The sequence below is a fragment of the Microbulbifer maximicatervae (SeqCode) genome (assembly GCF_052467385.1).
Window position 1 is genome coordinate 92,501 of sequence record NZ_CP174311.1, and the last position, 57,671, is coordinate 150,171.

The 57,671-nt window shown below is 50.9% G+C and carries 49 protein-coding genes and 2 rRNA genes (1 of these 51 cut by a window edge); 24 read left to right on the forward strand and 27 right to left on the reverse strand.

What is annotated here, in order from left to right; genetic code table 11:
- From ACJJIR_RS00435 to ACJJIR_RS00445, 3 genes are all read left to right on the forward strand, one after another.
- Nucleotides 1–1,866: ribosomal RNA gene (locus ACJJIR_RS00435) — 23S ribosomal RNA — on the forward strand; it begins 1,016 nt to the left of the window's first position.
- A gap of 203 nt (nt 1,867–2,069) precedes the next feature.
- Nucleotides 2,070–2,185: ribosomal RNA gene (gene rrf, locus ACJJIR_RS00440) — 5S ribosomal RNA — on the forward strand.
- Between the two features lie 806 nt (nt 2,186–2,991).
- On the forward strand, nt 2,992–3,984 hold the full coding sequence (locus tag ACJJIR_RS00445) for a YncE family protein (RefSeq protein ID WP_444906927.1): 993 nt from the start codon (nt 2,992–2,994) through the stop codon (nt 3,982–3,984).
- Nucleotides 3,985–4,016: 32 nt separating this feature from the next.
- On the opposite strand, the gene ACJJIR_RS00450 is transcribed toward ACJJIR_RS00445, so the two are convergent.
- Both ACJJIR_RS00450 and dtd read right to left on the reverse strand, forming a co-directional pair.
- Nucleotides 4,017–4,586 (reverse strand): GNAT family N-acetyltransferase, encoded by a 570-nt coding sequence (locus tag ACJJIR_RS00450; RefSeq protein WP_444906928.1) that lies wholly within the window; start codon nt 4,584–4,586, stop codon nt 4,017–4,019.
- A gap of 69 nt (nt 4,587–4,655) precedes the next feature.
- Complete coding sequence (gene dtd / locus ACJJIR_RS00455) at nt 4,656–5,093, reverse strand: D-aminoacyl-tRNA deacylase (protein ID WP_444906929.1); 438 nt, start codon at nt 5,091–5,093, stop codon at nt 4,656–4,658.
- An 87-nt stretch (nt 5,094–5,180) separates the two neighbouring features.
- Between dtd and ACJJIR_RS00460 the strand changes: the two genes are divergently transcribed.
- The 9 genes from ACJJIR_RS00460 (at nt 5,181) to ACJJIR_RS00500 (ending at nt 14,933) form a co-directional block, all read left to right on the forward strand.
- The gene (locus ACJJIR_RS00460) at nt 5,181–7,289 is read left to right on the forward strand and encodes a prolyl oligopeptidase family serine peptidase (protein WP_444906930.1); all 2,109 of its coding nucleotides are present in this window, start codon (nt 5,181–5,183) and stop codon (nt 7,287–7,289) included.
- A 229-nt stretch (nt 7,290–7,518) separates the two neighbouring features.
- Nucleotides 7,519–8,508 (forward strand): SDR family oxidoreductase, encoded by a 990-nt coding sequence (locus tag ACJJIR_RS00465; RefSeq protein ID WP_444906931.1) that lies wholly within the window; start codon nt 7,519–7,521, stop codon nt 8,506–8,508.
- A gap of 105 nt (nt 8,509–8,613) precedes the next feature.
- Nucleotides 8,614–9,207, forward strand: a complete 594-nt coding sequence (locus ACJJIR_RS00470) for a DNA-3-methyladenine glycosylase I (RefSeq protein WP_444908394.1) — start codon at nt 8,614–8,616, stop codon at nt 9,205–9,207.
- A gap of 31 nt (nt 9,208–9,238) precedes the next feature.
- Entirely contained in the window at nt 9,239–10,060 is an 822-nt protein-coding gene (locus tag ACJJIR_RS00475; RefSeq protein WP_444906932.1) for a mechanosensitive ion channel family protein, read from the forward strand.
- Nucleotides 10,061–10,248: 188 nt separating this feature from the next.
- Nucleotides 10,249–12,141, forward strand: coding sequence for a DUF885 domain-containing protein (locus ACJJIR_RS00480; RefSeq protein WP_444906933.1), 1,893 nt, complete (start codon nt 10,249–10,251; stop codon nt 12,139–12,141).
- A 129-nt stretch (nt 12,142–12,270) separates the two neighbouring features.
- Entirely contained in the window at nt 12,271–12,852 is a 582-nt protein-coding gene (locus ACJJIR_RS00485; protein WP_444906934.1) for a hypothetical protein, read from the forward strand.
- Between the two features lie 13 nt (nt 12,853–12,865).
- On the forward strand, nt 12,866–13,633 hold the full coding sequence (locus tag ACJJIR_RS00490; protein WP_444906935.1) for a hypothetical protein: 768 nt from the start codon (nt 12,866–12,868) through the stop codon (nt 13,631–13,633).
- A 35-nt stretch (nt 13,634–13,668) separates the two neighbouring features.
- Entirely contained in the window at nt 13,669–14,151 is a 483-nt protein-coding gene (locus ACJJIR_RS00495) for a GNAT family N-acetyltransferase (RefSeq protein WP_444906936.1), read from the forward strand.
- 11 nt (nt 14,152–14,162) lie between these two features.
- Nucleotides 14,163–14,933 (forward strand): VIT1/CCC1 transporter family protein, encoded by a 771-nt coding sequence (locus tag ACJJIR_RS00500; RefSeq protein ID WP_444895762.1) that lies wholly within the window; start codon nt 14,163–14,165, stop codon nt 14,931–14,933.
- 3 nt (nt 14,934–14,936) lie between these two features.
- Here the strand turns inward: ACJJIR_RS00500 and ACJJIR_RS00505 are convergent, their stop codons facing one another.
- Nucleotides 14,937–16,019 (reverse strand): GGDEF domain-containing protein, encoded by a 1,083-nt coding sequence (locus tag ACJJIR_RS00505; protein WP_444895763.1) that lies wholly within the window; start codon nt 16,017–16,019, stop codon nt 14,937–14,939.
- Nucleotides 16,020–16,197: 178 nt separating this feature from the next.
- Between ACJJIR_RS00505 and ACJJIR_RS00510 the strand changes: the two genes are divergently transcribed.
- The gene (locus ACJJIR_RS00510; RefSeq protein ID WP_444895764.1) at nt 16,198–16,719 is read left to right on the forward strand and encodes a macro domain-containing protein; all 522 of its coding nucleotides are present in this window, start codon (nt 16,198–16,200) and stop codon (nt 16,717–16,719) included.
- A gap of 1,393 nt (nt 16,720–18,112) precedes the next feature.
- Here ACJJIR_RS00510 and ACJJIR_RS00515 read toward each other — a convergent pair.
- The 3 genes from ACJJIR_RS00515 to thiI form a co-directional block, all read right to left on the reverse strand.
- Nucleotides 18,113–20,146, reverse strand: coding sequence for a glycosyl hydrolase family 18 protein (locus tag ACJJIR_RS00515; RefSeq protein WP_444906937.1), 2,034 nt, complete (start codon nt 20,144–20,146; stop codon nt 18,113–18,115).
- 533 nt (nt 20,147–20,679) lie between these two features.
- On the reverse strand, nt 20,680–22,488 hold the full coding sequence (gene typA, locus ACJJIR_RS00520; RefSeq protein WP_282930811.1) for a translational GTPase TypA: 1,809 nt from the start codon (nt 22,486–22,488) through the stop codon (nt 20,680–20,682).
- Between the two features lie 200 nt (nt 22,489–22,688).
- Nucleotides 22,689–24,170, reverse strand: coding sequence for a tRNA uracil 4-sulfurtransferase ThiI (thiI, locus tag ACJJIR_RS00525; RefSeq protein ID WP_413663717.1), 1,482 nt, complete (start codon nt 24,168–24,170; stop codon nt 22,689–22,691).
- Between the two features lie 325 nt (nt 24,171–24,495).
- On the opposite strand from thiI, the gene glnA reads away from it, so the two are divergent.
- From glnA to ntrC, 4 genes are all read left to right on the forward strand, one after another.
- The gene (gene glnA / locus ACJJIR_RS00530; RefSeq protein ID WP_108734896.1) at nt 24,496–25,902 is read left to right on the forward strand and encodes a glutamate--ammonia ligase; all 1,407 of its coding nucleotides are present in this window, start codon (nt 24,496–24,498) and stop codon (nt 25,900–25,902) included.
- Nucleotides 25,903–26,090: 188 nt separating this feature from the next.
- Nucleotides 26,091–26,645, forward strand: a complete 555-nt coding sequence (locus ACJJIR_RS00535) for a DUF4124 domain-containing protein (RefSeq protein ID WP_444895769.1) — start codon at nt 26,091–26,093, stop codon at nt 26,643–26,645.
- A gap of 316 nt (nt 26,646–26,961) precedes the next feature.
- Nucleotides 26,962–28,044, forward strand: coding sequence for a nitrogen regulation protein NR(II) (glnL, locus tag ACJJIR_RS00540; protein ID WP_444906938.1), 1,083 nt, complete (start codon nt 26,962–26,964; stop codon nt 28,042–28,044).
- 3 nt (nt 28,045–28,047) lie between these two features.
- Nucleotides 28,048–29,454 carry a nitrogen regulation protein NR(I) gene (gene ntrC, locus ACJJIR_RS00545; protein WP_444906939.1) on the forward strand — a complete coding sequence of 469 codons (1,407 nt, stop codon included), beginning with the start codon at nt 28,048–28,050 and terminating at the stop codon, nt 29,452–29,454.
- 69 nt (nt 29,455–29,523) lie between these two features.
- On the opposite strand, the gene ACJJIR_RS00550 is transcribed toward ntrC, so the two are convergent.
- The gene (locus ACJJIR_RS00550; protein ID WP_444906940.1) at nt 29,524–31,422 is read right to left on the reverse strand and encodes a hypothetical protein; all 1,899 of its coding nucleotides are present in this window, start codon (nt 31,420–31,422) and stop codon (nt 29,524–29,526) included.
- 200 nt (nt 31,423–31,622) lie between these two features.
- Between ACJJIR_RS00550 and ACJJIR_RS00555 the strand changes: the two genes are divergently transcribed.
- Nucleotides 31,623–31,958 (forward strand): PAS domain-containing protein, encoded by a 336-nt coding sequence (locus ACJJIR_RS00555; protein WP_444906941.1) that lies wholly within the window; start codon nt 31,623–31,625, stop codon nt 31,956–31,958.
- 67 nt (nt 31,959–32,025) lie between these two features.
- Here the strand turns inward: ACJJIR_RS00555 and ACJJIR_RS00560 are convergent, their stop codons facing one another.
- A complete protein-coding gene (locus tag ACJJIR_RS00560) occupies nt 32,026–32,547 on the reverse strand; it encodes a peroxiredoxin family protein (RefSeq protein ID WP_444906942.1) in 522 nt (173 codons plus the stop codon).
- Nucleotides 32,548–32,703: 156 nt separating this feature from the next.
- On the opposite strand from ACJJIR_RS00560, the gene ACJJIR_RS00565 reads away from it, so the two are divergent.
- Nucleotides 32,704–33,501 carry a bestrophin-like domain gene (locus ACJJIR_RS00565; protein WP_444906943.1) on the forward strand — a complete coding sequence of 266 codons (798 nt, stop codon included), beginning with the start codon at nt 32,704–32,706 and terminating at the stop codon, nt 33,499–33,501.
- A gap of 73 nt (nt 33,502–33,574) precedes the next feature.
- Here ACJJIR_RS00565 and ACJJIR_RS00570 read toward each other — a convergent pair whose 3' ends face one another.
- From ACJJIR_RS00570 to ACJJIR_RS00615, 10 genes are all read right to left on the reverse strand, one after another.
- The gene (locus tag ACJJIR_RS00570) at nt 33,575–34,654 is read right to left on the reverse strand and encodes an AI-2E family transporter (protein ID WP_413663709.1); all 1,080 of its coding nucleotides are present in this window, start codon (nt 34,652–34,654) and stop codon (nt 33,575–33,577) included.
- Nucleotides 34,655–34,736: 82 nt separating this feature from the next.
- Nucleotides 34,737–35,447 (reverse strand): D-Ala-D-Ala carboxypeptidase family metallohydrolase, encoded by a 711-nt coding sequence (locus tag ACJJIR_RS00575; RefSeq protein WP_444906944.1) that lies wholly within the window; start codon nt 35,445–35,447, stop codon nt 34,737–34,739.
- A 16-nt stretch (nt 35,448–35,463) separates the two neighbouring features.
- Nucleotides 35,464–36,144 carry a hypothetical protein gene (locus ACJJIR_RS00580; RefSeq protein ID WP_444906945.1) on the reverse strand — a complete coding sequence of 227 codons (681 nt, stop codon included), beginning with the start codon at nt 36,142–36,144 and terminating at the stop codon, nt 35,464–35,466.
- Between the two features lie 186 nt (nt 36,145–36,330).
- On the reverse strand, nt 36,331–37,878 hold the full coding sequence (locus tag ACJJIR_RS00585; protein WP_282930824.1) for a phosphoenolpyruvate carboxykinase: 1,548 nt from the start codon (nt 37,876–37,878) through the stop codon (nt 36,331–36,333).
- A 290-nt stretch (nt 37,879–38,168) separates the two neighbouring features.
- Nucleotides 38,169–39,047, reverse strand: a complete 879-nt coding sequence (gene hslO, locus ACJJIR_RS00590) for an Hsp33 family molecular chaperone HslO (protein ID WP_444906946.1) — start codon at nt 39,045–39,047, stop codon at nt 38,169–38,171.
- A gap of 151 nt (nt 39,048–39,198) precedes the next feature.
- Complete coding sequence (locus ACJJIR_RS00595; protein WP_444906947.1) at nt 39,199–39,660, reverse strand: DUF4124 domain-containing protein; 462 nt, start codon at nt 39,658–39,660, stop codon at nt 39,199–39,201.
- A 25-nt stretch (nt 39,661–39,685) separates the two neighbouring features.
- The gene (locus ACJJIR_RS00600) at nt 39,686–41,179 is read right to left on the reverse strand and encodes a S1C family serine protease (protein ID WP_444906948.1); all 1,494 of its coding nucleotides are present in this window, start codon (nt 41,177–41,179) and stop codon (nt 39,686–39,688) included.
- Between the two features lie 85 nt (nt 41,180–41,264).
- Nucleotides 41,265–41,642, reverse strand: coding sequence for an Hsp15 family ribosome-associated heat shock protein (locus tag ACJJIR_RS00605; protein ID WP_444906949.1), 378 nt, complete (start codon nt 41,640–41,642; stop codon nt 41,265–41,267).
- Nucleotides 41,643–41,657: 15 nt separating this feature from the next.
- Nucleotides 41,658–42,341 carry a GMP/IMP nucleotidase gene (yrfG, locus tag ACJJIR_RS00610; protein WP_413663703.1) on the reverse strand — a complete coding sequence of 228 codons (684 nt, stop codon included), beginning with the start codon at nt 42,339–42,341 and terminating at the stop codon, nt 41,658–41,660.
- A gap of 78 nt (nt 42,342–42,419) precedes the next feature.
- On the reverse strand, nt 42,420–43,085 hold the full coding sequence (locus tag ACJJIR_RS00615) for a lysoplasmalogenase (protein ID WP_444906950.1): 666 nt from the start codon (nt 43,083–43,085) through the stop codon (nt 42,420–42,422).
- 202 nt (nt 43,086–43,287) lie between these two features.
- Between ACJJIR_RS00615 and cysK the strand changes: the two genes are divergently transcribed.
- The 5 genes from cysK to ACJJIR_RS00640 all read left to right on the forward strand — a co-directional run bounded on the left by cysK (nt 43,288) and on the right by ACJJIR_RS00640 (nt 46,522).
- Nucleotides 43,288–44,205: a cysteine synthase A gene (gene cysK, locus ACJJIR_RS00620; RefSeq protein ID WP_413663701.1), complete on the forward strand. Its 918-nt coding sequence runs from the start codon at nt 43,288–43,290 to the stop codon at nt 44,203–44,205.
- A gap of 38 nt (nt 44,206–44,243) precedes the next feature.
- A complete protein-coding gene (cysQ, locus tag ACJJIR_RS00625) occupies nt 44,244–45,080 on the forward strand; it encodes a 3'(2'),5'-bisphosphate nucleotidase CysQ (RefSeq protein ID WP_444906951.1) in 837 nt (278 codons plus the stop codon).
- A gap of 104 nt (nt 45,081–45,184) precedes the next feature.
- Nucleotides 45,185–45,388 (forward strand): hypothetical protein, encoded by a 204-nt coding sequence (locus ACJJIR_RS00630; RefSeq protein WP_108734878.1) that lies wholly within the window; start codon nt 45,185–45,187, stop codon nt 45,386–45,388.
- 219 nt (nt 45,389–45,607) lie between these two features.
- Nucleotides 45,608–45,865 carry a type II toxin-antitoxin system HicB family antitoxin gene (locus ACJJIR_RS00635; RefSeq protein WP_108734877.1) on the forward strand — a complete coding sequence of 86 codons (258 nt, stop codon included), beginning with the start codon at nt 45,608–45,610 and terminating at the stop codon, nt 45,863–45,865.
- Nucleotides 45,866–45,916: 51 nt separating this feature from the next.
- Nucleotides 45,917–46,522 (forward strand): outer membrane beta-barrel protein, encoded by a 606-nt coding sequence (locus ACJJIR_RS00640; RefSeq protein WP_413663699.1) that lies wholly within the window; start codon nt 45,917–45,919, stop codon nt 46,520–46,522.
- Between the two features lie 113 nt (nt 46,523–46,635).
- Here the strand turns inward: ACJJIR_RS00640 and ACJJIR_RS00645 are convergent, their stop codons facing one another.
- From ACJJIR_RS00645 to ACJJIR_RS00685, 9 genes are all read right to left on the reverse strand, one after another.
- On the reverse strand, nt 46,636–48,789 hold the full coding sequence (locus tag ACJJIR_RS00645) for a TonB-dependent copper receptor (protein WP_444906952.1): 2,154 nt from the start codon (nt 48,787–48,789) through the stop codon (nt 46,636–46,638).
- A gap of 203 nt (nt 48,790–48,992) precedes the next feature.
- Nucleotides 48,993–49,460, reverse strand: a complete 468-nt coding sequence (locus tag ACJJIR_RS00650) for a hypothetical protein (RefSeq protein ID WP_444906953.1) — start codon at nt 49,458–49,460, stop codon at nt 48,993–48,995.
- Nucleotides 49,461–49,788: 328 nt separating this feature from the next.
- Complete coding sequence (locus ACJJIR_RS00655) at nt 49,789–51,186, reverse strand: DUF58 domain-containing protein (protein ID WP_444906954.1); 1,398 nt, start codon at nt 51,184–51,186, stop codon at nt 49,789–49,791.
- On the reverse strand, nt 51,183–52,187 hold the full coding sequence (locus ACJJIR_RS00660) for an AAA family ATPase (RefSeq protein WP_444895787.1): 1,005 nt from the start codon (nt 52,185–52,187) through the stop codon (nt 51,183–51,185). Before ACJJIR_RS00660 ends, ACJJIR_RS00655 begins: the two co-directional genes overlap by 4 nt.
- On the reverse strand, nt 52,184–53,494 hold the full coding sequence (locus tag ACJJIR_RS00665) for a DUF4350 domain-containing protein (protein WP_444906955.1): 1,311 nt from the start codon (nt 53,492–53,494) through the stop codon (nt 52,184–52,186). Before ACJJIR_RS00665 ends, ACJJIR_RS00660 begins: the two co-directional genes overlap by 4 nt.
- Nucleotides 53,484–55,070, reverse strand: a complete 1,587-nt coding sequence (locus ACJJIR_RS00670) for a DUF4129 domain-containing protein (RefSeq protein WP_444906956.1) — start codon at nt 55,068–55,070, stop codon at nt 53,484–53,486. Before ACJJIR_RS00670 ends, ACJJIR_RS00665 begins: the two co-directional genes overlap by 11 nt.
- The gene (locus tag ACJJIR_RS00675) at nt 55,060–56,034 is read right to left on the reverse strand and encodes a stage II sporulation protein M (protein WP_444906957.1); all 975 of its coding nucleotides are present in this window, start codon (nt 56,032–56,034) and stop codon (nt 55,060–55,062) included. Before ACJJIR_RS00675 ends, ACJJIR_RS00670 begins: the two co-directional genes overlap by 11 nt.
- A gap of 12 nt (nt 56,035–56,046) precedes the next feature.
- Nucleotides 56,047–56,730, reverse strand: a complete 684-nt coding sequence (locus tag ACJJIR_RS00680; protein ID WP_444906958.1) for an RDD family protein — start codon at nt 56,728–56,730, stop codon at nt 56,047–56,049.
- A gap of 27 nt (nt 56,731–56,757) precedes the next feature.
- Nucleotides 56,758–57,501, reverse strand: coding sequence for a DUF2189 domain-containing protein (locus tag ACJJIR_RS00685; RefSeq protein WP_444906959.1), 744 nt, complete (start codon nt 57,499–57,501; stop codon nt 56,758–56,760).
- Between the last annotated feature and the right edge of the window lie 170 nt (nt 57,502–57,671).

The window sequence follows — 57,671 nt, forward strand, 5'->3', positions numbered from 1 at the left end:
TGGGAAGGCCCAGACAGCTAGGAGGTTGGCTTAGAAGCAGCCATCCTTTAAAGAAAGCGTAATAGCTCACTAGTCGAGTCGGCCTGCGCGGAAGATATACCGGGGCTCAAACTGATAACCGAAGCTGCGGATGCTCTTAGGAGCATGGTAGAGGAGCGTTGTGTAAGCCGTTGAAGGTGGATCGGGAGGTCTGCTGGAGGTATCACAAGTGCGAATGCTGACATGAGTAACGATAAGGGAGGTGAAAAACCTCCCCGCCGGAAGACCAAGGGTTCCTGTCCAACGCTAATCGGGACAGGGTTAGTCGACCCCTAAGGCGAGGGCGAAAGCCGTAGTCGATGGGAAACAGGTTAATATTCCTGTACTCGCTATTACTGCGACGGAGTGACGGAGAAGGCTAGGCCAGCATGGCGATTGGTTGTCCATGTTTAAGGTTGTAGGCTGGGGACTTAGGCAAATCCGGGTCCCTAAGGCTGAGAACTGATGACGAAGCCCACTTAGTGGGTGAAGTGGTTGATGCCCTGCTTCCAGGAAAAACTTCTAAGCTTCAGGTAATAGTGAATCGTACTCTAAACCGACACAGGTGGTCAGGTAGAGAATACCAAGGCGCTTGAGAGAACTCTGGTGAAGGAACTAGGCAAAATGGTACCGTAACTTCGGGAGAAGGTACGCCGGTTTTGGTGATGGGACTTGCTCCCTAAGCTGAGGCCGGTCGAAGTGACCAGGTGGCTGCGACTGTTTATTAAAAACATAGCACTCTGCAAACTCGTAAGAGGACGTATAGGGTGTGACGCCTGCCCGGTGCCGGAAGGTTAATTGATGGGGTTAGCTTCGGCGAAGCTCTTGATCGAAGCCCCGGTAAACGGCGGCCGTAACTATAACGGTCCTAAGGTAGCGAAATTCCTTGTCGGGTAAGTTCCGACCTGCACGAATGGCGTAACGATGGCCACGCTGTCTCCACCAGAGACTCAGTGAAATTGAAATCGCTGTTAAGATGCAGTGTACCCGCGGCTAGACGGAAAGACCCCGTGAACCTTTACTACAGCTTTGCACTGAACTTTGAGCCTATTTGTGTAGGATAGGTGGGAGGCTTTGAAGCAGCGACGCTAGTTGTTGTGGAGCCGTCCTTGAAATACCACCCTGGTATGTTTGAGGTTCTAACTCTGGTCCGTTATCCGGATCGAGGACAGTGTATGGTGGGTAGTTTGACTGGGGCGGTCTCCTCCCAAAGAGTAACGGAGGAGTACGAAGGTGCACTCAGCATGGTCGGAAATCATGCAATGAGCATAATGGTATAAGTGCGCTTGACTGCGAGACAGACATGTCGAGCAGGTACGAAAGTAGGTCATAGTGATCCGGTGGTTCTGTATGGAAGGGCCATCGCTCAACGGATAAAAGGTACTCCGGGGATAACAGGCTGATACCGCCCAAGAGTTCACATCGACGGCGGTGTTTGGCACCTCGATGTCGGCTCATCACATCCTGGGGCTGAAGCCGGTCCCAAGGGTATGGCTGTTCGCCATTTAAAGTGGTACGCGAGCTGGGTTTAGAACGTCGTGAGACAGTTCGGTCCCTATCTGCCGTGGGCGTTGGAGATTTGAGAAGAGTTGCTCCTAGTACGAGAGGACCGGAGTGAACGAACCTCTGGTGTTCCGGTTGTCACGCCAGTGGCATTGCCGGGTAGCTATGTTCGGACGGGATAACCGCTGAAAGCATCTAAGCGGGAAGCCTCCTTCAAGATAAGATCTCCCTGAGGCCTTGAGCCTCCTGAAGGGCCGTGGAAGACTACCACGTTGATAGGCTGGGTGTGGAAGCGTTGTGAGGCGTTGAGCTAACCAGTACTAATTGCCCGTGCGGCTTGACCATACAACAGAGATGGTTACTAACGACTAGCTAAGCTAGCGGATTGTGAGTTAGAGACATACGATCGCTTGCGGTGTATTACTACAGATTGTTTTACCGACTTATTTGGGGTTATCGCCGGTCAACAACATGACCGAGGCAAACAGCGATAACGCGGCAGGCTAAGCACATTGCTTATAAGACCAACGCCAACCCAAGCCAGTTTGCCTGACGACAATAGAGTTGTGGAACCACCTGATCCCTTGCCGAACTCAGAAGTGAAACGCAACATCGCCGATGGTAGTGTGGGGCTTCCCCATGTGAGAGTAGGTCATCGTCAGGCTTCTAATCCGAAAGGGCCACCCAATAGGGTGGCCCTTTTTTTATGGCTGAAAAATATTTTAAAAATAAAAAATAAAAAATAAAAAAACTAAGAAAAGGGAAGGAAGAAAGGGAAAGCAGGAATTACTTAGTCGAAATTAAATAGAAAAAATAAAATAGTTCTGAAAAACTTTAATGCTCAACTTTCTATTTAAAAAATCAGTCAGTAATTAAAAAAATAAAAACCTAAAACTACTTGAGCACCTTAAACAGATGCTCTCCTAAAAAGCCTATAAAAATAGGTCTTTACATACCTCCGTAGCACTTATATAAAAAATCATCCAACAAAAATAACTCGCATAAAACTCAGAAAAGTACCCTTACCACTCCCGCCAAAAATTATATTTAGCCGGTAAAAATATCGGTGATTTTTTAGTCTCTGCAGTAATCCCCTGTAACCACGGGGCCTGTAGCCCGTTTATTAAAGTTATGCACAACTCTATCCAGACTTTCTGTTAGTAACGTTCTGATCTTACTTTTAGTGGATAACCTGACACTTTTTTCGTTGGTTTTTTAATCGAATTATTTCATTGCACGAAATTAAAGGCTTCCAGACCTCTATCCAAAAGTTATGCACAGTACTATCCAAGAATTCTGTTAGTAACATCCCTGTAATGAAGAAAACATCTAAAGAATTCTATTTTTACGATCTATTATCCAGTGTTTCAGTGGATAACCAGGGCTGACTTTTCAGTTCTAAAAGGCTCGCTGGGATGTGCTGTTAAGGAAGCATTCTACTAGCGACAAATTCCTCCGAGAGGCTTGCTAATGAGATTTCTACTTTTAATTTCCATGTCATTAGTACTTTTAGCTGCTGGATCGCTAAGGGCGCAGACGTTGGTAGTAGGAAATAAATATGAGGGCACGGTGAGTTTTATTGACCTGGCTTCCGGCCAAGAGGTTAAGAAACCGGAAACTGGAGGTTCGCCCCATGAATTAATAGTGTCGCCGGATAAATCTAAAGTGGTGGTAGTTTCTTACCTTGAAGATGGCTACGTGGGAGAAGAGCTGAATGTATTCGATATCGCGAGCGGTAAGCGCCTGAAAAGAATTGATATCAGTCCACACAAAGGCCCTCACGGTATCGCTTGGCTGGGCGACAGCAATAATGTGATTGTTACGACAGAAGAAACCAGCGACGTGATAAAGGTGGATGTGGCTGAAGGAAAAGTATTGGGCGTTGCCCGTACTGATCAGGTAGGTAGCCATATGCTCGCACTATCACCTGATCTGAAGACCGCCTACGTTACTAGCCGGGGGTCGGATACGTTCAGTGTAATTGATACAGAGACTATGGAATTGAAATCTACAATACCGGCAGGGGATGGGCCGGAGGCAGTGTGGGTAAGCCCCGATAATAGCGAGCTATGGATAGGAAATAATCAGTCAGAAAATATCTTTATTTTCGATACTGAAACGTTAAAGCAAAAAGAAACGATAGATGTTGGTTTTCTGCCTATCCGAATCAGGTTTCACCCTGATGGCGAAGTGGTAGCTGTAGCAGACTTAAATGGTAATCGTATACTAGTGTATGACGCCAAGACCCGTAAACAGTTACATGAGATTGATGTCGGCAGCGCAGGGGCCAGACAGCCAGCATCGCTATTTTTCTCTCCGGACGGAAAGTTTTTGTTTGCCGGTTCTCAGAGAGACGGAAAAGTTGTTGAAATAGATACCGCAACTTGGAAAGTTAAGCGTATATTTAATGCGGGACAAGGGTCAGATGGTATTGAGTGGAGCCCAGTAAATATTCAGCAATAAATATTCCTGAACTCCACTGTTAAAATAATGAATCAGGTAGGAACTGTGTAGATTTTTAAGTCCTGAAATATTCCATCAATCGAATAATAATTTGGAATAGTTTCACTATGGACTCCACCTACGCGTTCTGCTACGGCTATGCTGGCACTGTTTTCAGATAAGCAGTGAATTTTCAACGCTTGAATATCGTGCAGATCTTTCAAGTAGCTAGATATTTTATTTACGATTCGAGTTACGATTCCATTGCCATGGCAGCTTTTACACAACCAATACCCTATTTCTGCATTTTGTTTTTTAAGGTCAATTTCCTTGATACCAAAGATCCCAACTACCTTGTCTGAATAGTGGATCTTGTACCAGGATGCTCCGAAACTATTGCTGAATACTCTGTCGGCAATATATTTTTCTGTGGTTGGGAGGTCGACAACAAGCTTTGCCCAATAGAGATACTTCTCTAGCAGTGGTCTGTTATTTTCAATTAAGGCAAAGATGATTTTTGTGTCACTATCCAAAAGTGGATCGAGTTTGATATCACTGTTTACTACTATAGGCTTTTTAGTCATCCTTTTGCCTCTCCATTTTTTAGCGATATTTTTAGTCATTAGCAACCTAACTAACTGGTAGAGTTTTCCTGATTAGGTGAAACAACAGAAAGAGCCTGTGGAAGGTCTCTAGGTTTCCAGCATAAAAGTTACCGGGCCGTCATTGACTAGTGAAACCTGCATATCCGCTGCAAATATTCCAGTGGCCACTGGCGTAAATTGGGATTTGGAACTTTTAACGAAATAGTTGTAGAGCTCCTCCGCGTATTCTGGTGATGCGCCGCGACTAAAGCTCGGGCGTAAACCTCTATCAGTTTCGGCAACTAGTGTGAACTGACTGACAATCAGGAGCCCACCTCCCGCCTTTTGGAGGTTGAGATTCATACGCCCTTTATCATCGGGAAAAATACGGTAATTCAGGACTTTGTGCAGCAGCTTATCTACACTATCGGTAGTGTCCTGGGCTTCGATACCTAGCAGCAGGAGGATACCCTTATCTATGGCCCCAACGGCCTCTCCCGCTACATTAACCTGGGCATGGCTTACCCTTTGGATCAATCCTTTCATCTCACTTCTCTCTGCTGCTCTGGAACCGATCGTCTAAATCGCCTAGATTAGCGGACTGTTCCCAGTAGAGAAACCGAGAATAACGGTATGAAGAGACAGCTAGTGGCACTGGTTGCCGGTGCACTTGCTGCGGTGAGTGTTCACGCAGCTGATAGCTATCCGGATAGTAAACCGGGTGCTCAAATTGATGAATATTTTGGTCAAAAGGTGGCTGACCCCTATCGTTGGATGGAAAAAATGTCCAGTGATGAGGTAAAGAGTTGGGTGGCCAAACAGAATGATCATTCATTACCGCGTTTGAAGGACCTGCCCGGGTGGCAGAAAATCAATGACCGGCTTGCAGAACTATGGCGCTACGAGCGCTACGGTGTTCCGTACAAGAAGGGCGATAGCTATTACTACAGCTACAACACCGGTGATTGGGATCAGAATGTTTTCTATAAGGCCTCTAGCCTGTCTGCTGAGGGCGATACGGTTTTAGATCCACGCACCCTAAGTGAAGATGGCACTATTGCTGCCAAGCGCCTCAAAGTCAGTCCAAAGGGCCGCTATCTGGCTTACGGTATCTCGGATGGTGGCACTGACTGGACCGACTATCGTATTCGCGACCTAAAGACAGGCAAGGATCTGAAGGAACAACTGACCGGTATCAAGTTTAGTGATGCCAGTTGGGCGCCGGATGAGTCCGGTTTTTACTATAGCCGGTACCCGTTTAACAGAGATGGCACGGCGGATGATAGCAAACAGGTAGCCGTATATTTTCACCGACTGGGAGATGCCCAGGAAAGTGATCAACTGGTCTATGAAATTACTGATCATCCCACCCGCAATCCAGGCGCGACGGTGAGTGACGATGGCAACTATCTCCTGTTTGGCATCTTCGACGGCTATGACTCGAACGGCTTTTACTATCGCGATTTACGGGATGAAAGCGGCAAGGTAATTAAGCTTCTGGATGACTGGGATGGCCTATACCAGTATCTCGGAAATAAAGGGAGCACCTTTTACTTTGAGACCAGTGCGGGGGCGCCGCTGGGCCGTGTAATCGCTATTGATCTGAATAAGCCGCAACGCAAACACTGGCGCGATCTGGTGCCGGAGACGACTAGTGCCCTGCAGAGTGCCAGTTATATCGGTGATCGCTTTGTGCTTCACTACCTGGAGGATGCGAAATCGCGAGTGCTGGTGACCGATACTAACGGTAAGAAACAGTACGAGCTGAAGCTGCCAGGGGTGGGCTCAGTGAAGGGGTTTTATGGTGAGCCGAATGAAGTTGAGACCTTCTACGCTTTCTCTAATTTTATTACCCCGCCGAGTATCTACCACCTGAATGTACTGACTGGTGAAACCAAAATGTTCAAGCAGCCAAAATATGCAGCAGACTTTTCCGATCTGACTGTGAGTCAGCATTTCTATAAGAGTAAGGACGGTACCCGGGTGCCTCTATTCCTCGTGTATAAGAAGGGAATGAAGCGAGATGGCTCCAACCCGACGCTGCTTTATGGATATGGTGGTTTTAACTCCGCTCAGTTACCGCGCTTCTACAACCGCTTTGTCGGTTGGTTGGATATGGGCGGCACCCTGGCACTGGCCAACTTGCGCGGTGGTAGCGAGTACGGCAATGCTTGGCACCAGGCGGGTACCAAGACGCAAAAGCAAAATGTCTTCGATGATTTTATCGCTGCAGCTGAGTGGCTGATCGAGGAGAAAGTCACTTCTCCTGAAAAGCTTGCTATTAGTGGTCGCTCCAATGGTGGACTATTGGCGGGGGCAACGCTGGTACAACGACCGGATTTGTTTGCGGCGGCATTACCGGTAGTCGGTGTCCTGGATATGCTGCGATATCATACCGCTTCCGCTAATGCCCGGCAGTGGTCGAGCGATTATGGGCTTAGTGAAAATCGCGATGAGTTCAAAGCGCTGCATGCCTATTCTCCGGTCCACAACACCCGTGAGGGCACCTGCTATCCGGCCACGCTGATCACCACTGCTGATCGCGATGATCGAGTGGTTCCCTGGCACAGCTACAAATTTGCGGCAGCCCTACAAAAAGATCAGGGCTGTGACAAACCAGTCTGGCTTGCCGTGGAGACTCGGGCTGGGCACGGTGCAGGCAAGCCGGTATGGATGCAGGTGGAAGACTTCGCCAATCAGTGGAGCTTCCTTGCCTACCAGCTGGGCATGAAAATCGAGTAGCCTTTCCAACTAACTCAATAAAAGTAATAGCGGGATTAATCAATAAAACTCCCAGTAGGACGATTGCAAAGGGGTTTAGTTTTGGGGCGGTGTCACTAATGACGTTTGTGTGCCGCCCACTCTGTCGGAGTGGTCGTATCACCAACCGGTCTGCCCTTCCGGGAGGAGGTGGCTTCGATAGAGCTAATCACTGGGTATGAATAACGATAACAACTCATCCGGTGGATTTATGAAACATGCATTTGTAACCGGGGGAACCGGTTTTCTCGGCGCTAATTTGGTAGAGCAATTGGTTGGTGATGGATGGAAAGTTACCGCTATGCATCGGCGCACCTCCAATACCGATATGTTACGCTCTTTGGGCGTCAACCTGGTTGAAGCCTCTCTGAATGATCCTCAGTCCCTTCAAGCTGCAATCCCAGATAACGTCGATGCGCTTTTCCATATGGCGGCTAATACCAGTATGTGGCGCGGCGGTAATGCCCAGCAATGGAAAGATAATGTTGAGGGGGCAGCGAATATTGCCAAAGTTGCCAGGGAGAAAAATGTAGGGCGTATGGTGGTGACCAGCTCAATTTCTGCTTATGGCTACCATAAGGAAAGAATTACTGAAGAAAGTGATAAGCTGGCAGATGATCCTCACCATCACTATCTTTACACGAAAAAAAGAGAGGAAATTGCCGTTCGCAAAGAAATTGAGCAGGGCCTGGATGCGGTATTTCTTAACCCTTGCGCGATTGTGGGTAAATACGATACCACCAGTTGGGCGCAGACCTTTTTTCTGATTGATAAAAATCAATTACCAGGTGTTCCACCGGGCTGGGGTTCTTTTTGCCATGCCGGTGCAGTAGCGCGAGCCCATATCGATGCGGTTGAAAAAGGGCGGTGTGGTGAAAATTATATCTTGGCCGGAACGGATGCCAGTTTTTTAGAATTCTTTGGAAAGATTGCTGAGTTATTGCATAAACCTGTACCAAAACGCACCACACCGGCATTTCTAATTCAATCTATCGCCTGGTTTTCTGACCTCTGGTCTCGTGTGAGTGGGCAAGAGCCGGTTATTACCCCTGAAAAAGCCACGTTGGTAACGCGGAGAGTCGTTGCTAGTAGTACTAAAGCTGAACGTGAACTCGGTTATCAATCGGGGGTGGCTTTGGATACTATGTTATGCGAATGTCGCGATTGGTTAGTGCAGAACAATTTGTTGGAGTCGAAGTGAATCGTAATAATATTATTTTTGGGTTAGTTGCCTTGCTTTTGGTTTTACAGCTTATTCAGTATTACTTTTTCTCTGGCGCAAGCTAGTTATAAAAAGGAAGTAATGATGGCGGAAAAACGCTGTGACTGGTGCCTGTCTACACCACTTTATCAAAGTTACCACGATGAGGAGTGGGGTAGGCCGGTTACCGATGATCAAACCCTGTTTGAGTTTTTGTTGCTGGAGGGGGCCCAGGCGGGCTTATCTTGGATTACAGTGCTCAATAAGCGGGAGAATTACCGTAAACTGTTTAATAATTTTGATGCTGAAAAAATTGCTCGCTACACCCCTAAAAAGGTAGAGAAATTACTTCTAAACCCGGGAATTATTCGCAACCGGCTCAAGGTTGAATCGGCCATCAAGAATGCACGGGCAACCCTCGAGTTGCGCGATCGCGGTATATCCTTAAAGGATTTTCTCTGGCAGTTCACCGGTGGAAGAGTGATTGTTAATCGCCCCCGCTCCATGAAGCAGGTGCCGGCCACTACAGCAGAATCTGATGCGATGAGTAAGGCGTTAAAGAAAGCGGGTTTTAGTTTTGTGGGATCAACCATTATGTACGCGCATATGCAGGCAACTGGAATGGTCAATGATCACTTGGAAACTTGTCCGGCTCATCAGCGTTGTGTCGATGAGGCGCAGAATTTAGGTTTGGCTTGAATTTAAAATAGGGATTTATTTTCGGGGATCGATGAATATTAATAGCTTACTCAATGAGTATTGGCCCCAAGTAACTGCATTATCCCTAAAGTTGGCGGCCGCACTACTGGTAGTTTTGGTGACGCTGTTTGTGGCCCATCTTGCCCGCCGAGCGGTTGATCGTCTGCCGGACCGGTTTGATATTACCTTGCGCCCGGTACTGCGCAGTATTTCGAGCTGGGCGGTTTATATTGTTGGCGCACTGCTGGTATTGGATGTCTTTGGTATTAACACTACCAGCTTAATTGCTCTACTCGGCGCTACTGGTGTGGCAGTAGCCTTAGCGTTGAAAGATACCCTGCAAAATATTGCTTCGGGGTTCCTATTGCTGGGATTGCGGCCGTTTCGCGTTGGGGATGTGATTCAGTTCGGTGCCATATTGGGCACTGTTCGCGAGGTAGGGCTGTTTACTACGGAGCTGGATACCACGGATGGGCTGCGTATTACCGCACCCAACAGTGCTATCTGGGGGCAAGTGCTCACCAATTTCAGTCGCAATAAGACTCGCCGTATCGAGATTGTGGCGAGTATTGCCTATGGCGATGACATTGATCGCGGTCTAACAGTATTACGTCGCTTGGTAGAACAGGAACCCCGTATTCTCGCTGAGCCAGAGCCAAGTTTCGCTGTTAAGGCGCTTGCTGACAGCGCGGTCAATTTACAGTTGCGGGCCTGGGCTGCCAATGATCAGTACTGGGATGTTTACTGGTCCCTGATGCAAAAGCTTAAGCCTGCAATGGAGGCAGAAGGCTTGACGGTACCCTTTCCCCAACGAGAGCTTCATATCGTGGATCGGGCTGCCACTATGCGTTAGCCCATTACTGCAGGGTCATTCGTGACAATATCCTGCTCCAGGTATTGGGTCCACCTAGTCCAAAATCTCCGATTTGTCTCAACTCAACGCAAACATATAGCGTTCTGAGGGGCATTAATCGACACCTCACCGAATTCGTGTCAAAGTTAGCGGCGTTTTTTTGTACAACTTTTGATCGAGATAGGAAGATGCCGATAAAGCTGAACAACCCACTGATCCCCAGTCTGCTGGCTGTCGCTATCCTTGCGGGCTGTCAGGGTGACAAGAGTGCCCAGACTGGAGCAAATGCAGATAAGCCCCAAAATGCGGTTGCCGAGGCCTCAGTTACTGTAGATGCGGTTGCGGAAACCAAGCGCCTGACTGAGTGGCTGGATGAGCGTTATGAGGAACAGCTGCAGTTCAGCCCGATTCAGCTGTCCTACCTGGGTCGCAAAGACCACTACGACCAAATTGACGATATGAGTGAGGCCGCAGAGGCTCGCCGCCTGGTTTGGCAAGAGAAAAGTGTTGAAGATCTCAAGAAGAATTTCGACTACAGCAAGCTGACCCAGGAAGGAAAAACGTCCTACGATATCTGGATTTATCAGTTTGAACAGGCCAAGGCCGCTGCGCCGTTTATCCGTCACGGCTACATCTTTGAGCAGATGGGAGGTGCACAATCGCAGTTGCCCAACTTCCTGCTGAACTTCCACAAGGTCGACAACGTTGAAGATATGCAGGCGTATATCACCCGTATCGGTGGTATCTCCCGCGCGATCAACCAGCTGCTTGACCGCGCCAAGCTGTCGTCCAAAGAAGGTATCCGCCCCCCGCGCTTTGCCTATGAAGGTGCGATTGATCAGTCCAGTAAATTGATTGAAGGCGCGCCGTTTACCGATGGTGAAGACGCACCTCTGTGGGCCGGTGCCAAAGGAAAGATCGCTGAGCTGCTCGAAGCCGGTACTATTGATCAGAAGCAGGCAGACAAGCTGACCGCGGAAGCGCGCAAGGCATTAGAGACTGAGTTCTTCCCCGCATATCAAGGGCTGGTTACCTGGCTCAAAGCGGATATGCAGAAGGCCTCAGCAGAGCCTCAAGGTGCTAGTAGCTTGCCCAATGGTATGGCTTACTACAATCAACGCCTGGCCAACACCACAACTACGGATCTGACTGCCGACCAGATCCACAATATCGGCCTGGAAGAAGTGGCGCGTATCCGTGGTGAGATGGAAACTATCAAGAAGCAGGTTGGTTTCGAAGGTAGCCTGCAGGACTTCTTCAAGTTTATTCGCGAAGATGGCCAATTCTACTACCCGAATACCGATGAAGGTCGCCAGGGCTACCTGGATGACTCAACTGCCTTCCTGGACAACATTACCAAGAAATTGCCGGAATACTTTGGCCTTCTGCCGAAAGCTGAGTTGGTAGTAAAGCGGGTTGAGTCTTTCCGCGAACAGGATGGCGGTGCCCAGCATTACTACCCCGGCACTCCCGACGGTTCCCGCCCGGGTATTTACTATGCGCACCTGTCCGATATGAGTGCCTATTCCACGACTGATATGGAAACTGTGGCCTACCACGAAGGCAACCCCGGTCACCATATGCAGATCTCAATTGCTCAGGAATTGGAAGGTATCCCGCAGTTCCGCACTCAAGCTCACTTTACTGTCTATGTAGAGGGCTGGGCGCTGTACTCTGAGAAGCTTGCTAAAGAAATGGGGGCCTTCGAAGATCCCTATAACCTGTTTGGCCACCTGACGGCTGAAATGTGGCGAGCCATTCGCCTTGTTGTTGATACCGGCCTGCATGCCAAAGGCTGGAGTGAAGAGCAAGCGGTGGAGTACTTCCTGCAAAACTCCGCAATCCCCGAGACTGCAGTTCGTTCCGAAGTACGTCGTTACCTGGCGTGGCCGGGCCAGGCGACCGCTTACAAGATCGGTATGCTGAAGATTCAGGAGCTGCGCAAGCGGGCTGAAGATCAGTTGGGTGATAAATTCGATATTCGCGGATTCCACGATACCGTGCTGGGTGGCGGTGCTTTGCCAGTGCCCGTATTGGAGAGCCGCGTAGCCTCTTGGGTGGAATCAGTGAAGCAATCATAAGCTTCTTAGCTGACTCTTTTAAAAAGCCGGGCATAGCCCGGCTTTTTTATTGGGCGTATTTCTGTGAATATCGTCTGTGTATAGAGGAAAGCTGGTTTCCCTAAAATTCTTATTTATGGAAAAGTCCCAATGGATTCAAATATTTACTCTGCCCCAGAGGCTGAATTAGATACTGTTTCAGAGGATGAAGCGCAGTTTTATATAGTTTCACCAACCAAGTTCTGGGTAATGAGCTTAGGTACAGTGGGTATCTATTCAGTTTATTGGTTTTACCGTCATTGGGCAGAATATCAGCATGCTAGTGGAGAGAATATGTGGCCGGTTATGCGGGCAATATTCTCTATCTTTTTTACTCATTCCCTTTTTTCCAGGATTCAAAGCCGTATCGAGATTGATAAGGTGGATTACCGCTGGGTGCCGGCACTTTGGGCTACGTTATATGTAGTTTTTGCGATTGCCGGGGCTATTGTCGACAGGATTTCCTATTACTCCGATGTAATTTCATTGATCGATATAGTAAGCATACTTCTCTTACCCTTTACATTGTGGCCACTTTATGAGGGACAGAAAGCTGCCAATATAGTTAATGGAGATATTTCAGGACAGGCTAACTCGAGATTTACTCCCTGGAATTTTGTTTGGTTGGCTGTAGGGGCTGTATTTTGGGGAGTGGGTATTTTTGGGGCTTATTATCTGCTAGGCAATGTATAAGAGAGGAGTATCTATGAGACGTTCAGGATTTATTATCGTCGCTCTGCTATTACAACTGTTTCCTTCCGCTTTATGGGCGGAGCCAACACCCACTGAAATTACTGTGCGCGCCAAGGCCATGGATGCCAAGTTTATTGGCTCCTCCATCGGTGGTGCCATGGTTATTATTCGCGATGCAGATTCTGGGGCGATTCTTGCCAAGGGGCTTACCCAAGGGAGCACCGGTGACACCACCAGAATTATGAAAACGCCCCGAGAGCGGTTCCAATCTATCGCCGATGGCGCTGCGCATTTTACCGCTACACTGAATATCAGTGAGCCGGTGTTTCTGACGGTGGAAGTTCTTGCGCCGTATATCAAAAAGCAGGCCCGAGTGGTGGCGCAGACACAGACTTGGCTGGTTCCGGGAAAGCCTATCTCTGGTGATGGGTTGATTGTGGAAATTCCGGGAATGTTGGTAGATTTACTCAGTCCACAGACCCATCTCTATACAGGCTTGGACCAGAGTCCCTTTGAGATTCGCGCTAATGTGGTAATGATGTGCGGATGTTCACTTACCGATGGTGGGCTTTGGGACGGCAGTAAGTTAGAAGTTGTGGCATTGGTTAAAAGAGATGGCAAATCATTTGCTCGAGTGCCGCTAGAGATACAGGAGACTATGAATACCTTTAGTGCACCTTTTGCGACGGATTTGCCAGGTGTTTATGAAATTGTGCTATATGCCTATGATCCCAAGACTGGAAATACCGGTGTAGATCGGGGGAGCTTCATTGTGCGCTAGGCAAGTGCGGCAAGCTGTCTGAGATATGGATTTCTATGGATATTCGGCAGGCTACAGAGTATGACCTCGAAGGCATGTGGAGCCTCTTTAGTGTTGTGCGAAACAGAGGGGATCTGCCTTTCTCGCATAAGATCAGTCGAGAAGTGTTTTCTGCTCAATGGCTTAATGACGACTTACAGACTTATGTTGCCGAAGAGTTACCTCACCTGCTGGGGGTGTATAAATTAGGGGTTAATTTCCCTGGTATTCATAGCCATGTCGCGACAGCCAACTTTCTCGTGCACACGGATGTGCGCGATCGCGGTGTAGATCGTGCACTGGTCCAGCATGCAATCGCCAGGGCCCAGGACGCCGGCTATTTGGAAATGCAGTTCAACTACGTTCCCAGCGACAATGAGCCCGCAATAACCCTTTATACCGAGCTGGGCTTCACTATTATCAAAACGCTAGATAGAGCATTTACCGATCCTTTGGGAAGGTTGCAAGATGCTTATGTTATGCAGCGGTTTTTACAGTAGCTCGCCTGGTTATGGACCGGCAAAACCCAAAACACCAACAGGAAAGCCGGGAAGCGCTAATTGAGGAGCATCGACCGGAGCGTATTGAGGCGCGCTTGCGAAGTCGTCCACAGTCACAGTGGCTCTCTGATTTTGTTTTGGGAGCGATAGATGGCTGCGTAACTACCTTTGCCATTGTTGCGGGCGCTTTTGGTGCAGGCTTCTCCGAAGCGGTTGTGCTTGTGATGGGCTTTGCCAATCTTATCGCTGATGGTTTCAGCATGGCGGTAAGCAATTATGAAGCTGCCAGTGTGGAGCGTGAGCAACGAGCCGCGGCTATGCGTACAGAGCGTCAGCATATTGCTTTAATTCCCGAGGGAGAGCGGGAAGAGATCAGGCAAATTTTCTATCGAAAGGGATTTCGAGGTGAAGTTCTCGACAATATTGTTGCCACTATCACCGCGAATCAAAAGCTGTGGATAGAGACAATGCTGGCGGAAGAGTACGGTATAAGCCGCTTAGAGCATAAGCCTCTGGGGGCGGCACTGATAACCTTCGCCGCTTTTTTGTGTGTAGGTGCTATTCCCCTGCTGCCCTACCTTTTCCACAGCCTTAATCCCGCCGAACAATTTTATGCGAGCGCCGTTCTGTCGGTCTGCGCTTTTTTTGCTATTGGCTTGTGCAAAGGACTGGTGTTTTCCCACCACCTGCTGGTGGCGGGCTTAAAAACTCTGTTTTTTGGCAGTAGCGCAGCGGCCCTGGCACTCGTCGTTGGCTATCTACTGCGCCACTTGGTGACTTAATATTTATGCGGCTACCACTTTGTTGCGCCCGCCATTCTTGGCTCGATACATACGTTTATCTGCTTCGGCCAATAGCTGATTGAGTGGCTTGCCATTGGTGCTGCCTTCGACGACTCCGAGACTGATTGAGATTTTTACCGGGCGTGTATAGCGGCGACTGAGGGTGGATACTCTGCGACGAAGTTTTTCTGCAAGGACACTGCCGCCTTTCAAGTCAGTATTCGGCAATAGCAATAAAAATTCTTCGCCGCCCCAGCGCGCCACAATATCCTCAGACCGGGTGTTACTTTTCAGTATCTTGGCAACATCTTGTAATACGCGGTCGCCAAAGGAGTGCCCGTAGGTATCGTTGATCGTCTTGAAGTTATCTAAGTCTCCGATAAGGATGACATATTGATCTTTCAGCTCATCATTCCGGCGTTCTAATTCATGAATGGCGCGAAATGCTTCTCTGCGATTCGCTAATCCGGTCAATGTGTCCGTGGCAGCATAGGTCTCCAATTCACCTGTTAATCGCTGGAGGAGCTGTTGAGTTTGGTGACGGCTACTGTCAAGTAATGCAGTTAGAGCCGTGAGTGCACCAAATACTGCAATAAAACGCGCACGATAGGCCGTATCATATTTGGCCGTGAGCCCTGGGAAATCCGGATAAAACAGGATTGCTGCCGTAGCGAGACCTATGCCGAGCAGTGCAGTGGTGCCGGTTTTATAGCCGTAAAGGTTGATAAATCCGGGGACCAGCATAACTGCCCACATCAATCCGGTATTGTTTACACCACCAGTCATTAGTAAGTAGAAATACAGCGCCAATAAAAGAATTCCCACCAATAATGGCGTTTTCTCGGTAGGACCGATAATGTTGACAGTGATATATGCAAATAAAATAACCACCGCGACGATAAAAAGCGTCGATGCCTGCAGGATATTAGTTGCAGTAAGGGCGATGATCGCCATGGCTCCGGTGATAGCCATAGCGAATATCAGCATATAAGAGGAGGCCAATATCCGTCTGCGCAGATCTATGCGCTGCACTTCATCAATAGAGGTGGATATCGCGGGGTTTTGATTGTTATACCCTGAGCTCATAGTCATTCCCGTTGCTATACCGACTGCAACCTTCCGCTTGCTCGGGACCGTCCTGCATCATACAACTATGCTGGTAGCCACTGCCGGAGTGAAGCAATGGTGAGTATAGGGGGAATCTGTCACCGACCAAAGTAGCAAGCTACAGTATCAGTAACTCAAACTTTAGAACTGAGAAATCGTGACACAAATTCAACTGACTTCTGGCGATATCTTGACGATGCGTGGAGATGCTCTGGTGTGTCCGGCACACAAGCATCTTATTCGGGGGCGGGGGCTTTCAGCGCAGATTTATGCCCAGTGCGGGACTCGGTTAACCCCCCAATGTGCCAATCAAAGAGCATGCCCAGTTGGTGAAGCTCGCGTGACTCGAGCCTATGATTTACCGGTCGATTACTTATTGCATACTGTTACGCCCCAGTGGAGCAGTGGCGATCAATGGGGGAGCCAGGCCATAGTGCTGTTGAGACACTGCTATGAAAGTGTTTTAGAGTTGGCGATAGAGCGCGGCTGCAAAACGATACTGTTTCCGGCATTGGGAGCTGGCACTAACCGCTTCCCTCACGAGATTGCGGCACACCAGGGATTGGCCGTTTTACGCGCTTATGCCTCAAGGTTCGAGAGACTCACAGTTTGTTTGCACTCACAAACTGCATTGGCGCAGTGGCAGAAAGTTGAGCAGCGCTTTTATGGCCATAATTGATGTGTCACGGGTAATTGAATGGGATACAGCCTATTGTGTTAATTATTTAGTTAAGCACTATTGATTCCATGCAGTTAATGGTTCCTTCAATAACCTAATGTGGCGTATATAAAGTAGTTCTGCGGTGCAGGCAGATCGAACCACGGCATGTCAGTCTAACAAGCAATAACTTACCAAGTCGTCTTCTGATCTCATGAATTGAGAGTTATTCAGGTGCTATACAGTCTTTTCTAACTCTTCCGTTGATTATTAAGTGCTATGTCTCCACCTAACTATTTAGTTCTAACGTACTAAATATTGAAATCGTTAGTTGTAATGAGTCATCTATTCGCTAAAGATAGTTGTCAATAACTTAATAAATATGCATTATTTTTATATGTATTTTTTAAGCCTAAAAATTTTTAGTAACTATGGACCACTGCAAAGTCTGCATACAAGAACAAAATATCTATGAAGGCATAGGGCATAGATGTGCTTTGTGTCGGGGGTGAGTGTCCCCTAAAATGAAAAAGAAATCCTCTTTTTTACAGTTTCCCATGCCGCCTATGAATAGCCAGCGCGTTATTATTCACTGTAAGTAGGGCTGGATTGTCATTCTGCTTACCACTTTCATTAGTGGCTCTTATTGTTACTTCTTATTTAAAATTTTTAGTATCTCAGTGAGAACAGTCTTTATCTGAGAACGCTATCTTGGCAGGCCTTACTACTGAGGGATATATTTTATCAATGCGGCCAGTAATGTTTGTTTCTATAATATTGTTTGCGACCTTCTTTAAGCTGCTTGCATACTTAATCCCTACGGAAAAATAGAACTTGATAAAGAGTTAAGTCTAAGATATTGGGAGACTATAGGTTGAGGCAATCAATTCGTAAAAATTTTAGAATCTTATCGTTTTTTTAACTTTGATAGTCTTGGGGATAAATAGTTATTTTGTTGCCAGCTCCAATAGAGTGAAATTTAACTCATTATTTTCCCTTTTTCCTAAAGAGTATAATTGGAGTCAAATTCAGGCGGTTGAAACAGCTACTGGCACTGGTCCGGCACCTAGCCGCTGGGTTCCAAAATACATTTTAAGAATGGATGATAAAAAATTAGTTTAATTGATTACAAGCTGCAGAGATTTATTGCCTCTTACACCAGGCTCAGAATTTATCTTCGAGATCAAAATCAAATTAAGTATGAGCAAAATCTGACAAATGATGGAATTCGTTGGTTGAGAAATAATTTGCCAAAGGATGGCTTTGGTGAAGTGATGCATATCTTACAAGGTGCGCCGTAATAATTATTTTAAGCGCGGACTAAATAATAAATAGAAAGGGCCCGATAAGGGCCCTTCTATTAGAACAAACATTGAGCCACCTTCCCTGAGAAGGCGGCCAAAGTGTATCCAGGTTACTGGCAGGAACTCGCTTCCCAGTACTGGGGAGCGTTAGCCGGGGACCACCAGTTGGGTCCAAAGGTAGACACGTAAACCTGGCCTTCGAAGGTTACTAGGTCGCCAACTTGATAGCCTTCGTCACCAGCATATGGCTGCTGGAATTCGGGGCAGGAAGCGGTCTCACCTGAACCTTGATCGCTGTCGGTGTTGTCATCGGAACCGTTATCGGCGTTGTCGTCAGAACCGCTATCGGAGCCATTGTTGTTGCTATCGTCAGAGCCGCTGTCGGAACCATTGTCGGAGCCTTCGCCCTCAGTTTGACAGGTGGTTTCGGTCCACAGCGATGGCGCGGAACCTGGAGACCACCAGTTTGGCTCGTGGGTGGACTCGTAGGCGACTCCTTCAAAGACAACAACGTCACCGACTGAATAACCTGGGTCGCCGGCATAGGGCTGCTCAAACGCGACGCAGGCGCTGCTTCCGCCATTATTATTGCCACCGCCACTTCCGGTGTCGCCAGTATCTCCGGTGTCTCCAGTGTCTCCGGTATCTCCAGTGTCTCCGGTATCTCCGGTGTCTCCGGTGTCTCCGGTGTCTCCGGTGTCTCCGGTGTCTCCGGTGTCTCCGGTATCGCCAGTGTCTCCGGTATCGCCAGTGTCTCCGGTATCGCTATCACTGGAGCCACCCTGTCCGAAAACTTCGAGTGCGGCATCAAGTAGTGGATACTGGTATTCATTGTTCTCCAATAACATTCCGCCGCGTAGCTGCCAGATCATCACGCCACCAAGGCCCTGGTCGAGCACATATTGGGCGCGTGCGGCGATAGAAGTCGTATCTTCGAAAGAGATAAAACCGCCATCCTCAAACCAACCATAGTGGGTGACGGCCTCGGGATCGTAAGCGGTCTGGAATGAAGAGTCGCTCTGCATTTTCTCAACGATCTGGTAGTAGCGCGTCTCGGTGTCAGAGCCCCAGTGAGCGACGTCTTGTCCGGAGGCGGCTTCACCGATTGCGGTGGCGCCAGCCACGCTGCGGCCGTAGTGGGACATACCCAGGGTGATCTTCTCAGCGGGAATATTGCCCTCAGTCATCCACATATTGCGGCAGCTGTCTGCGTCGAAGCCTTCGTTGACCTGGCCTTCATAGGGGTAAAGCGGCGAGGTATGCTGGGCTACGGTATCCCAGTCGCCACCAAAGTCATAAGTCATCAGGTTGACATAGTCGAGGACTTCGCCCACAGCAGCAAAATCATAACCCTCTTCTGCAATCGAGGGGCCACAGGCCACGGCAGCGGTCAGTTCCAGATTTTTGCCGGTCTCCGCTTCAACCTCATCGAAGCGCGCGCGCAGCTCTTGCAGCAGGGTGGTGAAGTTTTCTTTGTCGATCGAGCGTCCGCCGTTCGGTGCATAGCCGGGGTATTCGAAATCGAGATCGAGACCATCGAAATCCCAGTCAGTAAGCAGTGTCACTGCATTTTCGATAAAGGCTGCACGTGCGGTGTCGCTCTCCATCATCTCAGAGACTTTGTGGGAGAGGGTCCAGCCGCCCATAGACAGGATCGCCTTGGCACCGTCGTCATGTACCGATTTTACAAAACCTGATTCGTGGTCATTCCAGCCCTGGCAGACCGCGGGCTGAATACTGGAATCGTATTGGCTGTAGGGGTGCCAGAATTGCGGCGAGCATTTTACGGGACCATCACCGGCGCCGCCGGAAAATGATTGGGCGCCCAGGCCGTAGAAAACGTAGGGGTCTGTAAAGTAGATGTTGCCGTCTTCGTCATTCCAGGCAAAGGCGTACTGAACGTGAGTGAGCTTGGAGAAATCCACGTTGTCATGGGTGAAGGATGAGTCGGCCCAGTATTCCCAATCGGCCCAATAGGCAGATACACGTTTAGAGGTTTCTTGTGCGCTGACGTTTCCGCTGATGGCGATTGCTGCTGCGAGTGCCGCCGCAGCTTTTAATTTAAACCCAAATTTAGATCCGCGTTCACTGCGGCTGCCCACCAACATCCTTGTTCGATCCTGAGATTGCAGGAAAGAAAACATTAGATTGACCTCCCATAGGTCTTAATTATGTATAAAGAAATTTGTCGTTATATGTGGAAAAATTTGAATAAATGGAGAGGTAAAAGTTCCGCGAGGAAATGTGGAATAAATGTGCAAGCCACGGAGGGTAGTGGCTGAGTGGTTATATTTATTTCCGCTGTAATTTTATGATGGGGACAATAAAAAGTGCGGGCATAAATTTAATTGCACCTTCCAGGAATAAATATTTGAGCAGATCAACGATAAAAATGGTCGATTATTTAATATCAAAAGAAGATAAATTTTCTTTTTGGGGTAAGAGATCGGAAAAAAATACCGGATTCTGGCGAGCGATATTTACGGCCTCTTGCAGGCAGCCTCCCTGCAGTTTAGTGCAGCACGGCTTCTGTCGAGTTAATCAATCACCTCTTTACTATGAAATGTTGCTACGGAGAAGTTTTTGATTGTCCCTCTTCAGGGATTGAAGATGTCATGATATGGCAAAAACAAAAAAGGGCCCAGAGGGCCCTTTTTAAAGTTGAAGAAAATACTAATTATTTCTTCGCGCGCTTGCGCATATTTTCCTGCAAAATTTTCTTGCGCAGGCGGATAAAGTTAGGAGTCACTTCTACCAATTCATCGTCTTCGATAAATTCCAGAGCCTGCTCAAGGGTGTGACGAATGGGTGGTGATAGAGTGAGTGCATCGTCGGTACCTGACGCGCGCACATTAGTGAGCTGTTTGGCCTTGGTGGGGTTTACCACCAGGTCGTTGCCACGGGAGTGAATACCGACGATTTGGCCTTCGTAGACCTCTTCGCCGTGGCCCAGGAACAGGCGACCACGATCTTGTAGTGCGAACAGACCATAGGCGAGGGTTTTGCCCTTGACCATGGAAACCAGTACACCGTTGATGCGCTTGGCCACCTCACCCTGCTTCACCGGACCGTAGTGGTCGAAGATACTGGTCATAATGCCAGAACCACTGGTGATGGTAAGGAATTGGGAGCGGAAGCCGATCATGCCGCGCGAGGGCACGATAAAGGTTAGGCGCACGCGACCTTTGCCATCGGGCTCCATATTGGTGAGATCGGCCTTGCGCAGGCCCAGCTCTTCCATAATGGGCCCCTGATGAGGTTCCTCAACATCGATAACCACTTCTTCATAAGGCTCGTGGATCTCTCCGTCGACCTCTCTCTGCACCACTTCGGGGCGGGAAACGCCCAGCTCGAAACCTTCTCGGCGCATGGATTCGATGAGGACAGACAAGTGCAATTCGCCTCGGCCGGAAACCTTGAACTTATCAGGAGAGTCGCCTTGCTCTACACGCAGGGCCACGTTGTGAATCAGCTCCTGGTCAAGACGCTCTTTGATGTTGCGCGAGGTAACGAACTTGCCGTCCTGGCCAGCAAAGGGGGAGTCGTTGACCTGGAAGGTCATGCTTACGGTGGGCTCGTCCACGCTCAGGGCGGGCAGGGCTTCTGGAGTATCCAGATCGCACAGGGTATCGGAGATATTTAGCTCACCCACACCGGTGATACACACGATATCGCCAGCACTGGCTTGCTCCACTTCTACACGCTCCAGGCCGAGGTAACCCATAACCTGCAGGACCTTGGCTTTGCGCGAGTTGCCCTCGCGATCGAGAACTACCACTTGCTGGTTCGGCTTCAGGGTACCGCGAGTGATACGGCCAACGCCGATTACGCCTACGTAGCTGGAGTAGTCCAGAGCGGAAACCTGCATCTGGAAGGCGCCGGTGGGGTCAACCTTCGGGGGCTCAACCTTGTCCACAATCATCTGGAACAGCGGCGTCATATCGTCGGCCAGGTCGGTGTCGTCGAGACCGGCGATGCCGTTCAGGGCGGAGGCGTAGACAACCGGGAAGTCCAACTGCTCGTCGGTGGCGCCGAGGCTGTCGAACAGGTCGAATACCTGGTCCATCACCCAGTCGGGGCGAGCGCCGGGGCGGTCGATCTTGTTAATCACCACGATCGGGTTGAGGCCCTGCTCAAACGCCTTCTGGGTAACGAAGCGAGTCTGCGGCATGGGGCCATCTACTGCGTCTACGAGCAGCAGAACTGAATCCACCATGGACAGTACGCGCTCTACCTCGCCGCCGAAGTCGGCGTGCCCTGGGGTGTCGACAATATTGATGCGGTAGTCATTCCAGCGGATAGCGGTGTTTTTCGCCAGGATGGTGATGCCACGCTCACGCTCTTGATCGTTGGAGTCCATGACGCGCTCGGCGCCTTCGTCGCGGCGGTCGAGAGTGCCGGACTGGGACAACAGCTTGTCCACAAGGGTGGTTTTGCCATGGTCTACGTGGGCGATAATCGCAATATTGCGCAGATTCTCTATCACTGGGGGCCTCTGGGCGTTAAATCTTGGTAAGTCGGGGCGGGGGCCTGCGGGGTTTCTACAGCAGCATTCCGGCCAAAGGCGGCGATTATAGGGGGGCCGCATGACAATTGGGAGTGATTTTGAGTAAAAAATCACCGCCCCGGGGCGCTGATCGCTTTAAAACCCGCGCGGGCGGTAATTGCCCGCGCCTTGAGCAGAAGTTACTTCTTAATGGTTTCCGGTCTGTGGGGAATCAGCGGGCGCAGCACGCCCACATTGCGAAAACCTTCGTCCAACAGGTGTGAGGCGTGCAGGCGGCTCATAACGCCTTTGGAGCAATACAGGAGGTACTCACGCTCTTGGTCCAGGTGGGCAAAGCTGTTGTTGAGACGGTAGAAAGGAATAGTCTGCACCTCACAGCCAAGCTCCAGTGGATCCAGCTCCTCCTCATCCGGGTGGCGGATATCGATAACCACAGCGCTGCCCGGCTCTTCGCGGATCTCCACATCCGGTGCTTCGCCATCGACTTCTTCGATCACCTGATCAATATTTTGCATCACCCGATTGCTGATAGCGCGATCGAGGACGGTGAAATCGAAGCGGTTTTCCTCGGACTCCACTTTTTCAATCTTGGCGCGGGTGGTGGGTTTTACCGAGATAACGCCGCAGTATTCCGGCATATTGGCGGCGAACTCTTCAGTGCCGATGGCCCGGGAGGTGCGGATAATATCGGTCTTGTCGGTGGTGATCAGTGGGCGCAATACCAGGGTATTGGTAACACTGTCGATCACCGACAGATTTTTCAGGGTCTGGCTGGAAACCTGGGCGATGGCTTCACCGGTGACTACGGCGTCCACCTCCAGTTCCTTGGCGATCACATCGGCGGCGCGCAGCATCATGCGCTTCAAAATGACGCCCATATGGGAGTCGTCGACCCGCTCGAGAATCTCTGCCACGACTTCGTCAAACGGCACAGTGATAAAGCGCACCCGATGGGAAGCACCGTATTTGTTCCACAGGTAGTAGGCGACTTCTTTCACGCCCAACTCGTGCTGGCGTCCGCCCAGGTTGAAGAACAGGAAGTGGGTGCGGATACCGCGCTTCATGGTCATGTAACTGGCCACGGTAGAATCGAAGCCACCGGATACCAGCGACAAAACCGGGTCTTGCGTGCCCAGGGGGAAGCCGCCCAGGCCGGGATGCTGCTCTTCGATCACGTTGAGCTTATCGTGGCGGATCTCCAGCTTAACGGTGATGTCGGGGTTTTTCAGTTTGACTCCGGATGCCTCGGTGTTCTTGTTGAGGCCGCCGCCCACGTACTGCTCCACATCCAGGGATTGGAAGTCGTGTTTGCCGGTGCGCTTAACCCTGACGCAGAAAGTCTTGTCCTTCAGGGCGTCTCCCCATACCGACAGGGTTTTCTCGTACATGTCATGCAGGTCGCCCAGGGGGAACTGGCGCACGCGGGAGAAGTTGGCGATGCCGGGGGTGTGAGAGAGCACCTCTTCGATACGTCCACCCAGGTGGGACACAGCATCGGGCGCGATCACATCGATCTTTTCCCAATCCTTTCGCACCTGGATACGGTCGTCCAGCTGGCGCAGCAGGCGCTGCAGGTTGTCCTTGAGCTGGCGCGACATGCGCTTGCGCACAGGGTTGCTCTTGATGGTGATCTCTGGAAAAAACTTGACGACAAAGTGCATGGGAATCCGTGGGGTACCGCATGTTGATAGAAGGTGCGGCATTATAAACTAGCCGGAGCCAAGTTGGTTGTGCACTGTTTGCGGGCGAAGCGAGAGCAAGTATGTTCTATTTTGGTGCGTATTTATGTGGCTGCTCGGCCACAATACATCTATCCTGGCTGCGTCAGCACTTTGCTGGGGCTCGCACCGGCGCCAACCGGGACTATGAGGCGATTGCCCTAATTTGGCACACTCCTTGCTTTATTTCACGCCAGGTAGAGAGTGAATGCCGGCAGCGACAGCAAGGCATAGCGACCAATTACTTTTCAAGACCTGGAGGACTGCAATGTCAGCGAAAACGCTCGGTTTGATTAATGAAAGTGAAGCGAAATGGATAGACCTGCGCTTTACCGATACCAAGGGTAAAGAACAACACGTTTCCATCCCTGCGTCGGAAGTTGACGGTGAGTTCTTTGAAGAAGGCAAAATGTTCGATGGTTCTTCCATCGCCGGTTGGAAGGGCATCAACGAATCCGACATGATCCTGATGCCGGACGACGAGACAGCTTTCCTCGACCCCTTCACCGATGAGAGCACCGTTATCATTCGCTGTAACATCGTCGACCCAATTACTGGTCAGGGTTACGAGCGCGATCCTCGCTCCATCGCATTGCGCGCTGAGGAATACCTGAAGTCCACTGGCCTGGGTGACACCGCTCTGTTCGGTCCCGAGCCCGAGTTCTTCGTATTCGACGACATCACCTGGGGTGCCGAAATGGGCGGCGCCTTCTACAAGATCAACTCCGAAGAAGCAGCCTGGTCCTCAGGTCACAACTTTGCAGAAGGCAATATTGGTCACCGTCCCGGCGTTAAAGGCGGTTACTTCCCGGTTCCTCCGGTGGATTCCCTGCACGACGTTCGCGCCGCAATGTGTTCTGCGATGGAACAGATGGGCCTGCGCGTAGAAGTGCATCACCACGAAGTGGGTACTGCTGGCCAGTGTGAGATCGGCGTTGCCGCCAACACCCTGACTAAGAAAGCGGACGAAGTACAGATCCTCAAGTACGCTGTACACAACGTTGCCCACGCCTACGGCAAGACCGCGACCTTTATGCCCAAGCCGCTGGTTGGCGATAACGGTTCCGGTATGCACGTTCACCAGTCCTTTAGCAAGGATGGCGTAAACCAGTTTGCCGGTGACGCCTACGCTGGTCTGTCCGAAGCTGCTCTGTACTACATCGGCGGTATCGTTAAGCATGCTCGCGCCCTGAACGCGCTGTGCAACGCTTCCACCAACTCTTACAAGCGTCTGGTACCTGGCTTCGAAGCGCCGGTAATCCTGGCTTACTCTGCGCGTAACCGCTCTGCGTCTATCCGTATTCCTTTCGTGCCCTCCCCGAAAGGCAAGCGCATCGAGACTCGCTTCCCGGACCCGACCGCCAACCCATACCTGTCTTTCGCCGCACTGCTGATGGCGGGTCTCGACGGTATCAAGAACAAGATCCACCCTGGCGATGCTGCGGACAAGGACCTGTACGATCTGCCGCCGGAAGAGTTGGCTGAGTACCCGACTGTCGCTTCCAGCCTGGAAGGCGCCCTGGATGCTCTGGATCAGGATCGCGAGTTCCTGACAGCCGGTGGTGTATTCACTAACGATGCTATCGATGCCTACATCGAGCTGAAGCGTGAAGAAGTAGAGCGCCTGAACATGACCACTCACCCGGTTGAGTTCGATATGTACTACTCCGTGTAATGGCGACCGGCATCACGATGATGCCGTCGAGCTGTTCTCGAAAAGCCCGCGCCACCCTGGTGCGGGCTTTTTTATTGCGAGTACACTGTCAGTGGAAGTGAATTGAGTGCCGCTATGCGGAGGCTCAGGAATATCCCATTGGCCCGATCTGGGAAGAAAGGAGCGTCCGCCCTGCGGTCGAAAACACTATGGCAAGGTTTTGGCAATTAAAGGCCCTGTTACTCGCAATGCCTCTGGTGGCAGTTGCGGCTTCTCAAGAGAATGAAGAGGCTGGCGCGATCTACAAAGTGGTTGGGCCCGATGGCCAGGTCAGTTTTAGCGATACACCACCGGCAAATGGCAACTCAGAGAAAGTGGATTTAGCCCCAATCAATATTCAGCCAATTGCGCTGCCCCGCCAGCTGCCCACAAGAAAGCTGTCGCCCAAAAGTGATGATGGAGAGTTGGGGCCGGTATCGATTCGAATTGTGAGTCCAATTAATGAGGCGACTATTCCGCCAGGGCAGACACTGATAGCGCTTCAGGTGGATGTGGCCCCCAATTATCCAGAGGGCGCTAGCTTTTATGCGGTTATTGATGGGCAGCGCTGGCAGGGAAGTTCGGCTGGTAACTCCCTGGATATCTCCGCCCTGGTCCGCGGTACCCATACGCTCAAGGCGGTTCTGCTAGGGCCCAAAGGGCAAGTATTGGCCCAGTCGCAAACGATCACAATTCATGTCAAGCGCCCGATAGCTCGGGGGTGAATGTTTGAGGGAGTGCAAAGCTCCCGCTACCCCTTACTTCGCTCTAAAGTCCGCCTGCCTGTTTTTTGACCTATGCACCTTGATGGTGCATTCTCTCTGTGGTCGGCGGCATCCTATTTCTGAGACTGAATACTCGCAATGCCGTTGTTGCTAATCGCGCACTGATTGTGTCCGGTTGAAGCTGCTTCCGCCTACAAATGCCAGCTTATGCGCCATTTTGGTTTGCTTTTTGCACTGACTAGATACAGCGCTAGTTTGCTGGGGGTGACCAAAGGGAGTTTGGTCAGAGCCTCGGAATGAATCGGAAATTTTGTGAATGCTGAATGATCGCCAGTTGCGCCAATTACTCGATAGCCTGACTTCCGCAGTGTTGGTGCTGGATGAAAACTTATCGCTTTGCTATTTGAACAATGCTGCTGAGGACTTGTTTGCCGCCTCCAGTACCCGGGTTAAAGGCTCGAAGTTGGAGGAGGTGGTGCGAGAATCTCCCACTGCCTATGAGGCTATGCGGGAAGCATTGCGCAAAAATGAGAAGTATACAGTGCGCCGGGCCAGTTGGAGGTTGAACAATCTTGAAACCCGGACCGTGGATTACTCAGTCAGCCCGGTCCCCGAGTTTTCTGTGCTACTTGTGGAAGTGCAGCCGATGGATCGCCTGTTGCGAATTGCCAGGGAAGATGCGCTGCTCAGTGCCCAGGAAACGACACGAAACCTGGTTCGCGGTATGGCCCATGAGGTCAAGAACCCCCTCGGTGGTATCCGCGGGGCGGCACAACTATTGCAGCGCGAGTTGCCGGACCGGGAGTTAGACGAATATACACAGATTATCATCGAGGAAGTGGATCGCCTGCGCAATCTGGTTGACCGTTTATTGGGACCACGCCAGCCGGTAGTACTGGAGCCGGTTAATGTGCACGAGGTTCTGGAGCGGGTTGCCCAATTACTGGATGCAGAGTGTATCGGTGAGCTTCAAATTCGCAGGGACTACGATCCGTCTATTCCCGATGTTCCCGCCGATAGCGAACAATTGATTCAGGCGCTGCTTAATATTGCCCGCAACGCCATGCAAGCCATCGATGAAAGTATTGGCCTCAGTAGTGGGGAGATGGTATTGCGTACGCGTATCCAGCGCCAATTCACCATTGGCCGCCGCAACTGCCCATTGGTCTGCCGTATAGAAATTGAAGATAACGGCCCGGGCATACCGGAGGAAATTCGCGAGCGGATATTCTTCCCGATGATATCCGGCCGCGCCGAGGGTTCAGGTCTTGGACTTTCAATTTCCCAGAACATTATTAATCAGCACAAGGGGCTGATTAAGTGTGACAGCCAACCCGGCCGTAGCATTTTCCAAATTTATCTGCCCCTGACTACCGAATTAGCTAATACAGGAACCTAGAGAATGAGTAATCGCGTTTGGATTATTGACGACGACAGATCAATCCGCTGGGTGCTGGAGAGAGCGCTATCGCGTGAGGGAATTGATACCCAGTGTTACGAGAGTGGCGACCGCGCCCTGGATGATTTCTATAGCGATTCACCGGATGTAGTAATCAGTGATATCCGCATGCCGGGCTCCGATGGCTTTAAATTGTTGCAGCGTTTCCAGGCTGAACGACCGAGTCTGCCGATAATTATTATGACTGCGCACTCGGACCTGGATAGCGCGGTAGCTGCTTACCAAGGGGGAGCCTTTGAATACCTGCCTAAGCCATTTGATATTGATGAGGCCGTAGCGGTAACCCGGCGCGCATTGATGCACGCCAGTGAACAGAGTGCTGAAGAACGGGTTGAGCCGGAAAATGGTCAGGGTAATAAAGAAATTATTGGAGAAGCGCCGGCGATGCAGGAGGTCTTCCGTGCGATTGGCCGTTTGTCTCACTCCAATATCACCGTTTTAATCAACGGTGAATCCGGCACCGGTAAGGAGTTAGTGGCGCAGGCTCTGCACAATCACAGTCCGCGCAGGGATAAGCCATTTATTGCATTGAATATGGCGGCTATACCCAAGGACCTGATGGAGTCTGAATTATTTGGCCATGAAAAAGGGGCCTTTACCGGTGCCAGCTCCCAGCGTGCCGGACGTTTTGAACAGGCCAATGGTGGCACCCTGTTTCTAGATGAAATTGGTGATATGCCCGCAGATACGCAAACCCGGTTATTGCGCGTGTTGGCTGATGGTGAATTTTACCGTGTCGGTGGCCACACCCCGGTCAAAGTGGATGTGCGTATTATTGCGGCGACTCACCAGGATCTGGAAGAGTTGGTATGTCAGCATAAATTTCGCGAGGACCTGTTTCACCGCCTGAATGTTATTCGCATCCATATTCCAAGACTCGCGGATCGCCGTGAGGATATTCCGCGATTGGTGAGGCATTTCTTTAATGCTGCGGCAAAAGATCTGGGGGTGGAGTCAAAGATCCTAACCAAGGAAACTGAGGAGTACCTCTCTGGGCTGGATTGGCCTGGTAATGTACGACAACTGGAAAATACCTGCCGCTGGATTACCGTGATGGCCTCTGGGCGCGAGGTGCATATTGAAGATTTGCCACAGGAGTTGCATCAGCAGGGCGCGACGACAGAAACACCGGCAGACTGGCAAAAAGCACTGCGCTTGTGGGCTGACCAGGCCCTATCCTCTGGGCAGCGCGAAATTTTAAATGAGGCTGTTCCCGCATTTGAAAAAGCGTTAATAGAAATTGCGCTTAAGCATACTGCTGGGCGTAAACGCGATGCAGCTGATCTATTGGGATGGGGTAGAAATACCTTGACACGGAAGCTAAAAGAATTGGAGATCGGTGGGGAATAAAGAGAGTTTGTGCTTGGGGAAAATTTTTCTCCAAGCACATTTTTCAATTAAAATAGATTGCAGCTGGTTTTAGATATCTACTTTTTTAAAGCGGCCAATGAAGCCGTTTTTATAATCTGTCTGGCCTTCTTCTAGTCTTGAAGAGAAGATTTCAAGGTAAGATTCAAGATAGTAGATATCCTCATCGGTATTGATAAGTCGTAATCGCCTTTTTTTCCATAGTATGCAGTCTTCAGATTGTCCCTCGCAGGATGGCAGGTAAGCAGCAGTGGAATTCTCCTCCGTTTCCAGATTTGGATCATAGTAGTGGTTCGAAACTATTGAGCCGTCTGCTGCTATCTCCCACGAGCCTTTGCGTTCATCCGTCATCCAGTCATAGTCAGAAAATGGATTGAATGGATCGAGAGGGTAGGTAAATTCTTGTTGAATAGTTCCATTATCGGAATAAACGACTGCCCAAATATTGGGAGTTGGAAATGAAGTGTGAGTCTCCACTCTTAATGGAGGAGCCTCAAGTAGTGTGTCATCTTCTTCAACCAAAAAACTAGAAAATATATCTGTTGTGCCATCGCTACCTGTGCTAACGGCAATGACCCTGGTCGCATTTCCGAATGTACTCATGGGAATGTAACGTGTTTGTTGGCCACTTTCGTAGTTTATGACTAATTCATTAGTTAGAACTGCTGAAAATGTTTCTTCTTCTTTTAGGTCCGGCCCAAATTTCTCTTTACCAGTATTCTCAGAGTCCATGCTGAACTTTCCAGAGAAGTATTTGCAGTTGCAGTTTTGGTGGAAATTTGGATGGTAAGTTTTAGTTGAAAAGTGACTGGGAATTGATTCCCAGGAGGCGGAATAACTTGTATTTATGGTGTTTAAGTATCTTTTTTCGCTGTATTCATATTGCTCCTCGCTCTGGCTTGTACAAGTGCTATTGAGGTTGATCTCCAGTACCTGGCTATATGGCGTCGAATAAATATGCCTTGTATTAAAGTTGCTGTTTCGAATATCTATACAGTTATGAAGGCTGAACCTGCCCCAGCTTACTCCGTCAGCTATTTGTCCATTAATGTCACCGTCCTCATCCAGTGACAGAGTGAACTCTCCAATTCCAATAAAATTAGCTGTGCCGGAATTTTGTAATTCTTCCTTGAGTTGTATGACCCCGGGTATTAAATTGTCGCTGCCTGAGCTTCCAGTCAAAAAGATTGTTTCTAAGGATTCATTCAGCCTGTAATTCTGTTGGTGAGAGTAATTATTGTCTAGGATTTTCAGTAGAAGCTCATCTGCATACTCTTGATTTGATTGAATTATGTCTTCTATATAGGCTTTTGAGAATGAATAATCTCTGATGAAGTCTGTCGTATTTGAATATCTATCTTCGAGAAAGAAAAAGTTCGTGTTGTCTGAGAACTCTTCATTAATTGCACCTTTTAGGAATATAGCTAAATTAATAGCATCCTCCATAGGCACTTCGAAAATATGTTTTTTTAGGCCTTCAGTGGTTGTGATTTCACTGTTGTTGTTTGATATCTCTGCAAGGTTGGAGATCGACGCTGATAAGCTGTTTAACACTAAACCCGGGTTATTGTTGAGGTAGCTTACTTCATTATTTATTGCTTGGCTCGAGAGTTCACTAAATGACCCAGCATAGGATTTAAAACTGTAACTCCAGTCATCTGAGACCGCACCCTGCGCAATTATGGTTACTAGCTCGTCGCTATGTCCGCCTTCTATTTCAACCGTGAATTCATTGTTGTTTGTTTGCTCGGCAGTATATTGGCTTTCGCCAATGCTGACTGTTATTTCTGGAAACTCAGAGAAGCTTTCGTCAAAGACTCCATGTAGGGTAATTGATGGTACTTCTGGTGTCGGCTCTGGGCTAGATGAATTGCTTCCACCTCCGCTACATGCACTAACAAGAATCGATGATGCTGCCAGTATTGTTAGGTGTCTGGTCAGTTCCTTCATAACCTCTCTCTATATTCAATATTAATTATTGGCAGTATGATACCTTTGTGAAGCTAAATTGCACGGCATAATAGTGGTACGCATGCATTAAGTTATATAGCTAAGTTTTCCTTTTATTTTTTTATGAGCCTATGGGGTCGATTAACTCAGCTATTATTATTTTTATTAAATGCTTTATGTGAGCAATCCACAGGTGTTATATGACTCGAGATGAATTGAAAGTCGTTGATGACGTTCCATTCTTGTTTTGGGTGAAAGATAAAAGTGAGAAATATATTTGGGGTAACCAAAGGATATGCGAATTGGCTGGAGAGGATGTGGTTGGTAAAACTGATGTCCAATTGGCCTGGGCAGAGAATGCCAAAGCGTTACGTGAGGCTGATCAGCGTGTATTTTCCTCAGGGGAGCCCGATTACCTTCTCGAACATGTCGTTCAATCTAGCCTGGGTGAAGTTAACCTAAGTGTGTGTAAGTGGCTGGCGGATTTTGAAGGAGAGCAATGTTGTTTTGGAATTTCTTTTTCTATTAAAAAGTGATTTTGCAATACAAATAGCCCAAAATTTGAGCTATTTGATATTTATAGTAATTGATCTGGATTACCCTTCAGGTTGAAACTTTTTGAGTTCCCAATTCACCAAGCGTTCGCGCTATATCCTCTGCGCTGGTTGCCGGTTTAATATCCTTGTCAATTTTTTTAATTCGGCCATCTTTACCGATATAAATGGTAACGCGGCGGGCGATATTCATTACGGGAATAAGTACATCGTACGCTTTAGCCGTTTCACCGGTGGGGTCACTGAGTAACGGGAAGTCCGCTTCGCTCTCTTCAGCAAATCGGGTGTTATCGTCAAGATCATCTGTACTGGCCATAAAATAGGTGACTTCATAAGCTTTGATCAAGTGACCGTTTTGGGCGAGCGATTTACACTCTATGGTGCAGCCACGGGTGAATGCCTTGGGAAACCAGGCGATCACAACAGCGCTTTTGCCCTGGAGGTCCGCCAATGTGTGGGTTTGGCCATCAGACCCCTTGAGAGTGAAATTTGGCGCCATTTCACCTACTTCCAGAGCGAGGCTGGGAAGGCTGATAAACGCAGTAATAAAGAAGGTCAGCAGATATTTCACGAATATTTCCCTTGTAGTTTACCGATACGCCTATGCTACTGCCCTAAGGTCTAACTGGCCAATAGCTCAGCTATAACTGCTATGCTTTATGCGCCAAAGTAAGAATATTGGTGCGTCAATGCACCGTTATGGACTTGCCGTTTTGCAGGGGCTTAAATGCGCTTTGACAGCCTTTTCTATACTCTGCCACTTCCACTGATCTATACCATTTCAGTTGCCGTAGTGCTTTGCGCTTTAGCTGTGGGGATTTATCTGGGGCGGCGGCGGGTAGTGAATGCCAGTATCAAGGAGGATTCTTCCCTGGGCAGTGCGGTAGCTGCCACTTTGGGCCTAGTCGCATTCGTTTTGGCATTTACCTTTAATATGACAGCCGACCGATTTAATGAACGCAAGGCATTGCTGTTGCAGGAGGTCAATACCATCCAGGCCGCATATTTAAATGCGAGCTTTTTGCAATTGGATAAGCAGAATAAGGCGCGAGACCTAATAGCTGAATATGCAAATCTCAGGGATATTGACCCATCAATCGCCGTCACTCCGGAAGATGTAGCTCGCAGTGAGGAAATTCACCAGGCTCTTTGGCGTTTGATCGAGGCGCACATCGCACAGGATTACAACGCCGATTATTTACGCCAGTTTGCCGAGCAGGTTAACGGGATGGTAGATCTGCACCGTGCCAGGGTTGTGGTTGGGCTGCAATACCGTATACCGGGTCCACTCTGGCTCTCCCTGTACTTTATGACCATTTTGGCGATGCTGGCAATTGGATACCAGTTGGGTATAAGTCGCGGGGGATCTGCCCAGGTAGTTATAGCTTTGGCCCTGACTTTCTCAACAGTGATTTTACTGGTGGCGGATTTGGATCGGGCAAACGAGGGAGCACTGCTGGTTGATCAGTCGCCGATGAGCGATCTCAATTTGCAGCTAAAAGAACTACAGGAGGCTGCCCCCTGAGCTGTTGTGCGAGTTGACTTTGCATATTAATAGGATGGGGCGGAATTAAGGATTTTCCGCCCCGGGGAACAGGTTAAAGATCTTCAGGTTTTTGTGGCATTAAGACATCTTCGGGATGCACAAACTCACGCATAAAAATCTCCCAGAAGGCGAGAAATAGTGCGGCGAGTAAGGGCCCTATCGCAAAGCCACTGATTCCAAACATAAACAGACCGCCGACAGTGGAGAATAGTACTAAATAGTCGGGGAGTTTTGTGTCTCGACCCACCAATATTGGGCGCAACAGGTTATCTACCAGGCTGATCACGGTGAAACCATAGGCGAGTAAAATCGTTGCCTTCATGGGTTCGCCAATAGCATAGAGGTAAATAGAAGCGGGGAACCAGATCAATGCGGCACCGACGGCGGGCAGCAATGACAACAGGGTCATTAAAACACCCCAAAGGACCGGTGCCGGTAGGCCCAGTACCCAAAAAATAATTCCGCCCAAGCCGCCCTGGGTAATAGCGACTACCAGATTTCCTTTGATGGTTGCGCGAGTGACTTCAGCGAACTTTGCCAACAAAAGGTGCTCGCGCTCATCACCCAGTGGCAGGGCGTGGATAATCAGGTTTACCAGTCTTTCACCATCGCGAATCAGAAAGAAGGTGAGGTAGAGCATTAAGCCCAACATAACGAAAAAGTTAACAGTATTCTGTCCGACCTCAATCGCATTTTTTGCGACGAAGCTACCGGCATTCATCACTCCACCCATCAGGCGCTGCTTGGCCTCCTCGACATCCACGCCAATACTTTCGAGCGTGCTGTTAACCCTGGGGAAAGCACTGCGAATCTGCTCAAAGGATTTAGAAACATCAATTTGTCCTTCCTGGATCCGGTGATACAGAGTTACCGCTTCATTAATAAAAGAGGTGGCCACTACCAATACGGGTATCACCAATAGAACGATACACATAAACAGGGTTAGCAGAGCCATTAAATTAGGCGAATTGGGAAAGCGCTGCATCAACAGACGGTACACGGGGTAGAAAATCAGTGCGGTGGCACAAGCCCAAAAAATAGGGGTAAAGAAGGGTTTTATTAGGAGTAAAAAAGCTACGCTGACCAATAATAAGGTCAATATAAATGAGCGCCTTTCCAGTTTTTCTTGCACTGCGACTTCCTCTGCTTCTCTTTCGGCAGCCCAGTGGTAGGGCGCCTAATTTTTGCTCTATCTAAGCAGATGCAGTGGGGTTTTACCAGCGCCTATATCCGCACGTATCCACGTGAAATCGAATGCCCCGATAGATTCCGAGGCCCATTTGCCACTCGCGGCCGTTGCGCTTGTGGATATCCCTCAGTACGGGCACCAATTGCTCTCGGGAGAACTTCTTTTTCGGAACTATATCCAGCCCGCAGAAATGCAGATGTTTACTTCCCTTGGAACCCCCGGCCTTACGATTGTAATCCACTGTGCGCCACCCGGAGACCACAGTTACCGGGCCGACGCGGGGCACTATTTCCCGCTCGATTACCCGCAGAGTATTTACGATGCCCCACCAGAGCTCCTTGGGAGGGATAGCGAATGCGGGTTCGTCCAAATCCTGCCAGTCACTGCCCTGACGCAATAGCTCATAGGGTTGCACAACCTGTTCAACCCGGTTGGAGCGCAGGAATTTTTTGAGTTGAGTAAAGCGTGCATGGTTATTGCCTTTGCTCAGGAAGCGGCTGAATGCCCTCTCGGAAGCTGCCGGATAGCCCTGGATATCGTAAACCTCCGGGATCATTAGCAGCGGTAGGATATCGATAGGGGATTTCACCCGGTCATCAGCCTCGCGCGCGCGTTCGTAAGTAAAAACAAATAGGCCGGTGAGAATCGCCAGTGCGACTGCCCCAATGATGATGATCCGCCGGCGCAGTTGACGCTGGCCGATTTCTACGCACTCTTTGTTACTTTGCATAACCATCGGGCAGCTCCCTCAATTACCAGGTGCGATAGCCACAGGTATCGACATGAAACAGGACATCGTCAATCAGGCCCATCCCGACATTGCTGTCGGGACCGAGGCGTGCGTGCAGTGTGCTTAGCTCTTCAGCGAGTTCGTTTTTACCGATATTGGAATTCGGAATTAAGTCCAGCCCGCAAAAGTCACGGTGGCGGGGCTGGTCTTCGGTCGCAAGTTTTCGGTTGTAGGCATCAGTGCGGTAAGCGGAAACTACGGTGACAGGGCCAATTAGCGGTATTACCTGATCTCGCACCAGGGTGAGGGTTTTCACAATATTGGACCACTGGTCCCTGGGCGGTATGGCGAATGGGGGTTCCCCCAGTTCCAGCCAGTCCCCTCCCTGTCGCAGAAGATCACGAATAGGAAAAACTTCGGCGACACCCCGGTCCCGAAGCAATTGACTGAGTGCTTGTACGCTGGAGCGGTTACTGCCCTCTCGCAGGAATTTGTTAAAGGTCTCCTCGTTGGCGAGGCGATAGCCACGCTGCTCGACATAGGACTTCTCTTGCGAGGAGAGGAATAGATAGAGCCAGAGGGTAAACAGGATGGCACTGAGTATTAAAGTGAGGGCACTGACGACCACCCGATTGACTCTTTGCCCGGGCGGCTTGTGTGGGAACAGAGTTTCGAAGCGAGTAAACGAGTTACCTGCGGACATAGTGCTCGCGATTGCTGCTGAGAGAGTTATTCCACCGACGCTAAAATCGTCGGCGCCTGTTTACTCACTATAGCCGCAAAAATCGACGGGCTGCGGGCTTGGGATCAGCCACAAAAAAGCCGCTGCTCCTGGGGGGAGCAGCGGCTTTTGGGTCACGGACAGCGCACTGTGCCCGACAACCTCTACTTAGGCTTTAGGGCCTGCATTTTTAACGTCTTCGCTGACATTGAACTTCTCAATGTTCTCGGCGAACAGCTTGGCCAGCTTGCCTGCCTGATCGTCGTAAGCAGCTTTGTCAGCCCAAGCTTCACGAGGGTTCAGGTAAGACTTGTCCACGCCGGGCACTTCCATCGGGATATCCAGGTTCAGGGCATCCAGGTGCTCAGTGGCAACGCCTTCCAGGGCGCCGCTCTGGATAGCGGCAACGACAGCGCGGGTTACCGGAATCGGGAAGCGTTTGCCGTTGTCGCCGGAGCCGCCGGTCCAACCGGTGTTTACCAGGTAGACCTTGGAGCCGAACTCTTCGATGCGCTTCATCAGCAGGTCTGCGTATTCGCGCGGTGCACGGGGCATAAATGGCGCGCCAAAGCAGGTGGAGAAAGTCGGGTGGATACCGGCTTCTGCGCCCAGTTCGGTGGAGCCTACGCGGGCAGTGTAGCCAGATAGGAAGTGGTAAGCCGCAGCCTCTTTGGAGAGGATGGATACCGGTGGCAGTACGCCGGATACATCGCAAGTCAGGAAGATAACGTTCTTCGGCTCGCCAGCGCGGTTTTCCAGCTGGCGCATTTCGACATGTTCCAGCGGGTAGGAGCAGCGGCCGTTTTCAGTCAGGCTGGTGTCGCAGTAGTCAGCAGTGCCGTGATCGTTGGTTACCACGTTTTCAACGATGGCACCGAAACGGATGGCATCCCAGATTACCGGCTCATTTTTCTGGCTCAGGTCGATGGTTTTCGCGTAGCAGCCACCTTCCATATTGAAGACGGCACCCTTGGTCCAGCCGTGCTCATCGTCACCGATCAGGTAGCGCTCAGGGTCGGCGGACAGGGTGGTCTTGCCGGTACCGGACAGGCCGAAGAACAGGCAGGTATCGCCATCTTCGCCGACGTTAGCCGCGCAGTGCATGGGCATTACGTCTTTTTCCGGCAGCAGGAAGTTCTGTACGGAGAACATTGCCTTCTTCATTTCGCCGGCGTAGCGCATGCCGGCCAGCAGTACTTTGCGCTGACCGAAGTTGATAATTACGCAGCCTTCGGAGTTGGTGCCATCGCGCTCGGGCTCACAGACAAAGTGAGGAGCGTGCAGGATTTGCCACTCTTCCTTGGACTTGGGGTTGTACTTTTCGGCGCGGATAAACATGTTGCGGCCGAACAGGTTGTGCCATGCAGTTTGGGTGGTCACTACCACTGGCAGGTAGTGGTCTTCATCCTGGCCCACATGCAGGTGCTGAACAAAAGTATCGTGACCGGCAACAAAAGCCTCTACACGATCCCACAGGGCGTCAAATTTATCCTGCGGGAAAGGACGGTTGACGTTGCCCCAGGCGATGCTGTCGGCAGTGGAGGGCTCTTCTACAACAAAGCGGTCAGCCGGGGAGCGACCGGTGCGTGCGCCGGTTTCAGTCACCAGAGCGCCTGTATCTGACAGCTTGCCCTCGCCGCGCGTCAGAGCCTGCTCTACCAATTGTGCCGGTGATAGGTTCTTGAAGACCATCGCGGAGTCGTCGATCTGTGCCATTCGTGGAATACCCGTGAAAGTTGGACAGTAAATAAAATGGGGCTGCCCAAGGTTTAGACAGCCGTAGAAAATTTTGGGGGCGCATTATTGCAAAATTCAAAATATGCGGATACCAACTATGGCTATTTTGTAGTCAATGACAGCGCTGTCATGGAAAATAATGTCGACTTAAATTCATAAAATTTATGGCCTAGATCTTGATTATTGTTCTTATGAATTTAACAGGGGGAGTAGAGGGGCAGGTGGCAGGGCTGCGCTGAGGATTCGGCGGTTGCGCAGCCCTACGCGGATTAGTGAAGAGTGTGGGGGGGAGCGTTGAGGAGCGACTCAATTTGATTCCGGTCAAAGCGGTACTGGGTGTTACAGAATTGGCAGTCCGCGATAATCTCACCCTGCTGCTCTTCCAGCAGGCGGTAGACATCCTCTGCACCCAGGGAAACCAGCGCGCGGGCGCTGCGCTCTCTCGAGCAGCTGCACTTGAAGCGAATAGTGTCGGTACCCAGGGTTGCCGGCTCCAATTGGTGGAATAGGCGGTGAATCAGCTCTGGGTGGGGAACGGTAAATAACTCCTCGTCAGTTACGGTCTCCGCCAAGTGAATCGCTGTTTCCCAGGCGTCCTGATTTTCTTCTTCCGTGGCGGCATTATTGCCTGGCAGAATCTGTAACATAAGACCGGCGACGGTATTGTCACTGCTTTCCAGCCATACGCGGGTAGCCAGCTGTTCCGATTGCTTAAAGTAGTCTTCCAGGCAGCCGGCCAGGTTGTCCTGCTCCATGGGAACCACACCTTGATAGCGCTCACCGCGCTTTGGCTCAAGGGTAATGGCCAGGGCTCCACGGGGGCCGATCATATCGCGCAGCGTGGCGTTTTCGTCGATTTGTGCACCCTCGGCAACTCGGGCGATGCCGCGCAGGTCGCTGTGGTGAGTGCACTCCGCCATAATCATCGGCACATCGCCTTCGCCACGGGCCTGGAGGCTCAGGACACCTTCGAACTTCAGTGTGGTTGAAAGCAGGCTGGCTGCAGTGAGGAACTCCCCCAGCAGGCGGGCTACTGGCGTAGGCAGCGGGTTATGTTCCAGTACATCGCGGTAGGAATCAGTAAGTGTCACCACCTGTCCGCGAATATCGTGTTTGGAGAAAATAAAGCGTTCCAGCTGATCGGACATAGGTCGGGGGCTCTCGGTATTAAAACCGCAGGATTTTAGAGGTGGATATGCCTAAATGGTAGCTGTCGCTGATCATTGCTGGTGCAGTAGAGGAAGAATGTAGAGCGCTACCCCATTATCACAATGGGTCAGCGCTCAAGTAGGAGAGTAACTAGCCGCAATAGTATTTAATTTCCCGCTGGAGCTTTTCAGCTATTTGCTGTCTCTCCCGCTCGGTGCGACGCACTTCTTTGCCGTTATTGTCGAGAAACACAACCCGCCCTTGAATGGCTTCAAGGTCATTGCGAGCCTTGTCGCAGGCTTTCTTCATCTTTTTCTGCTTTTCCTGTTTCTCTCGCAACTGGCGCTCGCGGTATTCATCATCAACCTTTTGAGAAACTCTCGATCTCGTTGCGGTTGTTAAAATAGGTCGCCGACTGCCATTGGAGCCAATAGAATTGATCGGGGCCAGATCCCCCGAAACATCCTTGGCTTTGGCGTCAGTCGGGGGGCGATCGCCAAAGTGTATCTGACCATTTTCATCGACCCAGCGGTACATCTCTGCGCTGATTGCGGTTGCACTAGCGGCCAGTATAAGGCCGCCTATTACGGAACGTAGACACAGTAATTTCACGGCTACTCCATGCCCTTCGATATTTCTATTTTTCTTTATTGGCCAGCTGGCTGAATAACCCCTGCGAATGACGCTGGGGGATGTGGTAGGTCTGCAGTATCAGAGGCTGCTGTTCCTGGGCCTCTGCCGAATCCAAGACCATCCGGTATCCAGAGCGGTCGCGCAAATCCACAAAGTCCTGCTTGTTGCCTTCCATCAATTGAGCGAACTCGTCGAAGTCCTTGATGCTGTGGCCATTTACTGAGTCGATGATCCAGTTCTTCCAGTCGTGGTAACCGAGGTTCACATTGGCAGGCAGTACTTTCAGGGCGACGACCAGCTCGCGGCGCTCCTCGTCACTCCATTGATTGCGGGCATAGAGGTAGTCAATAGGCGCCTTGGAGTGCCAGTTTTTGCCCCAGCGTTTGATCAGGTTCATATTCAGGGGCACAAAGACAACACCGCCGTAGATATAGTAGCGGGGCTGGCGGTCAAATTGCTCTCCCAGCACCATAGCGCGTGAGGGAGGTGTTGCGGCCAGCGTGACCTCAGCGGTCTGCTCTTTACCATCGCGGGAGAAGCGCACCGGTAAACGTTCACCGACATGGTGGCGGTCCACGGCGTAGTGGTAGTTGGTGCGCTGGTTTTCCCTCCACTCCACAGTCCGGTCCGCCGCTACTTTAAAGCCATCGACTTCGAGCAGGACATCGCCGGGTTTGAACACTTCGGCTGCGGGGGAGTTGTCGAACACTTTAACGACCATGGCACCATCCTGGTCTTCCTCGAGACCGGCGGCCTTTTTCATCGATGGGCTTTCCAGGCTCTGGGTTACCAGTCCCAGTTCGGGGAACCCTTGGTGCACATTGTCCTTGGCATCTTCTAAGACATGAGCGATCACGCTGGGGGGGACAAAGTAACCCAGGTTTTCAGCGCTCTGGTTGGTTTGCATGGCCACGCCGACGATGCGGCCATTGGAGATAACCGGACCGCCGCTGTTGCCCGGGTTGATGGCCGCATCTATCTGGCCCGCCATCAGGTAACTTTCCGCATGGGCATAATACTGGTGCTCCACGCGGGAGAGTACTCCGCGGGTAATCGAAAGGGATTTGCCACCAATTGGGTAGCCGTAGACGGTGACCTCTTCCTGCAGATCGGGCAATTTGCCCAGGGCTAGGGGGCGGGTATCATTGAAAAAGCTTTCGTCATCGACGGTCAGCAGGGCGAGGTCGGCATCGTGGGAGACAAATTTCACTCGGGCGCGGAATTTCTTTGCATCGCCGTGGCGCTGTACCTGGATGAAGCTGCCGTTGGCCACTACGTGTGCGTTGGTCAGGATTTGCTGGTTGCGGATAACGGCACCGGAACCGGACAGCTGCTTGGGGTTGAGCAGGGCCCAGGGATTGAAATAATCCGGGGCGGCGGCGGTGGTGTAAATCTTGATGATTGAGCGCTTGAGCTGCTCGTGTTCTCGGCTGTCTGCTAGGGCGGTTTGGGTACCGAGCAAAACCAGCAGGGAAATGGCGATCAGTCGTTTCAACATGGCTGTTTTCTATCCGGTTAAGTGGGGGCAGTTTAGCAGCTAAAGTGGGAAATGGCGGAAATTTCACCACTTTTGTCTGCTGAGTCTACTCTTGTTCCCGCAGGAAGCGGTGTATCTGGCGGCGTTGCTTTTTATTGGGCCGCTCCTGTTGTATCCCGGCATTAGCTGCCTGTCGCTCGGTTTTCTCTTTTTCCCGACGGGCGATACTGTCTTCGGTCTCGCGGTATAAGGTGCGCGCAATCTCGGCGCCGCGCCGCTGATCCGATAGAGCGGTTACTTCAACTTCCAGCAGATCCCATCCCTGGCGGATGCTCAGTTTGACACCGGTAGTGACTTCCTTGCTGGCTTTGACCCGCTGGCCATCGGCGTGGACTTTTCCACCTTCGATCGCCTGCTTGGCAATGCTGCGAGTCTTAAAGAAGCGCGCGGCCCAGAGCCACTTATCGATACGTACTTTTTCCATGGTTTCCTTGTGAAATCAGGTGGACCCGGTGTCCAGTCTGCTGCGTTTAAAAGCCATGATCTCATCAAAATGATGGATCGCCGGGAAGTTGGTGATTTCCCGTTTGGGCCCGCGGCTATCCGGTTGGCGAATACACAATAGGTGGGCGATACCGTAGTCCTGGGCCGCGCTCAGAACAGATTGGTTATCGTCGACAAATAGGGTGTTCTCAGGGTCAAATTCCAGGTTATCTCGCAGAGAGTCCCAGAAATTGGCACTCTCCTTGGCATGTCCATAATCATGGGAGGAGATGATGCCGTCAAACCAGCGGTCGATACCGGTGATCTCCAGCTTGTGATCTAACCCTTGACGGTGCGCATTGGTCACGAGGTAGGTGGGCTTTTGCAGTTGTTGCAGGCCGCTCAGAAACGCCTCAGTGTGAGGGCGCAGGGCGATGCGGGTCTCGATCTCGCGCAATATGCTGAGGATATCCAGCTCCAGTTTTTCCGCCCAGAAGTCCAGGCAGTACCACTCCAGCGTACCACGGCGGGCATTGATCTCAGCCTCGAGCTTCTGCTGGGCTTCCTGTGGGTCAAAGCCGTGGACTTCAGCGTAGCGCTTGGGCAGGTGCGTGAGCCAAAAATGATTGTCGTAATGCAAATCCAGCAGGGTGCCGTCCATGTCCAGCAATACGGTATCGATACTTCGCCAATCGAGCATGGGAGCTATGTACCTCTTTGAAATGGGGCGGGAAGACAAGTTTAGTTGGCTTGCCAGTGCCTTCCCGGATCGTTTGCATTATGCCTGGGCGCGGCGGATTCCGTACAGGATACACAGTTGCGCACTGTAGTAGGTGAGCATGATAGCGGCATCGGCTAGTGGTAGCGGGGTGATGAACTTGTTAATAGCGATCAAGGTATCTGAAGCCATAAAGATGACAGCCCCGGCAAATAGCAGGGTGGCGTCACCCTTGTGCATTGCGGCTGCGACTGCCATGGCGAGGATAGCCAGCAGGTACGCTAATACGGCCGGGGCTAAATCCCCAGCAGCAGGGAGGATAATTTGCGCCAAAAGCAGTGCGGCAATCACTACAGGCAGTGTCCGAATAAGGTTGCGCCGATTGGGGGGCTCCGCAAAACGCAGGAAGCCCAGCGCGTAGATTAGCTGGGCAATAAGAAAAGCACCCAGTCCAAACACAAAGTGTTGGGGGAATTGCATTTCGAGGAGTACATCTCCGATGGCGGAGGAACTGAGGGCTAGAAAAGTGAAAAGCAGGGTTTTGCCCCGCAGCTCCAGTCTGGCAATCATCACTAGACACAGTATCGGCAGCGCTTTTAGCGCGGGCATCCACAAGTTATCCAGTTTCCAGGTATCCAGAAAGATGAATAAAGTGGCACTGGCTAGGAACATCGGTACCAGGTAATTGCGAAAGTTGTGCTGGGGTGCGGAATTTTCTACGGACATAGGTACTTACCTTATTTTTATTTTGTATACCTCCCCATCAATTTAACGGTTTTCCTCCGCATCATCGATAGCTTGTACTCTCTAATTCCAATTGAGTTTTCTCCGGTGCCGGTCGCGGGACATTTCTGGGGTAATATGGAGCATCGAAAATACATGCCCGGCAGTTGTTTGCCTTGAGCACTAGTCATGGAGAGCCTCACCGATGAAAGCGGCCAATATTCTGGAAACAATCGGCAATACCCCTCACGTAAGAATCAATCACCTCTTTCGCCCCGATATAGAAGTTTGGATGAAGGTAGAGCGCTTTAATCCGGGCAGCAGTATTAAAGATCGAATTGCCTTGGCGATGATTGAGGATGCAGAGCGTCGTGGAGCACTGCAGCCCGGTGGGGTAATAATCGAACCGACCTCTGGTAATACGGGTATTGGACTGGCGATGGTTGCTGCCGTGAAGGGTTATCGCCTGATCCTGACCATGCCAGAGTCTATGTCGGTAGAGCGTCGCCAGGTCATGAAAGCAATGGGCGCAGAATTGGTCCTTACACCTAAAGAGCGCGGTATGGGCGGCGCTATTGCTAAGGCGGAGGAGTTATTGGCCTCACATGCGAATAGCTGGATGCCCCAACAATTTAATAACCGCGCCAATGCCCAGGTGCACCGGGATGTTACCTCCAAGGAAATCTTGGCAGACTTTCCTGAGGGGCTGGATTATATGATTACCGGTGTGGGTACTGGCGGGCATATCACAGGCTGTGGCGAAGTCCTAAAAGAGCACTTTCCCAAATTACAGGTCTATGCAGTAGAGCCGGAGAAATCACCGGTGATTAGCGGTGGAGAAAAAGGCCTGCATCGTTTGCAGGGTATCGGCGCCGGCTTTGTACCCCAGGTACTCAATACGGAAGTACTCGACGGTACTGTATTGGTGAGTGAGGAAGACAGTTTTGAAATGGCGCGTCGTTGCGCATTAAAAGAGGGAATTTTTGTGGGTATCTCCTCCGGTGCCAGCCTTGCGGCCCTGAAAAAGCGCGAGGGGGAGATGGATGCGGGCAGCCGGGTACTGGTGTTCAGCTATGACACTGGTGAGCGCTATCTGTCCGTTCAGGACCTTTTCTCCGCCTAAGACTTTATAATGGTGAGTTAACAGAGTATGGAGTTGTAATGGATAAAGCACTTTTAGAGCAGGTGATAGAGATCTGCAAACGCGCGGGAGAGGCGATTCTCGAGGTTTATCACAGCAGCGCTGAGTTGGAAGTCGAGACGAAGAAAGATGATTCACCAGTAACTGCCGCAGATCTGGCCGCTCACAAAGTACTGGAACCGGCGTTGGCACAGCTTATCGAGGGAGTACCGGTTTTATCAGAAGAGCAGGAAATGCCCTCGTTCGAAGAGCGCAGTCAGTGGCAGCGTTACTGGATTGTCGATCCGCTCGATGGCACCAAAGAATTTATCCGACGCAACGGTGAATTTACCGTAAATGTCGCGTTAATCGAAAATGGCGAGCCCGTTTTGGGGGTGGTGTACGTACCGGTACTGAATATCACTTATGCCGGCTGCAAGGGCGAAGGAGCCTTTAAGCGCGATGCCAATGGCGAAACTGAAATTCGGGTGCGGCCACTGAAGCCGCGCCTGGATAGTAGTGAAGTTGTTGAACTTGTGGCCAGCCGCAGCCATGGAACCGGCACCGTCGACCAGCTGGTACAACGTATCGAGTCTGAACTGGGAGCTGTCGAGTGCAAAAATATGGGCTCCTCACTGAAATTATGCCTGGTTGCTGAGGGTGCAGCAGATCTGTATCCGCGTCTCGCTCCTACTTGCGAGTGGGATACTGCGGCAGCTCAGGCTGTAGTTGAAGCAGCAGGTGGTATTGTTGTGGACGAAGAGTTTAATTTGTTGCGCTACAACACCAAAGACTCTCTGCTAAATCCCTTTTTCTATGTAATTGGCGACTCTTCTTTTGATTGGCAATCTCTACTGCTGGATAAGTCCGCTGCTTAGGGTGTGACGCCAGTAAACATATAGAGAGTATTTTTGTGCCTCCACCACCACTGGTGGAGGCTTTAAAGGGGATCTGGATATTTCCAAATTCAGGAGGCTCACTGATGTCTGGACCCGATCTGCGCTTTAACCAGGATAAAGGTGAAATTCGCTGTTTGCGTCGGGAACTGGAGGAGGAAATAAACTGGTTACAGCGGCATTTTGAGGCCCTCTCCAATGCAGTCGATGCAAATGATATTGCGTTGCGGCGCACCTATAACAGCATGCTATTTTCCCGCCGGGCCCTATTAGGTAGGATGCCTCGTTAACTAAATTCCAAATATTTTCTTGTGTGAAAAACTGTAGTGCTGCAGGTTTTAATTTGAATACGGCAGTTCTTCCTACTTAATGCTGTCACTCAGAATGTTGAATCTGTGCCAGCGCGAAATATTATTTCCCGGCTAATTAGCTAATTTCCTTGCCAAATTCCCCCGTAAAATGCAAAGCAGTCTACGCTTTGGAAAGCTAATACATAAGAGTATTTTTCAATGCGCTACCCGGTTGTGGTGCACAATATTGAGTATGCCGGATTTGGTGCCATTGCACCGGATCTGCCGCATTGCCACTGCTATGCCGATACCCTTGAGGGGACCCTGCAAAAAATGGCTGAAACGATTTTTCAGCGGTTGGAAGAACTCCGTCAGGCTGGACAGCCAATGCCGCAAGCAGGTGATGTAGACAACCTGAAGAAAAACCCGGCTTTTGTAGGGGGCGTCTGGGCCATTATTGATGTAGAAACAACTTGAAATAATTCACTGAGCTTGAACTTGATGACTGGCTTTTTGATGTGAGTGGCGATGATAAAGCTATCCGTCTACCTGCTTTCCTTTTTTATAGCTGCGACCAGTTATGGATTCGAGGCGAATAATCCTTTTGATGGTGTCGCCACAGGAGAGTACCGGATTATCGGTACCGTTGGTTTTGGGAGTGGCGAGCAGCAGTTAAATAAGCAGCGGGATTCTTTTGGCTATGTCAGCCTCGGAATTACGCCGGCTGTGGGAGTCTGGCAAGTTGAGCTGCGGGCGTCGCATTTCGATGATAATCATGTCACGGTAGATCAGGTAGGTTTAAATTTTAAAATTGATTTTACCCTGAATTGTCACGTTCAATGTCTCTATTGGATGGTGGGATATAATTATGCCGATGTGGATTTGAATAATGTGATAAGAAGAGGCTATTGGTATCGAGAATACCCACCATTCTATCCGGATGATCGATATATCTATATTATTGATGCCAGTGGCAGTGATACCTTTTGGAATGCCGGAGTGGGTTACCGAATTATGTGGACTCAGGATTTCGATACTTCATTAGAGTATAACTACAATAATATTGGCAAAATAGAACGTGTTAACCTCGGGCATCTGCGCACCCTAAGTTTAAATTTTTCCTACCGCTTTTAGTGTGTCCTCCACCTTTTAAACTATTTTCTCCAATGATTTATTCGTAGAAATTTCTTAATTAATTACTGATTATTTTAGAGAGTGGAAAAGGGGCCCTGGGGCCCCGATAGTTTTTAAATTCGATAAATGGCTTTCAGCCAGAAGGTGCGTCCCGGCTCATTAACCCGAGTCAACTGATCGAAACCAATAATATTGGCTCCAGAGCGACTGATATGTTCTGCGTAAGTCTCATCGAATAGGTTATCGATACCGGTAGTTACCAGTACACTTTTACTGGGTTTCCAGCCGGCATTGATGGAAACGACGTTGGCAGAGTCGGTTGCACCAATATCCTGACCAACAATATTGCCTTTGCCGATATCCACCCGGTTCTGGCTTGCGATAGCGCGCCATAAAACACCTGCTGACCACTGGGCCTGTTCATAGTAGAGTCCCAGGCGGCCCTCCAGAGGCGGCAGTTGTGCCAAGGTAGTGCCATCGGTTTCGTTGGCACCGCGAACAGATGTTACGGTGAATTCAGTGCGCCACTGCTCATTGAGCTGATATGAGGAGTCAAACTCCAAACCCCAGGAGCGTGCCTGGATGTTTCTGACAATGGAGGTAGTGCGAGTATCGGAGGAGTCCATACCATCCATATTCATACTACCCATAGAGTCCATGCTACTCATTACTGCCGCTTTTTCGTAATCCTTCTCAATCATCAGGTAGTCATCAATCTGATTGACGAATCCGGAGACACTGGCAGAGAGTTTTTTACCGCGATAGATATAGCCGATATCCAGCTGGGTGGTCTTTTCTGATTCGATATCCAGTGCGCTGTAGGAGTCTGCTGTCTCGTAGGAGAAAATTTCCCAATAATCGGGGAAGCGCTCAGTGTAGCCGAGCCCGGCAAAGAGTGTGGCAGAACTATTGGGGCCGCTTTCGAGACCATATTCATAGCGCAGGAAGCCGCTGCTCAATAGCTCTGAGCGAGTTTCTCCCGCAGTGGGGTTATCCACTGAGGACATCATGGATAGAGCAACTTCATCGCGAAGGTCTTTTACTTCCCAATCATCCACTCGTGCACCGGCGATCCAGCGTTGATTGGCTGCGACTTGCCAGCTGACCTCAGAAAATAACCCCAGCTGGCTAAATTCGGCATCGGCCTCTCGCTTCATATCCCGGTAGTCCATGGTGGACTGGTTCATGGTCGAGCGGCCGGTGTGGCGATTTTCCCGGGCATCAATTCCACTGGTCAATTCCACATCGTCCATAGGCGTAAACACCAGAGCCATCTTGAAACCTGTGGTCTCACTATCGAGATTCATGACCATGGGTGTAGCGGTGCTGGATAACTCGCGCAGGCTGTAGTTATCCATGATGTGGTCGATATAGTTGTAGTAGGCCTGGAGCTCAATTGAGTCGAGCCAGCTACTGATATTGCTGCGGACATATTTCGCTTTGTGGCTCTCACGGGCAAACTTGGAACCGTCGACTCCCCGATCTGCATAGGCAGCTTCACCATCGCTAAATGCAGTATCAAACTCGACCCGTGTATCGTCGCTGGGTGTCCAGGCCAAATTGACCTGGCTGCTCCAGCGCTCATAACTGGAATTTACCTCATTGCCATCCCCGTCTTCGTAGTCGTCCGCAGATGCCGAGGTCGAGGAGCTGCGGATAGAAAACTGCGGCGAACTATAGGAGATATCGAATAGACCATCGCGACGCTCGGCACTGGCGCCGAGCAGGCTCGCATGCATATTCCAGTCGCTTTCAGTGGGGCGCTCCTGCTGCTGATTAAATACAACTACGCCGGCGGAATTTCCCGGGCCATAGAGGACGCTCTGTGGCCCTTTAATAACTTCAATTTCGTCCATTGCCTCGGGAAAAATATAGGCTGTAGGTGGGTCCATTCGGCTGGGACAACCACCCGCCATTGTTTCTCCATCCACTACCATTCCCAGGCGCGAGCCCCCCATTCCGCGAAGCATCGGATCGCCACTGGTGCCGCCTTTACGCACTACGGAAAATCCCGGAATTGTTTTCAGGTAGTCGGCGCCGTCATTGGCAGGTAATGGCTGACGGGGTTTTTTCGGGTCGGTTACCAGGTTGAGGGGGAGTTCAGTCTTTACCCCAGTAACCACCATTTGTTCCATTTCACCATCTTTTAATGGTTCTGACTCTTCGGATTCTTCCGCTGCGAGATGTGCTGAAAAGGTACAGCAGGCAGCGAGTGCCAGGCTGAGAGGTTTTTTCAGAAAAATTTTTGCGTTGATGCTCTGATGCATGGTTTTCAATCCTTTTCGCTGGCGTTTCGAACACGCAGCAGTGAGCGCGCAGGCCTGAGTAATATTTGGCGCACGCGACATATCCCCACCTGAAAAAGTGGTCGTATTTTGGCAAGACCCAAAGCGCTGAAAATGTTAAGACAGCAATGAGACTTGCGGTCCACAGCGAACTGCGGAGTGATGATGTTGGAATAAAAAAGGAATTAAACCGGGGGGGCGCGAATCAGTGGGCGGCTGTAAGCGTTAGAGATAACGCGGAAAAAAGCCGGATAAGAGGGCGGTTGAGTAAAACCGGGTAGGACTATTTCCAGTTCTGTAGTTGGTGCGCTGGCAATACTGGCAGCGGCGGAAAAATTACAATGGTTATCGGCAAATGAGTGAGCGGTAAGCGTATCGTGGTTGTGGCTTGAAGAGTGGTCGCCGTGATGATCGCTGTGAGAGTTCGCTTTGAGGGCATTGAGCAATAAAGCGCTGCGGCTATCGCCATGGCAGAGCCCATAGGGCGTTCCCGCTGCAAAATCTGCCGGCATAAAACCTGCAGGAACCAGGCCTCGCGCACTGAGAAATACCAGCAATAGCAATAGCGCCTGCCACTGGGACAGACGGGAACAGTATTGGATGGTGCGCTTACCGCTCATAAATAAGAAGGTCTGTACTTTGCCCGGGCCCATTTTAAATACCCGGAGATGAGTAACAAGAGGTTAACGGGTGATACAGCAAAGTGCCACTGCCCCAAGTTAACTTTTGCGAACTAATACGAGGTAAATTGAGCTTTATCAGGTTTTGTTGGAATTTAATTTCTTTTCTTCAGCGCATTCTAAAAATAAATCTAACTTTGCTGGAAGCTAAAGGTTCCAGGAGGTAGCGCGCTCAATAAGAGATTCCCGGGATTGGGTAGAGTTCCCGGACAGCCCTGGATTATTGCGGGTAGTGGGAAGGTTATAGGGAGGGTTTGCATAGTGGGGGCTCGGAGAGTCCCCACTCGGTAAATTTGTCGATTCAGATTCTGCCGCTGCGCTTTAGGCGCCAATAGGCCTCTACCAGAGACTGGTGCAAAAGCTCCGGCCTCGAGTCTACCACTATGACATTGTGTGCCTGCAAATGCTGAAGTAATTGCTCCCTGCGGCGTAGGAAGTCCCTCGCTGCTGCGCTGTTTACTGCACTATCAAAGTTCTGAATCGGCTGTTGCAGCAATTTGTCCACAGAAGTCTCCCGCAGACTGGCAATCATCACCAGGTGATTGCGCGACAGCAATTTGACTGCTGCTAGGAGTTCATCACTATCTTCATCGCGCAAGTTGGTAATCAGGATTACCAGGGCACGTCGCTTGTGGTGGGCCATCAACTGTTGTGCGGCGCTAGTGTAATCTGCGCTACTAGTGCCAGAGTGGAGGTCGTAGACATTATTCAGCAGTAGGTTGATTGCACTTTCGCCTTTTACTGGAGGCAGCTGTCCACCACTGCTCTCCTGTGCCGCAGCAAATGCCTGCAAGCCGACCGCGTCCCCCTGTTTGATGGCGACATAAGCTGAAAGTAGCAAGCCATTGAGTGCGTGGTCAAAGTGGCTCAGCTCGCCGTCTTTCGCACGCATCCGGCGGCCGCAATCCAGCATATAAATAATTTCCTGGTCGCGTTCGTCTTGGTATTCACGGCTGATCAGTTTGCGCAGCCGTGAGCTCGCGCGCCAGTCCACCTGTCGCTGGCTGTCTCCCTGGCGGTATTCCCGCAGTTGGCGGAAGTCCATGCCCTCACCGCGACGCTGCTGCTGGTGCAACCCCATCAGGCGCAGGCTCTGTTCGGTGGAGAGAGATTGCAGTGAGGAGATACCGAGAAAATTGGGGTAGACCTTGACGGTCTGCTCCTGTCCTAACCATACCCTTGTCTGCCAGAGTCCCCAGGGAGAGTTGGCCAGTACCTCGATTCGTCCGAAAGAGGCGCTGCCGCGGCGACGGGGTACCAGGTCGTACTCGATGGTGATTTCCTGGTCCGGGTTAAGTTGTGCGGAGCGCGGCAGCCCTGTCGATCCCAGTTGCTGTGGGATTGAGTCGGAAACCTGGAGTAATAGTAGGCGTGGGCCGGTATTGTGAAGTTTTAGCCGCGCAGTATTGCGTACGCCCAGGGCCAGGTTGCCGGGCAATCGCCGCAGCCCCTGCAGACCGGTTACACGGTAACCAGTGAGATAGTCCAGCAGGGTGGCGCTGATTAACAGGGCACTCGCTCCCCACCAAAGGTTGCCGATAAATGAGCTGGCTTGCGGAAACCAAATTCGCGCTGCTGTAATTGCCAGAGCTGCCAGGCACCAGTAGCCGAGCAGTTTGACCAGGCGCGGACTCGGGCCGGTGCGACCGCTTTGTGCTGGTGCTGCCTGTTGCTCTGTTGCAGCTACAGTCTGTGTCACAGTCGCGGTGCCTCAACACTGTCGATAATCATTGCCAGCGCCGTATCAGCAGTTTCACCGTCAATTTCCATATCTGGAGATAGGCCGATACGGTGACGCATTACCGGGATGGCCATGGCCTTGATATCATCCGGCAGTACAAATTCCCGTCCCTGTAACAGCGCATTGGCACGAGCTGCCTGCAGCAGGCCGATACTGGCGCGCGGGCCGGCGGGGCTGCGCAGCTGCGGTGATTGGCGGGTGGCGCGCACCAGCCGCACGGCGTAATTCAATACCTGTTCGTCCAAGCCCACCTGGGGCACCAGGGCCTGAAGTTGCTGCAATCCCTCGACAGTAATTTCCCCGGCCAGCTTTTCCTGCAGGCTGCGCTCAATTCGGCCACTGCTGGCGGCGGCGGCCAATTTCAGTTCCGCTTCGAGGCTGGGATAATCGATGAGGACTTTCAGCAGGAATCGGTCCAGTTCCGCCTCTGGCAGCGGGTAGGTACCTTCCTGCTCAATGGGGTTTTGAGTGGCGAGTACCATAAATGGACTGGGTACTTTCAATGCCTGGCCGTCGATAGTGACCTGCTTCTCCTGCATCACCTCCAGTAGGGCGGCCTGGGTTTTGGCGGGGGCACGGTTGATTTCATCCGCCAGCAGCAGGTTGGTAAATACCGGCCCGCGACGCACCTCAAAGCGGCTCTCTCCCATGTTGTACATAGCGTGGCCAGTAACGTCGGCGGGCATCAAATCCGGGGTAAACTGGATGCGGCGGAAATTGCCGCCAAAGCAGTTGGCCAGGGTGCGCACCAGAAGGGTTTTGCCGAGTCCGGGTACACCTTCGAGCAGTACGTGGCCAGAAGCCAGCAGAGCTACGAGTACCTGGTCAACCACCTGCTCCTGGCCAATCAGCAACCGGTTGATATTGTTGCGCAGTATCTGAAGTTTGGCGGACGCAGCCTGCCAGTCAGGTGACGGGCCCGTGGTTTGTTGTTCTGGTTGAAGGGTGGTCTCGTTCATAGGACTGCCTCAATTCGCTGCAGATTACGCATGTGTTCAGTAAATGTTTCTTCGGTTGTTGGGGGCTTGCCCCACAAGGTTTCAACTATTAGCCGTTCATCCATACCGGTGGAGGCACAGAGCTTGTCGCACAGTTTGCGTTTTTTAGTGGCGTTGATATGGGTGGCGCCAAGACGACGTAGAAGTTCTTCCCGATGGCCGCGCAGCAGGGTTTCCCCCTGGTCGTCCTGCCAGTAGTAATGGCCGCAGGCGGATATATGTTCTAGCAGAGAACGGCGGGACACTTCTGGCTCCGGCTGCAAGGGGCCGAAGCGGCGCCCGTGTAGTAATAGCCAAGCGAGTAAGGCCAGTGCGCCGGCGAGAAAAAACTCTGCAGCGTATTGACGAGCAACCTTAGAAAGGGTTTCAAAGCGGGGGCGGGTGAGAAAGACAAACTCTCCTTCGCCGGCCAGCAATTGTAAGAAATAGGCGTGATCGAAGTGGCCAATACGCTGGGACTGCCACAGGGTGCTGTCAGTCATCAGGGTAATCACACCATTGCCGCGCTCGAACTGCATAAACGGTACGCCGACATCGTCGCGTCGTACTTTTGCCCAGAAGACAGGTCCATCGGTGATAGTCTCGTCATTAAACGAAGGGTGGTAGAGCAGGTGGCTGGCATCGAGGTATAGCTGTATTTCGCTGCCGCCCTCAACAGGCAGGGTTACCAGATCCTCTTCTGACACATCGGGGTTGCGAGGCTCCTCTTGTTCCTTCGGCTCATCTTCCGTTTCGCCTTCGTCCAGTTTGCGATTGTGCTCCCGCATGGCATCAGCGGGGCTCTGCTCAGGCTCGAGTACGGCATCCTCCCCGAGCAGTTGCTCCAGGGTTTCTTGCAGTTCGAACTTACTGTGTCCCTCTTGGATAGAGACGTCCATGGACTCAAGTAGCCAATCGCGGTTTTCACTGCGCCCGGAGTCGCTGTCGAAGTTGCCGGTATAGGCTACAACGATGGCGTGGCCACCGCGCTCGACCCACTCTAGAAGTTCTTGGGCCTTGGTGGGGTTATAGACCTGGCTGGAGCTGTTGATAAACAGGGTGGCATCGGAGGAAAGGCCTTGGAGTACAGATATATTATCTGCCTGATGCGGCGCCAGTTGGATATCGGTGAGGTATCTTTCTGCTGCCAGGTAGGGATTTCGTCTGGCTTCCATGCTCCAGCCGCTGTCGATCTCCTTGGAGTAGCGCTCGTAGAAAGTGAGGAATAGCCATACAAGTGCCACGCCACTTATGACCAGGGCTGCCAACAGAATTCTCTTAGCGGTCATTGCCAAATTCCTCCTGCCATTGGCTACAAAGTGAGCTTACCTGAGCCTCTTTTGGCGGCCGGTGGGCATAGGCAAGCTGCTGCCAGTTTGCAGTAAGCTCTTGTACAAATTGACTCAGGGCGGGACTTACTGGGCGCTGTACTTCATTCGGCTCCTGTTGCCTTACTTGTACCAGCTGTGCGCATTCACTTTCGGTAAGGTGATCGCCAAAATAAAACTCGAAGTCTTCAATCAGGTGAGAGAGGGTGGCGCGGTACAATAGTCCCAAACTGGCTCGCTTGTCTCCCTCTGTCCACAGGCGCATGACCTCCGCGCAAACGTCATCGGGCAGACTCGATTGGCGTACATCCAGGCCGAATAGGGTTTCGGGGACGGGCTGCTTTTTCTTTGGCTTAGGCTGCCATTTCAAGCTCTGAAGAATTTTATCGTGATGTCTCCAAAGCAGATAGCCCAGGCCGAATACCAAGCCAATCCAAAGCAGCAGCTCCAGGATTTTCGCAATTGTTGGGCCCCATTTAACTTCATCGTCAACTTCAGGCGTATCTTTAGAGTTCTCAAAAAGCCATTCGATAAAGTTAATTAACCACTCGGGGAACTTTTCTTTGACGGCTTCTGTTTCAGATTTGTCTTTTTTGCGCCAACCACTGATCTCTTTCATTTGATGAAATTCATCGCCAGCGAGGATTTCGTCAATATGCTCTTGGGCCTGCTGCGGGGTTTCCAAAGATGCGGCGCTGGCGGGGGGCGCTGGAATTAATGAGCCAAAGGTGAGCCCGCAGATCAGGATTAGCGCAGCAGTGCTTGGTTTTCTTCTGCGGTGGGACTCCTGTTCACGCTGCTGGCGTTCCAGCAGGTCCCGAAACTGGATTTCTATATCCCAGCCTTCCAACTCAATACGACGGCCAATATAAAGGCAAAATCCGCTAACGATATAGAAGGGGGCTACTGCTGCCATAACAAACAGGTAGAGTCCGTTATATATCCATTCCAGCCATTGAGTATCCCCTTGGAGCAGAGGGATCCAATCGATCCCATCGGAATACTGTTCAGGGATAAACAGAAATGCCATCACACTTAATGCGGCAAGTAGAAATATCTCAATATGGTAAAGCGTTAGTGTTAGCCAGGTGGCGGCCCCAGAGTGTTTGCGGTGCAGTACCCCAAGGCGCGAGGTACGGGCCTTACCTGTGGATTGCTCCAGCACGGTGACTGGCATATCGAAAGAGCGTGTGGGGCTCAGCCGACGGAGGGTAAGCCACATAAACCAGTCGCGACGATTCTGGCTAAAGAAATGCTTCAATGCCTCACCAATGGATACCGGTGAGCCAAATAATGCGCGGCTGATCATAAACAGGGGCAGCCGATCAAATACGGGTTTCAGCCACCAAATAAATAAGATGGAGAGCGTTGGTGACTCTGGAAACAGCCAATAACACAAAGCAAATAGCGGTGCTGCAGGCAACAGGTAGACTATAAAAAGTTGCCACCAGTATTTTCGTGCCAGGGCGATACCGAGATCGACAGACTCCCAGGGAGAGCGCAAGCGGGCTCGCACTGCCAGATTCTTAATTTGCATGAGTTGCGCCCTCCCTGCGTCCCGCCAGGATAAAGTACGCAAAGACCAGTACCCAAAACAGGGCGCCTACCCCGAGCTTGATCGCAATCGGTGTGCTGGCACTGGAGGACCAGAAGGCTTCAAGGAAAGCGGCAATCACCAGCATCAGGAAAGTGCCGTACATAATCTTCATTGCTTCGACAGCGGCCAGGCGCAGTGCGACCGTGCGTCGGTGTTGGCCCGGATCCACTAGAGAGCGTCCCAATATCAGGCCCGCTGCTCCCGCCAGTACTATGGCGGTCAACTCAAAGGCGCCGTGGCCAATCACAAATGGGTAGAAGGTGGAGACAAAGCCCACCCGGGTGATATGCCCAAACGCTGCGCCAATATAGATGCCGTTAAACACCAGGAAGAAAATTGAGCCCAGGCCAAACAGTACACCGCCGGCAAAGGTGCGAAAGGCGATGCCAATATTGTTTTTGATATAAAAACCGAACATGAACAGGTCGGTATCAGAGCCGCGCTCGCGGCCCAGTACCCGGTTGCCCGGATCATACATGGATTCAAAACCCATAACCTGTTCCGGTGACATTACTGCGTACACCAGGGCATCGTTGTTGTAAGTGCCGATTCCCAGGATCAGGCCAGGTATTAAAAACAAAGCGGATGCCAGCAGTACTGCGCGGCTATTAGCGCGCACGGCTTGGGGAAAACCTGCCAACAAATAGTGCAACCATCCCTTGCGGCGCAAGGTTTCCTGGCGGTAGACACGGTGATGTGCCGCCATAACCAGCTGGTTGAGGTGGTCTATCAGGCGGTTGGTATATTGCCGCTCCTTAGCCATTGCCAGCTGCTGGCAAAGGTTGCGATAGGCGACGGGTAGGTCCAGGGCCGCAACTTCGGACTTGTTCCGATCCGCTTTCAGCCAGGCTTCTAATTGCTCCCAGCTGTCGCGGTAGCGATTCTCAAAGTCTCTCTGCTTCATAGGTAACTCTGCCTATCCCCTGCCACCGAGTAGCCAACTGCCTACGGAGCGCAGGTAGCTCAAGGCATCGCTGTCCCTTTTCCGAGTAATCGGCTCGAGCAGATTTGCGAGCTCTTGCTGACGCGCTTCGCTTAAATCCTGGTGGCGCTCCAAAAGGCTAACCAGTGCCTGTTGGTCTTGCTGGCGGAGGTTTTGCGGTGGTGGGAGCGGGGTAGTATCCGGCAGGGTAACTGGTGCCTTTTCCTCTTCGCGATAGACCACCAGGGTGGCTGCTGCCAGGTCGCCAAGGCGCTGGAAGTGACGCCCCAGTGTCATGCTTATTACGCCAGTGGCGTAGGCAAATGGCATAAAATCCGCGAAGCGTAACAGGTTGCGAACGATGGATGCTCCCCAGGATACCGGCGTAAGGTTGTCGTTGACCACCATTAGGCCAAAGGCCTTTTTGCCCGGTGTTTGCCCACCGCGTAAAACTTCAAAAAGCACCGGGTAAAACCACTCGAGAAGAAAGGCGCAGACGAGCCAGATGCCCGCACCGGCAAAGCCGGCAAATAGCAAGGCAAAGCCGATCGCGGCCAATATCAATGATCGATAAAACACATCCACTGCATACGCAAGGATACGTGGCACGGGCCCAGCGGCCCGCGCGCGCAAATCGATCCCCTCAGGTGTTTCGACGTTATAGGTGGTATCCAGCAAGCCACCGCTCCTGTCTGGTAGAGAAATTTAATTGTGATTGGGAACGCCGAAAACTTTTCGGTAGGCAACACCAAAAGCGATACTACAAAGGGGGATTGCCCAAATCAGGCCGATAAGCAGAGGAATGCTGCCAGCTAAAAAGATCAGTATCATAACAATTGCGAAACCAAGGAAGGCAAACCAGTTCTTAGTGATGGCTTTACGGGAGGTTTCCAGAGCCTCCCAGGGGCTCAGATTGCGATCGGCAATTAGGGGCATTGTCATCAGATAAGCAATCATTAGGTAAATACCCGGAATTATCAGCAATATCAGACCAACCCCAATTAGTAGATACATAACTATGGTCGCAAAGCCGAGAGGCACTATCTTGTCGAAATGAGCAAACACCTCGGTACCAGAAGTCTGCTCGTCGCGGGCGATCTTGATACCAATCATTGTCATACCCACCGCCAAGGGTGCGCCGGCAAAGGTCACGATCAGCTGAGAGAGAGCCTCGGCAAATGGGCCTGGGTTGCTGTCGGGGCTGAAAGCCGCAGTGCCGCCAGTAATTAAGGTGGCGACGATAGTAATTGCAATAATGGCAACGAAATAGAGCAATGCTCCCACCCAAACGGTGCCTTTATTACCACTCGTGCGTTGCCAAGCTTCGCTAAGAGTCTCCCCAATAGAAAACGAATAATCCCCGGCAATGCCCTTTTCAATAGAGCCTGAGTCGTCACTCACTGGGCTATTGGCCAAATTTGCTTCAGGGGCCTTATAGATGTCACTCATCCTGTTAGCTGTCCTTATTGAGATTTAGATTATTTATGGGGTGCAGAGTCTTGGGAGGGGAATATCTCATAGGCGGGAGTGGCGAACAATGCCACGCCAATACATCGGCAAATTAGGTGATACATCTTTCTCAGCATAAAATCTCCGAGGAGTGACTAAGGAATAGAATT

Bases quoted from the DNA above. Each gene is read 5' to 3' on its own strand.
- ACJJIR_RS00445 (WP_444906927.1), top strand. From the start codon at position 2,992: ATGAGATTTCTACTTTTAATTTCCATGTCATTAGTACTTTTAGCTGCT.
- ACJJIR_RS00450 (WP_444906928.1), bottom strand. From the start codon at position 4,586: ATGACTAAAAATATCGCTAAAAAATGGAGAGGCAAAAGGATGACTAAA.
- dtd (WP_444906929.1), bottom strand. From the start codon at position 5,093: ATGAAAGGATTGATCCAAAGGGTAAGCCATGCCCAGGTTAATGTAGCG.
- ACJJIR_RS00460 (WP_444906930.1), top strand. From the start codon at position 5,181: ATGAAGAGACAGCTAGTGGCACTGGTTGCCGGTGCACTTGCTGCGGTG.
- ACJJIR_RS00465 (WP_444906931.1), top strand. From the start codon at position 7,519: ATGAAACATGCATTTGTAACCGGGGGAACCGGTTTTCTCGGCGCTAAT.
- ACJJIR_RS00470 (WP_444908394.1), top strand. From the start codon at position 8,614: ATGGCGGAAAAACGCTGTGACTGGTGCCTGTCTACACCACTTTATCAA.
- ACJJIR_RS00475 (WP_444906932.1), top strand. From the start codon at position 9,239: ATGAATATTAATAGCTTACTCAATGAGTATTGGCCCCAAGTAACTGCA.
- ACJJIR_RS00480 (WP_444906933.1), top strand. From the start codon at position 10,249: ATGCCGATAAAGCTGAACAACCCACTGATCCCCAGTCTGCTGGCTGTC.
- ACJJIR_RS00485 (WP_444906934.1), top strand. From the start codon at position 12,271: ATGGATTCAAATATTTACTCTGCCCCAGAGGCTGAATTAGATACTGTT.
- ACJJIR_RS00490 (WP_444906935.1), top strand. From the start codon at position 12,866: ATGAGACGTTCAGGATTTATTATCGTCGCTCTGCTATTACAACTGTTT.
- ACJJIR_RS00495 (WP_444906936.1), top strand. From the start codon at position 13,669: ATGGATATTCGGCAGGCTACAGAGTATGACCTCGAAGGCATGTGGAGC.
- ACJJIR_RS00500 (WP_444895762.1), top strand. From the start codon at position 14,163: ATGGACCGGCAAAACCCAAAACACCAACAGGAAAGCCGGGAAGCGCTA.
- ACJJIR_RS00505 (WP_444895763.1), bottom strand. From the start codon at position 16,019: ATGAGCTCAGGGTATAACAATCAAAACCCCGCGATATCCACCTCTATT.
- ACJJIR_RS00515 (WP_444906937.1), bottom strand. From the start codon at position 20,146: ATGTTTTCTTTCCTGCAATCTCAGGATCGAACAAGGATGTTGGTGGGC.
- thiI (WP_413663717.1), bottom strand. From the start codon at position 24,170: ATGCACTTTGTCGTCAAGTTTTTTCCAGAGATCACCATCAAGAGCAAC.
- glnA (WP_108734896.1), top strand. From the start codon at position 24,496: ATGTCAGCGAAAACGCTCGGTTTGATTAATGAAAGTGAAGCGAAATGG.
- ACJJIR_RS00535 (WP_444895769.1), top strand. From the start codon at position 26,091: ATGGCAAGGTTTTGGCAATTAAAGGCCCTGTTACTCGCAATGCCTCTG.
- glnL (WP_444906938.1), top strand. From the start codon at position 26,962: ATGCTGAATGATCGCCAGTTGCGCCAATTACTCGATAGCCTGACTTCC.
- ntrC (WP_444906939.1), top strand. From the start codon at position 28,048: ATGAGTAATCGCGTTTGGATTATTGACGACGACAGATCAATCCGCTGG.
- ACJJIR_RS00550 (WP_444906940.1), bottom strand. From the start codon at position 31,422: ATGAAGGAACTGACCAGACACCTAACAATACTGGCAGCATCATCGATT.
- ACJJIR_RS00555 (WP_444906941.1), top strand. From the start codon at position 31,623: ATGACTCGAGATGAATTGAAAGTCGTTGATGACGTTCCATTCTTGTTT.
- ACJJIR_RS00565 (WP_444906943.1), top strand. From the start codon at position 32,704: ATGCGCTTTGACAGCCTTTTCTATACTCTGCCACTTCCACTGATCTAT.
- ACJJIR_RS00575 (WP_444906944.1), bottom strand. From the start codon at position 35,447: ATGGTTATGCAAAGTAACAAAGAGTGCGTAGAAATCGGCCAGCGTCAA.
- ACJJIR_RS00580 (WP_444906945.1), bottom strand. From the start codon at position 36,144: ATGTCCGCAGGTAACTCGTTTACTCGCTTCGAAACTCTGTTCCCACAC.
- ACJJIR_RS00585 (WP_282930824.1), bottom strand. From the start codon at position 37,878: ATGGCACAGATCGACGACTCCGCGATGGTCTTCAAGAACCTATCACCG.
- hslO (WP_444906946.1), bottom strand. From the start codon at position 39,047: ATGTCCGATCAGCTGGAACGCTTTATTTTCTCCAAACACGATATTCGC.
- ACJJIR_RS00600 (WP_444906948.1), bottom strand. From the start codon at position 41,179: ATGTTGAAACGACTGATCGCCATTTCCCTGCTGGTTTTGCTCGGTACC.
- ACJJIR_RS00605 (WP_444906949.1), bottom strand. From the start codon at position 41,642: ATGGAAAAAGTACGTATCGATAAGTGGCTCTGGGCCGCGCGCTTCTTT.
- yrfG (WP_413663703.1), bottom strand. From the start codon at position 42,341: ATGCTCGATTGGCGAAGTATCGATACCGTATTGCTGGACATGGACGGC.
- ACJJIR_RS00615 (WP_444906950.1), bottom strand. From the start codon at position 43,085: ATGTCCGTAGAAAATTCCGCACCCCAGCACAACTTTCGCAATTACCTG.
- cysK (WP_413663701.1), top strand. From the start codon at position 43,288: ATGAAAGCGGCCAATATTCTGGAAACAATCGGCAATACCCCTCACGTA.
- cysQ (WP_444906951.1), top strand. From the start codon at position 44,244: ATGGATAAAGCACTTTTAGAGCAGGTGATAGAGATCTGCAAACGCGCG.
- ACJJIR_RS00630 (WP_108734878.1), top strand. From the start codon at position 45,185: ATGTCTGGACCCGATCTGCGCTTTAACCAGGATAAAGGTGAAATTCGC.
- ACJJIR_RS00635 (WP_108734877.1), top strand. From the start codon at position 45,608: ATGCGCTACCCGGTTGTGGTGCACAATATTGAGTATGCCGGATTTGGT.
- ACJJIR_RS00640 (WP_413663699.1), top strand. From the start codon at position 45,917: ATGATAAAGCTATCCGTCTACCTGCTTTCCTTTTTTATAGCTGCGACC.
- ACJJIR_RS00645 (WP_444906952.1), bottom strand. From the start codon at position 48,789: ATGCATCAGAGCATCAACGCAAAAATTTTTCTGAAAAAACCTCTCAGC.
- ACJJIR_RS00650 (WP_444906953.1), bottom strand. From the start codon at position 49,460: ATGGGCCCGGGCAAAGTACAGACCTTCTTATTTATGAGCGGTAAGCGC.
- ACJJIR_RS00660 (WP_444895787.1), bottom strand. From the start codon at position 52,187: ATGAACGAGACCACCCTTCAACCAGAACAACAAACCACGGGCCCGTCA.
- ACJJIR_RS00665 (WP_444906955.1), bottom strand. From the start codon at position 53,494: ATGACCGCTAAGAGAATTCTGTTGGCAGCCCTGGTCATAAGTGGCGTG.
- ACJJIR_RS00670 (WP_444906956.1), bottom strand. From the start codon at position 55,070: ATGCAAATTAAGAATCTGGCAGTGCGAGCCCGCTTGCGCTCTCCCTGG.
- ACJJIR_RS00675 (WP_444906957.1), bottom strand. From the start codon at position 56,034: ATGAAGCAGAGAGACTTTGAGAATCGCTACCGCGACAGCTGGGAGCAA.
- ACJJIR_RS00685 (WP_444906959.1), bottom strand. From the start codon at position 57,501: ATGAGTGACATCTATAAGGCCCCTGAAGCAAATTTGGCCAATAGCCCA.